Origin of the sequence: Roseibium sediminis (assembly GCF_008711325.1) — a bacterium.
GTDB classification, from domain to species: domain Bacteria; phylum Pseudomonadota; class Alphaproteobacteria; order Rhizobiales; family Stappiaceae; genus Roseibium; species Roseibium sediminis.
In genome coordinates, this window is the sequence record NZ_VXDB01000018.1 from 57,001 (window position 1) to 97,978 (window position 40,978).

40 protein-coding genes are annotated in these 40,978 nt (G+C 57.8%); 19 read left to right on the forward strand and 21 right to left on the reverse strand.

What is annotated here, in order from left to right; translation table 11 throughout:
* Positions 1–128: 128 nt before the first annotated feature.
* The 4 genes from F0155_RS17120 (at position 129) to F0155_RS17135 (ending at position 4,498) form a co-directional block, all read left to right on the forward strand.
* Positions 129–797 (forward strand): tetratricopeptide repeat protein, encoded by a 669-nt coding sequence (locus F0155_RS17120; RefSeq protein ID WP_150525769.1) that lies wholly within the window; start codon positions 129–131, stop codon positions 795–797.
* Complete coding sequence (locus tag F0155_RS17125; protein ID WP_208999335.1) at positions 794–2,146, forward strand: outer membrane protein assembly factor BamB family protein; 1,353 nt, start codon at positions 794–796, stop codon at positions 2,144–2,146. Before F0155_RS17120 ends, F0155_RS17125 begins: the two co-directional genes overlap by 4 nt.
* Before the next feature lie 35 nt (positions 2,147–2,181).
* A complete protein-coding gene (der, locus tag F0155_RS17130; protein WP_150525770.1) occupies positions 2,182–3,618 on the forward strand; it encodes a ribosome biogenesis GTPase Der in 1,437 nt (478 codons plus the stop codon).
* 70 nt (positions 3,619–3,688) lie between these two features.
* Positions 3,689–4,498 carry an inositol monophosphatase family protein gene (locus F0155_RS17135; RefSeq protein ID WP_150525771.1) on the forward strand — a complete coding sequence of 270 codons (810 nt, stop codon included), beginning with the start codon at positions 3,689–3,691 and terminating at the stop codon, positions 4,496–4,498.
* Between the two features lie 97 nt (positions 4,499–4,595).
* Here F0155_RS17135 and F0155_RS24085 read toward each other — a convergent pair whose 3' ends face one another.
* The 13 genes from F0155_RS24085 to F0155_RS17195 all read right to left on the reverse strand — a co-directional run bounded on the left by F0155_RS24085 (position 4,596) and on the right by F0155_RS17195 (position 17,513).
* A complete protein-coding gene (locus tag F0155_RS24085) occupies positions 4,596–4,967 on the reverse strand; it encodes a hypothetical protein (protein ID WP_342212481.1) in 372 nt (123 codons plus the stop codon).
* The gene (locus F0155_RS17140) at positions 4,919–5,932 is read right to left on the reverse strand and encodes a serine hydrolase domain-containing protein (RefSeq protein ID WP_342212482.1); all 1,014 of its coding nucleotides are present in this window, start codon (positions 5,930–5,932) and stop codon (positions 4,919–4,921) included. Before F0155_RS17140 ends, F0155_RS24085 begins: the two co-directional genes overlap by 49 nt.
* 69 nt (positions 5,933–6,001) lie before the next feature.
* Positions 6,002–7,426: an alginate export family protein gene (locus F0155_RS17145; RefSeq protein ID WP_192913832.1), complete on the reverse strand. Its 1,425-nt coding sequence runs from the start codon at positions 7,424–7,426 to the stop codon at positions 6,002–6,004.
* 174 nt (positions 7,427–7,600) lie between these two features.
* The gene (locus tag F0155_RS17150; RefSeq protein ID WP_150525773.1) at positions 7,601–8,326 is read right to left on the reverse strand and encodes an SDR family NAD(P)-dependent oxidoreductase; all 726 of its coding nucleotides are present in this window, start codon (positions 8,324–8,326) and stop codon (positions 7,601–7,603) included.
* A 7-nt stretch (positions 8,327–8,333) separates the two neighbouring features.
* On the reverse strand, positions 8,334–9,806 hold the full coding sequence (purF, locus tag F0155_RS17155; RefSeq protein WP_150525774.1) for an amidophosphoribosyltransferase: 1,473 nt from the start codon (positions 9,804–9,806) through the stop codon (positions 8,334–8,336).
* A 72-nt stretch (positions 9,807–9,878) separates the two neighbouring features.
* Positions 9,879–10,490, reverse strand: coding sequence for a CvpA family protein (locus tag F0155_RS17160; protein ID WP_150525775.1), 612 nt, complete (start codon positions 10,488–10,490; stop codon positions 9,879–9,881).
* Positions 10,491–10,540: 50 nt separating this feature from the next.
* The gene (gene radA, locus F0155_RS17165; RefSeq protein WP_150525776.1) at positions 10,541–11,935 is read right to left on the reverse strand and encodes a DNA repair protein RadA; all 1,395 of its coding nucleotides are present in this window, start codon (positions 11,933–11,935) and stop codon (positions 10,541–10,543) included.
* A gap of 21 nt (positions 11,936–11,956) precedes the next feature.
* Positions 11,957–13,087, reverse strand: coding sequence for an alanine racemase (gene alr, locus F0155_RS17170; RefSeq protein WP_150525777.1), 1,131 nt, complete (start codon positions 13,085–13,087; stop codon positions 11,957–11,959).
* Between the two features lie 95 nt (positions 13,088–13,182).
* Entirely contained in the window at positions 13,183–14,667 is a 1,485-nt protein-coding gene (locus F0155_RS17175) for a replicative DNA helicase (protein WP_150525778.1), read from the reverse strand.
* A 371-nt stretch (positions 14,668–15,038) separates the two neighbouring features.
* Positions 15,039–15,611: a 50S ribosomal protein L9 gene (gene rplI / locus F0155_RS17180; protein WP_150525779.1), complete on the reverse strand. Its 573-nt coding sequence runs from the start codon at positions 15,609–15,611 to the stop codon at positions 15,039–15,041.
* A 108-nt stretch (positions 15,612–15,719) separates the two neighbouring features.
* Complete coding sequence (gene rpsR / locus F0155_RS17185) at positions 15,720–15,968, reverse strand: 30S ribosomal protein S18 (protein WP_150525780.1); 249 nt, start codon at positions 15,966–15,968, stop codon at positions 15,720–15,722.
* Between the two features lie 5 nt (positions 15,969–15,973).
* Positions 15,974–16,417, reverse strand: a complete 444-nt coding sequence (rpsF, locus tag F0155_RS17190) for a 30S ribosomal protein S6 (protein ID WP_150525781.1) — start codon at positions 16,415–16,417, stop codon at positions 15,974–15,976.
* Between the two features lie 259 nt (positions 16,418–16,676).
* The gene (locus tag F0155_RS17195) at positions 16,677–17,513 is read right to left on the reverse strand and encodes an MBL fold metallo-hydrolase (RefSeq protein WP_161599828.1); all 837 of its coding nucleotides are present in this window, start codon (positions 17,511–17,513) and stop codon (positions 16,677–16,679) included.
* A 474-nt stretch (positions 17,514–17,987) separates the two neighbouring features.
* Between F0155_RS17195 and fabD the strand changes: the two genes are divergently transcribed.
* From fabD to gmk, 7 genes are all read left to right on the forward strand, one after another.
* Positions 17,988–18,932, forward strand: coding sequence for an ACP S-malonyltransferase (gene fabD, locus F0155_RS17200; RefSeq protein ID WP_150525783.1), 945 nt, complete (start codon positions 17,988–17,990; stop codon positions 18,930–18,932).
* 78 nt (positions 18,933–19,010) lie between these two features.
* Positions 19,011–19,748 (forward strand): 3-oxoacyl-[acyl-carrier-protein] reductase, encoded by a 738-nt coding sequence (gene fabG / locus F0155_RS17205; RefSeq protein WP_150525784.1) that lies wholly within the window; start codon positions 19,011–19,013, stop codon positions 19,746–19,748.
* A 244-nt stretch (positions 19,749–19,992) separates the two neighbouring features.
* Positions 19,993–20,229, forward strand: a complete 237-nt coding sequence (locus F0155_RS17210) for an acyl carrier protein (RefSeq protein ID WP_150525785.1) — start codon at positions 19,993–19,995, stop codon at positions 20,227–20,229.
* Between the two features lie 75 nt (positions 20,230–20,304).
* Positions 20,305–21,567, forward strand: coding sequence for a beta-ketoacyl-ACP synthase II (fabF, locus tag F0155_RS17215; RefSeq protein ID WP_150525786.1), 1,263 nt, complete (start codon positions 20,305–20,307; stop codon positions 21,565–21,567).
* Positions 21,568–21,677: 110 nt separating this feature from the next.
* Entirely contained in the window at positions 21,678–22,808 is a 1,131-nt protein-coding gene (gene mltG, locus F0155_RS17220; protein WP_150525787.1) for an endolytic transglycosylase MltG, read from the forward strand.
* 51 nt (positions 22,809–22,859) lie between these two features.
* A complete protein-coding gene (locus tag F0155_RS17225; protein ID WP_150525788.1) occupies positions 22,860–23,753 on the forward strand; it encodes a YicC/YloC family endoribonuclease in 894 nt (297 codons plus the stop codon).
* A 3-nt stretch (positions 23,754–23,756) separates the two neighbouring features.
* Positions 23,757–24,461 carry a guanylate kinase gene (gene gmk, locus F0155_RS17230; protein ID WP_150525789.1) on the forward strand — a complete coding sequence of 235 codons (705 nt, stop codon included), beginning with the start codon at positions 23,757–23,759 and terminating at the stop codon, positions 24,459–24,461.
* 58 nt (positions 24,462–24,519) lie between these two features.
* Here gmk and rsmA read toward each other — a convergent pair whose 3' ends face one another.
* From rsmA to lptF, 6 genes are all read right to left on the reverse strand, one after another.
* Positions 24,520–25,362 (reverse strand): 16S rRNA (adenine(1518)-N(6)/adenine(1519)-N(6))-dimethyltransferase RsmA, encoded by an 843-nt coding sequence (gene rsmA / locus F0155_RS17235; protein ID WP_150525790.1) that lies wholly within the window; start codon positions 25,360–25,362, stop codon positions 24,520–24,522.
* Between the two features lie 11 nt (positions 25,363–25,373).
* Entirely contained in the window at positions 25,374–26,393 is a 1,020-nt protein-coding gene (gene pdxA / locus F0155_RS17240) for a 4-hydroxythreonine-4-phosphate dehydrogenase PdxA (RefSeq protein ID WP_150525791.1), read from the reverse strand.
* 9 nt (positions 26,394–26,402) lie between these two features.
* Positions 26,403–27,323 (reverse strand): SurA N-terminal domain-containing protein, encoded by a 921-nt coding sequence (locus tag F0155_RS17245; RefSeq protein WP_150525792.1) that lies wholly within the window; start codon positions 27,321–27,323, stop codon positions 26,403–26,405.
* 174 nt (positions 27,324–27,497) lie between these two features.
* Positions 27,498–29,894, reverse strand: coding sequence for an LPS-assembly protein LptD (locus F0155_RS17250; RefSeq protein ID WP_192913833.1), 2,397 nt, complete (start codon positions 29,892–29,894; stop codon positions 27,498–27,500).
* A gap of 9 nt (positions 29,895–29,903) precedes the next feature.
* Positions 29,904–30,998, reverse strand: coding sequence for an LPS export ABC transporter permease LptG (gene lptG / locus F0155_RS17255; RefSeq protein ID WP_150525793.1), 1,095 nt, complete (start codon positions 30,996–30,998; stop codon positions 29,904–29,906).
* Positions 30,995–32,182 carry an LPS export ABC transporter permease LptF gene (gene lptF, locus F0155_RS17260; protein ID WP_150525794.1) on the reverse strand — a complete coding sequence of 396 codons (1,188 nt, stop codon included), beginning with the start codon at positions 32,180–32,182 and terminating at the stop codon, positions 30,995–30,997. The genes lptG and lptF overlap by 4 nt, the downstream gene beginning before the upstream one ends.
* Positions 32,183–32,410: 228 nt before the next feature.
* Between lptF and F0155_RS17265 the strand changes: the two genes are divergently transcribed.
* The 7 genes from F0155_RS17265 (at position 32,411) to F0155_RS17295 (ending at position 38,188) form a co-directional block, all read left to right on the forward strand.
* Complete coding sequence (locus F0155_RS17265; protein ID WP_150525795.1) at positions 32,411–33,916, forward strand: leucyl aminopeptidase; 1,506 nt, start codon at positions 32,411–32,413, stop codon at positions 33,914–33,916.
* Between the two features lie 407 nt (positions 33,917–34,323).
* On the forward strand, positions 34,324–34,776 hold the full coding sequence (locus tag F0155_RS17270) for a DNA polymerase III subunit chi (protein ID WP_150525796.1): 453 nt from the start codon (positions 34,324–34,326) through the stop codon (positions 34,774–34,776).
* Positions 34,773–35,483 (forward strand): class I SAM-dependent methyltransferase, encoded by a 711-nt coding sequence (locus tag F0155_RS17275; RefSeq protein ID WP_208999336.1) that lies wholly within the window; start codon positions 34,773–34,775, stop codon positions 35,481–35,483. The genes F0155_RS17270 and F0155_RS17275 overlap by 4 nt, the downstream gene beginning before the upstream one ends.
* A 176-nt stretch (positions 35,484–35,659) precedes the next feature.
* Positions 35,660–36,094, forward strand: a complete 435-nt coding sequence (gene lysM / locus F0155_RS17280) for a peptidoglycan-binding protein LysM (RefSeq protein ID WP_150525798.1) — start codon at positions 35,660–35,662, stop codon at positions 36,092–36,094.
* Between the two features lie 34 nt (positions 36,095–36,128).
* Positions 36,129–36,527, forward strand: coding sequence for a rhodanese-like domain-containing protein (locus F0155_RS17285; protein ID WP_150525799.1), 399 nt, complete (start codon positions 36,129–36,131; stop codon positions 36,525–36,527).
* An 85-nt stretch (positions 36,528–36,612) separates the two neighbouring features.
* Positions 36,613–37,035 (forward strand): hypothetical protein, encoded by a 423-nt coding sequence (locus F0155_RS17290; RefSeq protein WP_150525800.1) that lies wholly within the window; start codon positions 36,613–36,615, stop codon positions 37,033–37,035.
* Between the two features lie 127 nt (positions 37,036–37,162).
* The gene (locus F0155_RS17295) at positions 37,163–38,188 is read left to right on the forward strand and encodes a 2-hydroxyacid dehydrogenase (RefSeq protein ID WP_150525801.1); all 1,026 of its coding nucleotides are present in this window, start codon (positions 37,163–37,165) and stop codon (positions 38,186–38,188) included.
* Here the strand turns inward: F0155_RS17295 and F0155_RS17300 are convergent.
* Positions 38,185–38,445 carry a TfoX/Sxy family protein gene (locus tag F0155_RS17300; RefSeq protein WP_150525802.1) on the reverse strand — a complete coding sequence of 87 codons (261 nt, stop codon included), beginning with the start codon at positions 38,443–38,445 and terminating at the stop codon, positions 38,185–38,187. The two genes, F0155_RS17295 and F0155_RS17300, sit on opposite strands and share 4 nt — an antisense overlap.
* A gap of 34 nt (positions 38,446–38,479) precedes the next feature.
* A complete protein-coding gene (locus tag F0155_RS17305; protein ID WP_150525803.1) occupies positions 38,480–40,357 on the reverse strand; it encodes an ABC-F family ATP-binding cassette domain-containing protein in 1,878 nt (625 codons plus the stop codon).
* Positions 40,358–40,674: 317 nt separating this feature from the next.
* Here F0155_RS17305 and F0155_RS17310 point away from each other — a divergent pair, with 317 nt between their 5' ends.
* The gene (locus tag F0155_RS17310) at positions 40,675–40,974 is read left to right on the forward strand and encodes a transposase (protein ID WP_150525804.1); all 300 of its coding nucleotides are present in this window, start codon (positions 40,675–40,677) and stop codon (positions 40,972–40,974) included.
* Positions 40,975–40,978: the final 4 nt, after the last annotated feature.

Sequence of the window (40,978 nt, forward strand, 5' to 3'; positions counted from 1 at the left end):
TTAACAACCTCGGCTCCTTTTACAGGGGAGCAAATGTGTAGAACATTTGGTGCCGATTGAAGAATGCAGCCTGAACGGCGCTGCTTCGGCTGGTGCCTGAAGAACAAGAATGCGGGAACGAGACACGCATGTCCGATATCTTTCGTGAAGTCGATGAAGACATCCGCCAGGAAAAATACCGTCGGCTTTGGGACCGTTTTGGCCCGTGGGTTATCGCCCTTGCCGTGTTGATCGTTCTGGGTACCGGTGGGTATCGCGGCTGGCACTACTGGCAGGAAACGCAGGCGCAGGAAGCTGGTGACAAGTTCCTTGAAGCCGTTCGTCTGTCCGAGGCCGGGGATGTCGATGGAGCTCTTGCAGCCCTTGAAGGGCTGTCCGGTGCGTCCGGCGGTTATCCGCAGCTTGCGCGTCTGCGCGCTGCGTCCGAGCTGGCAAAGGCAGACCGCAAGGCAGATGCTGTTGCAGCGTTTGATGCGATTTCTCGTGATTCCTCGGTTGATGAAGCGCTGAAGTCGATTGCGGCCCTGCGTGCCGGATACCTTGTGGTCGACATGGAAGGCTATGGTGCTGTTGCAGACCGCGTGGAAGTGCTGACAGGCGAAGACGCACCGTTCCGGGCAGCCGCCCGCGAACTTCTTGCTCTCGCCGCCTGGAAGGCTGGTAATGCCGAAGATGCACGCAAGTGGATTGCCGCTCTGCAAGACGATGAAGACACCCCGTCGGAAGTGTCCCGCCGGGTTGAAATCCTGTCCGAAGTGATCCGCTCCCAGTTTGGTGCGGCAGGAGATGCCCAGTGATCAGTACTCTTGGAAAAGGCCCGTTTCGCGCATTTGCAGGTGTTTGCCTGTCAGCCCTTATTCTGGGCGGGTGCAGCAGTGTTTCCGAATTTGCCGACAACATAAACCCGTTCGGCGGCGAGGATATTCTGGAAGGCGAGCGGCAGGCTCTTTTTGACAATGCCGATGCCGGTATCGTCGGGGATCCGAAGCCTGCATCCATCGGGTCTGCGACCGGTGGACAAAGCTGGCCGAATTCCGGCGGTGACCTTTCCAATGATCCTGGCAATGTGGCCATTTCCGTAAGCGGCTCTCGTGCATGGACCAGCCGCGTCGGATCTTCCGGTGGCGGTTTTGGGGCTGCAGCCTTGCGCGTTTCCTCCCGTCCGGTTTCCGACGGCAGCCGCATTTTCGTCTACAAGCCCAATGGTGAGGTTGTTGCCCTGTCGACCGGTGGTGGACGGGCCTGGAGCCAGAACCTTCGCCCTGAAGGCGAAAAGGACACAGCTTCCGGCGGCGGTGTTGCCACGGCGTCCGGTCGCGTCTTCGCTGCTACGGGCTATGGACAGGTTGTCTCGCTTGATGCGGGCTCCGGTCAGGTTGCCTGGACGGCTGATCTTGACAGCCCGGCGCGCGGTGCGCCGACTGCCGGTGCAGGCCATGTCTTTGTCGTGACCCAGAACAACGAGGTTGTCGCACTCAAGCAGGAAGATGGTTCTCTCGCCTGGTCCTATGTCGGGATCGAGGAAACTGCTGGTCTTCTGTCTGCCGCCAATCCGGCGATCTCCGGAAACCGCGTGATCGTTCCGTTCTCTTCCGGCGAGATCATGGCACTCGACATCAAGAAGGGTGAGCCGGTGTGGATCGAGGGCGTTGCCCGTGGTTTCCGCACGCTTGCGCTCTCCGGTCTGGCGGATGTCTCTGCAAGCCCGGTGATCTCCGGTGATACTGTCTATGCCACCGGTGTCGCCGGTCGTACTGTTGCTGTGTCGCTCAAGTCCGGTCAGCGGCAGTGGGGTGTCGATCTTGGCAGCGTCCACACACCGATTGTGTCGGGAAGTGCCGTCTTCATGATCGATCTGGACAACCGCATGGTTGCTTTGAGCCGCAAAACAGGCGATACGCTCTGGACAACGGAACTGCCTCGCCCCGAAAAGAAGAAAAAGCGGCGCAACTGGGCAGGACCGATCTTGGCTAATGGAACTTTGGTGGCCTTTTCCAGCGATGGTTACATCGCAAAGGTCGACGCCGCATCAGGCCGTCTCGTCGGCTCGAACAACGTGAACACGGATGTCTTTGTAACGCCTATCGTGGCGGGCGGACGCATCATTGTGCTCCACGGGGATGATGGCGTGGCTGCCTTCAACTGACCGGACAACCGGTCAGTCACTCAGGAGTATGGAACGTGGGCGCTACTGTCGCCATTATCGGACGGCCGAATGTCGGCAAGTCCACGCTGTTTAATCGCCTTGTCGGCAAACGTCTTGCGCTGGTTGACGACACGCCGGGTGTGACCCGCGACCGTCGTCCCGGCGAGGCGCGACTGGGCGATCTGCGCTTTACCATCATGGATACGGCCGGGCTGGAAGATGCTGATGCCGCTTCGCTGGAAGGTCGCATGCGCCGCCAGACCGAAGAGGCGATCGAGGAAGCGGATGCCATCCTCTTCGTGATCGATGCCCGTGCCGGTGTAACCCCTCTCGATGCGCATTTTGCTGCAGTTGCCCGCAAGACCACCACGCCGGTGATCCTGCTGGCCAACAAGGCCGAGGGCCGTGCCGGCGAAAGCGGTCTGTATGAGTCCTATTCGCTCGGCCTTGGTGAGCCGATCGCGATCTCTGCCGAACACGGCGAGGGTCTTGCTGACCTCTATGACGCGCTGAAGCCTTATGTGGACGCGGTTACCGAGGAAGAAGAGGCGGCTCTTGAGGAAGCCCGAACCGAAGTTGAACTGAAGTTCGACGAGGACGGTGAGCTGATCGAGGAAGAGGACGATCCGGTTGGCACCAAGGAGCGTCCGCTTCGTGTTGCCATTGTCGGGCGTCCGAATGCTGGCAAGTCCACCCTGATCAACCGCATGCTTGGCGAAGACCGCATGCTCACCGGTCCGGAAGCGGGGATCACGCGCGATTCCATCTCTGTCGACTGGGAGTGGCGCGACCGGCACATCAAGCTGTTTGACACTGCAGGTATTCGCCGCAAGTCGCGTGTTCAGGAAAAACTGGAAAAGCTGTCCGTTGCCGATGCTCTTCGCGCGATCAAGTTTGCCGAAGTCGTTGTCGTGACGCTGGATGCCACGAACTCCTTTGAAAAGCAGGACCTGCAGATCATCGACCTTGTGGCCCGCGAAGGCCGCGCACTGGTGATTGCGATCAACAAATGGGATCTGGTGGAAGATCGGGAAGCGGCGTGGAAGAAGATCCGCGATGCCAACGAGCGCTATTTCAACCAGATTCGCGGCGTTCAGATCGCGACCCTGTCCGGTATTCAGGGGCAGGGGATCGACAGATTGCTGGAAAGCGTCTTCACCGCCTATGAGCATTGGAACGCTCGCGTTTCAACGTCACGGTTGAACCGCTGGCTGGAAAAAGTCACGGGCAGCCATCCGCCTCCAGCGGTTGCCGGTCGCCGCGTGCGCCTGCGCTATCTCACCCAGCCGAAGACAAGGCCGCCGCATTTCGTGGCCTTCTGTTCCCGGCCGGAGCAATTGCCGGAAAGCTATACCCGCTATCTGGTCAACAACCTGCGAGAGGCATTCGATATTCCCGGATCGCCGATCCGCTTTTCCTATCGCAAGGGCGAAAACCCCTATGCGAAGCCGAGGAAAAGAAAAATCCAATAAGGGCAGCTTGGGTTGCCATTTGTCCGGGTCGTTTCAGCGGCCCGGACTTTTTGTGAAACAGGAGTTTTTGATGGCAAACGATCGGTATGATTTTGCGGTGGCGCTGGCACACAAGGCCGGCAATCTGGGGATGGAGTATTTCCGGCGTCTGGACACGCTTACCATCACCTCCAAGGGCCATCAGGATCTTGTCTCGGAAGCCGATCGTGACGTTGAAACTCTGGTCCGCAAGGAAATCGCCGCAGTCTTTCCCGATGATGGCATTGTCGGCGAAGAGTATGGCACCGTTGAGGGAACCTCCGGTTATACTTGGGTAATCGACCCCATCGATGGCACCGCGAATTTTGTCAGCGGCATCCCGCAGTGGTGCGTGATCCTGGCTTGTGTACGCGGCGATGAAACCGTCATCGGCGTCATTCGCGAGCCGAATACCGGCGAAACCTTCCGGGCGGCGCTCGGGAGGGGGGCCTATGTCAACGACCGCAAGATCGCGGCTTCGTCCTCCACAAGTGTCGCTGTGGGCTCCACCGGGGTCGGCTTTAATGGCCGTACGGCGGCAACGGATGTGGTCAATGCTGTCGGTGCGCTCATTTCAAAGGGCGGGATTTTCTTCCGCAATGCCTCCGGCGGCCTGATGCTGGCCTATGCGGCTTCCGGGCGCCTGATCGGCTATATCGAGCCGCACATGAACTCCTGGGACTGTCTGGCCGGCATGCTCATCGCTGCAGAAGCTGGCAACCGCATGGAAGCCGTCAACATTCCCCACGCCGTTCATCACGGCTGCCGCGTCGTCGTCGGCGCGCCCGGCGTCTATGACGAACTCAAGATGATCGCTGACACGTCTTTTGCACCTTTGCCGGAAAAATATTCGGCTGCCTGACATTCGCAGTCAAAGGTTATGATGACCCGGCCTTTGTGGCCGGGTATTTTCTTATCTTTGGACCGATGTTTCATCGGAACCGCGGCGGCCATTCAGCTCAATTTTCCCTAGTCAGCAAATACTCCGCAACCGCCTGATAGGCGGGTAGGGAGGTTGGGTCGATGTAGCCGTTCTTGGCCTGCGGATGGGATGAAAACCGGACCAGAACCATCTCGGCTTTGGGATCGATATAGATGGTCTGGCCGTGAACGCCGCGCGCGGCAAAGGCGCCGTGGCTGTTGTGAAACACCCACCACTGGCTGCGATAGCTTGCACCGGGCAGTGTCGGGAACCCGGCGAATTTTTCTCTTGTCCCTCCGGTCCGGATGGTATCGATAACGGAAGCAGGGAATAGCTGCTTGCCGCCAAGCTGACCCTTGTTCAGCACAAGTTGCCCGAGACGCCCGAGATCGCGCAGGCCTGCAGACAACCCGCCACCAGCAAAGGGCAGGCCTTTGCCATCCACGTCATGTAGGCGGTCTGTTCCGCGCCCATGGGCTTCCAGAGCCGATTTGAGGCAAGTTCCGTGACGGATTGGCCGGAGACACGACTGATCAGCCAGCCCAGCATGTCGGAATTGATGGTCTTGTAGTGGAAGGTATCGCCATGATTGCCGTCCGGCCTGACTTGCTGGAGATATTCCCAATAGCCATCCGGCCCGGAATAGTCCTGCGCCTTGGGCAGCGGGCTCGCGGCCCCCGAATAGGTCCAGATATCGGCATTTGGGTCCGAATAGTCTTCCGAGTAGGCAACGCCTGTGGTCATGTCCATGACCTGACGAACCGTGGCCGTTGCAAAGGCGCTGTCGCCGATTTCCGGAATGATGTCTTTCACCAGCGCAGTTTCGTCCAGTGTGCCCTCGGCAACGAGGATTTGTGCCAGCAGTCCGGTCACCGACTTCGTCATCGACATGGCGGCATGTTTGCCGCCTTCATCGAGGCAGCCGAAATAGCGCTCATACACCACCTTGCCCTTGTGCAGGATCAGCATGCCGTCCGTGTAGTTGGCATGGAGCGATTGGTCCCACGTCATCGGATCGGTATTGCCGATTGGGGTGAAGGTCAGCTGGTCAATGGCGACCCGGTGGTCGGCAAATTCCACTGGCGGGGCGTAGGCGAGCGGCAAGGGGGCGCCAAGCCCGCGGCTGATTTCCTCTGTCGGCAGAAACTCACGCAGGTGACAGACGGACCAGCGGAGTTTTGGAAAACTGAAATAGACCGAATCTGGCTGGGTGATCAGCTTGTCTGGCGGCGGCGGAAAGCCCTGCATCCAGCCAAGGACCCGGGGATCGGATTGTTGCGCGCCCAAAGATGCCTTGTCTTGCGCCGCTGCATATTGGCTGGCAAGGCCACCAACGCCGAGGGCGAGCCAGAAAATGCCGATCCGTTTCATCATGCCATCCCTCGAATACAAAACCTCAAAAAGTGAACCGGAGCGCGATGCTCCGGGCAATGCGATGCTGTGTCAGTAGTTGATCACCAGATTGACGAACCCGCCATACCAGACCGGAAGACTGCGGCCCGCCGCCAGTTCCAGCCCGGTGCCGGGCAAGGAGGCGCTGATTCCTGCAGTCAGATAGGCGTTCGGAGTGACGATCCGGCTATATTCCAGAAAGAAATCATCGGCGAGATGGGCGTTTGTGACTCCGGCAACGATATTGTCGCCGCCTGCTATCTCGAACCGGGTCGCCTGCCCGAACTGAATGGGGCTGCGCAACTCGTTGGCACGAATATGCGCATAGCGCAGGGTCAGTGTGTCCCGTTGTGTCGGTTTGATGGCAAAGGCCAGCTCATGCGCCTGAACGTTGGAATTGATGAAGGTCATCGAGGACTTCGATCCCGTGGCCCAGGTGCTCGGGTTGCCGTCGTAATAGAGCGGGTCGAACCTCTCCTGCCGCGCGGTTGAGGGATCATCACCGGAAAAGGTCTTGTAGGTATAGGTGAGGGACGGAAGCCAGCGAACCTTCGTCCACGTATGCCCCGCCTGCAGGCGCCCGCCCCAGGCAAGCATGTCCTTGCCGGTTTCCTCGTTCCACTCAACGGCTCCGTCAAGCGCAAAGAACATGGTGCCATAGGGGTTCTCAAGCGTGTTTGAACGCAGGTAAATGCTGACGGCGTTCAGCCCCTCGCGGGCACCGGGTTGAATGGTCGGCGCGCCTGTGCCACCAGCTGCTGCCCTCGGATAGGCGCTGTTTGAGTGCAAGACATTCAGATAGGTCAGTCCAGCGAACCCGCCGGTTGACCCGTCATAGCGCATGTCGAACCCTGCCAGCCTGTTCTCATTGTCGCTGGAGGGAACTTCGTTCGGATCAAGATAAAAGGCGGTCGCTGAAAAGGGGCCGTGTTTCGCGCGGGCGAGCGCCGACATTTCCCACGCCTTTCGGGGGCCGAATTTCAGCGCACCGCGCTCAAATCCGCTGGAGCCGCCATTGGCAAGCAGCATGCCCGTACCGGCGCGAAACTCGCGTGGGCCGACGGAAAAATCCGCCTCCGACAGCGCGCTGAAGCGCTTGGCGATGCCGACATAGCCTTCTTCCAGAGTGATGCGCCCGCTGTCGCCCTCGTCATAGGCATCCAGACCCTGCGTGTAGGAGGCAACGAGAGAGGCCTTGCCGTATAGCGACAGATCGCCGGGGAGGGTCTGGGAGATACTGACACCGGGTTTGGCGTAGTATTCCACCCAGACCTTGTCGGTCTCATAGTCGGCACTGCGGGCAAACGTGTCCGACAGGGTCCAGAAGAGGTTGCTTTCGCCAACTAGGTTGACACCCGCCTGCGCGAGCAGCCGGATTTCCAACCCATTGTCGTTTCGGTACACAAACCGCTCATCATTTTGCGCAAAAGCCCCTGCAGCCCCAAGCCCGACAAACAAGGCGGCTGCGGAAAACATAGCTGAAAATCGACTGCCCGGCATGTGACTACGCATTTCATTCAAGATACACGTAAAAATACGGAGTCCAGAAGAAAGGCAACCGTCACAAGGAGTCAAGTCGGGAGCGATGTGCAATTCTGACGATCAATCTACAAGCAGATTGCATTCGGTCGCCAGACCGAATGTCATGCCTCAGCCCCAGACGCCCTTTACCCGGTCGAACACCTTTCCGGTCTCGGTCACGTCCTTGCCGACGAGTTTCAGAAGGTCGGTGGCGACGGATTCGGGTTTGGGGAGTTTGTCCGGGTCTTCACCGGGCATCGCCTTGGCTCTGTGGCCTGTGCGGACCGGGCCGGGGTCGGCCAGATTGATCCGCATGGCGGTTTTTTCGGTCTCTGCGGCGTAGGTCTTCACCATGGCTTCAAGCGCTGCCTTGGTGGTTGCCTGCAGGCCCCAGAACGGCGTTGTGGTGCGCACATGGCCGTCAGTCAGGAAGAGCGCACGTCCGGCATCCGACTGGCGCAACAGAACGTCCAGAGAGCGCAGCAGGCGGTAATTGGCGGTGACATTGGTTGCCATCGCCTCATCAAAGGTCTTCACCTTGATATGGCCGACGGGCGACAGCGTTGCTGCCATCGCCGCGTTGCCGATCAGGATATCCAGCTTCTTCCAGCGTTCGAAGATCGCAGCCCCCAGACGGTCGAGCGCATCGAAGTCCTTCAGGTCCACCGGTACCAGCGTTGCGGACGGGCCGCCAGCCTGCTTGATGGCATCATCCAGTTCTTCAAGTCCGCCCACGGTGCGGGCAATGGCAATGACCTGCGCCCCGCGGGCGCCCAGTTGTCTTGCCAGTTCATAGCCGATGCCGCGCGAGGCACCGGTCACGAGAGCAACGCGACCTTCGAAATCCTTTTCCATGACCGTCCTATCGCACTTCCACCAGACGCGGCGAGCGGACAAAGTCCTGATCGCCTGCAAGGTCTGTCAGTGGCGTCGGATAGTCGCCAGTGAAGCAATGGTCGGTGAACTGCGGCTGGTCCTTGTCGCGGCAATCATAGCCCATGGCGCGGTAGATGCCGTCCACGGACAGGAAGGCGAGGGAGTCCGCGCCGATATAGTTCTTCATTTCTTCAAGGCTGTAACGGGCGGCCAGAAGGCGTTCGCGTTCCGGCGTGTCGATCCCGTAATAGTCGGAATAGCGGATCGGCGGGCTGGCCAGGCGGAAGTGAACTTCTGCCGCGCCTGCTTCGCGGATCATCTGCACGATCTTCACCGAAGTAGTGCCGCGCACAAGGCTGTCGTCAATCAGGGTGACGCGCTTGCCCTGAATCTGGGAGCGGTTGGCGGAGTGCTTCATCTTCACGCCGAGAGCGCGGATCGACTGGGTCGGTTCGATGAAGGTTCGGCCAACATAGTGGTTGCGGATGATGCCGAGTTCGAAGGGAACACCGGATTCCTGGCTGTAACCGATTGCCGCAGGAACGCCGCTGTCCGGAACGGGCACGACAACATCGCTTTCCGCGTGGGATTCGCGGGCAAGCTGACGGCCCATTTCGCGGCGCACATCATAGACGCTGCGACCGCCGACGATGGAGTCGGGGCGCGAGAAGTAGATGTATTCGAAAATGCAAGGGCGTGCGGGCTTGCGACCGAAGGGGAAGAAGGATTCAATCCCGGTGGATGTGCAGACGATGACTTCGCCGTTTTCGACTTCGCGGATGAACTTGGCGCCGATGATGTCGAGCGCACAGGTTTCCGAGGCAAGGATCGGCGCGCCATTGAGGTCACCCAGAACAAGCGGGCGAATGCCGAGCGGATCGCGTGCGCCGATCAGCTTCTTGGCTGTCAGGGCAACGAGCGCATAGGCGCCTTCCATGTGGGTGATGGCGTCGATGAAGCGGTCGACGATCTTCTTTTCACGGGAGCGGGCGACCAGCTGCAGGACCACTTCGGAGTCCGAGGTCGACTGGCAGATCGCGCCGTCGCGGATAAGGCCCTGACGAAGGGTCAGTGCGTTGGTGAAGTTGCCATTATGACAGATGGCGATGCCGCCGCCATCCAGCTCTGCAAAAAGCGGCTGGACGTTACGCAGGATGGTTTCGCCGGTGGTGGAGTAGCGAACGTGGCCGACGGCAGCTGCACCTGTCAGGCGGCCAATCGTTTCCGCGTTGGAGAAGTGATCGCCAACCAGACCGAGGTGCCGCTCCGCGCGGAACTGGTCATTGTCGAAGGTCACGATGCCGGCTGCTTCCTGACCGCGGTGCTGCAGGGCGTGCAGGCCTAGCGCTGTCAGCGCGCTTGCGTCTTCATGGCCGAGAATACCGAAAACACCACATTCTTCCCGCAGTCGATCCGCATCCGGATCGAACGGCTCATCCATAAAGGCATCACCCGCCATGGCGAGACTCCTTGTCAGATTTTAAAGGGACCGGAATTGCCGGTCTTCATGTCAAGCGGTCAGGCTGCCCGTTTACTGGGTGGTCAGCCTGTCCAGGGCCTGTTGCTCAGACGCGCTATACTCAGGCTCATCGCCTTCTGCAACAGGCTGTTGTGTCGTGCGTGCAGAAGTTGCGCCACGAATGCGGTCCAGAATTTCCTTTTCCGGGTCTTCCGGCAGGATGCTGACAAGGCGTTCACCAACTGACAACAGGATCGGACGGGACTTGGCCTGCAGGATCCAGTTGGGCTGCTGTTCGGGAACAACGAACCAGTTGAAGAACATCATGGCGACAACGACCAGCAAGAGGCCACGAGCAGCGCCGAACAGGAAACCGAGGGTCCGGTCCAGAGCGCCGATGCGGCTGTCGAGCACGAAATCGGATATCCGCATGGTGATATAGGAGACGATGATCAGCGTGACAAGGAACACGGCTGCCACAGAAGCACCAAGCGCCACCATCGGGTGGTTGATATATTGCTTTGCGATGGGCAGGACCTGATCATACAGCAGATAGGCAGCAATGGCTGCGGCAACCCAGGAAGCGATCGAAAGCACTTCGCGCACGAAGCCACGGATCATGGCCAGTACGGCCGAAACCAGCATGATGGCGAGAAGGATTCCGTCCAGCAGCGTGATCGGCATCTTGGGTATAAGTCCTCTGTTTGCGCTTCGAGGTTTGCGTAGAGAATGCGTCAGTCTTGTGGCGACGCACCAGAGCGAACCGCGAGTTTTGCGACAAAGTCCCCAAGTTCTGGGAGACCTGTCGCCGAAAATCCGTTTGCCATTTTGTCCTTCAGGTTTCCTTCCGGACAATAGGCCTGTTCAAAGCCCAGTTTCTGGGCCTCTTTCAGTCTGGCAGGCGCCTGGGCAACGGGCCTGATTGCGCCGGACAAACTGATTTCGCCGAAATAGACGCAATTGGCCGGAAGGGCAAGACCACTGAGCGAGGAGATAAGGGCTGCAGCAACAGCAAGATCGGCTCCCGGCTCGTTGATCTTCAGGCCTCCTGCGACGTTCAAATATACGTCATGTTGGGAAAAGCGTACACCGCATCGCGCTTCCAGCACCGCAAGGATCATGGAAAGCCGTGCAGAATCCCACCCGATGACCGCACGCCGTGGCGTGCCGAGAGAGGATTGGGCCACAAGTGCCTGAACTTCAATGAGAAGTGGGCGCGAGCCTTCCAGTCCGGCAAAGACGGCAGCGCCGGGTGCCGTGGTACTACGATCACCGAGAAAGAGCGCGGAGGGGTTGGCGACTTCCACCAGACCCTTACCCGTCATCTCGAATACGCCGATCTCGTCGGTTGCTCCGAAGCGGTTCTTGACCGAGCGCAGGATGCGGTACTGATGGGCGCCATCGCCTTCGAAATAAAGCACGGCATCGACCATGTGTTCCACAACTCTTGGTCCCGCGATCTGCCCGTCCTTGGTGACATGGCCAACAAGGACGAGGGTCGTGCCGGTTCGTTTGGCGTAGCGTACCATGGCTTGGGCCGAGGCGCGGACCTGAGTCACGGTGCCGGGAGTCGAATCGACCTGATCGGTCCAAAGGGTCTGGATCGAATCAAGAATGAGCAGAGCAGGGGGAGGGCTTGCCTCCAGCGTGGCGAGAATGTCCTCCACGCTGGTTTCCGCCGCAAGAGCGACAGGGGCCTGCGCGAGGCCGAGACGCTCTGCCCGCAGCCGCACCTGACCAATGGCTTCTTCGCCCGAGATATAGACCGTGCGATGCCCCAGATTGGCGAGGGCTGCTGCGGCCTGAATGAGAAGGGTCGACTTGCCGATGCCCGGATCGCCGCCGACGAGCAGCGCAGAGCCCTTGACGAAACCGCCACCGGTTACCCGGTCAAGTTCGGCGACCTTGGCCTGAATGCGGGGAGCTTCCTTGGCATCTCCCTGCAGGCCGACAAGCTCCACCACGCGGCCCTTGGACCTTGGTGGCTTGCCCGGGCCACCTCCAATGCCGGCGCCTGTCTGTTCCTCGATAATCGAGTTCCACTCGCCACACGGTTCGCAGCGGCCGGTCCATTTGCTGGAAACCGCGCCGCAGGATTGGCAAATGAACTGAGAGGATCTGCGAGCCATGCAGGGGCGTGCTCCCGGGGGTTAAGCGATCGAGGCGTAGCGTCGCTGGAATCGGCGCCCGAGACTCGTCAGGTATTCGTAATCGATGGTCTCGGCATACGCTGCCAGATCGGAGGCCGCAACCTGCGGCCCCAGCATTTCCACGAATGCTCCACGCCGGACGAGGTGCGCCGGGATATCCGTCACATCCAGAGTGATCATGTCCATGGATATCCGCCCCAGAATTGGAGCCTTGTGCCCCCCAATCACGCCAAAGGCTCCGGGAGCCGCGTCAGTTGATCCGGCGCGGCGGATCATCCCGTCTGCATATCCGGCAGCCACAACAGCCACCTTGAGGGAACGTTTTGCGGTTTGGGTCGCGCTGTATCCAATCGTGTCGCCGACAGGTACATCGCGCACCATCATGATGCGGGCTTCCACCTGTGCAACGGGCTGCATCGGATTGGGAGCTGTATCGATGGCCTTGCCGCCATAAAGCGAAATGCCTGGCCGCACGAGATCGAAATGGAAATCGCTTCCCAGAAAGACCCCTGCGGAATTGGCCAGTGACTTCGGGATGTCCGGATAGGGGGCTGTCATCGCCCGGAACTTCGCCAGCTGATCGCGGTTCTTCGGGTGTGCCGGGTCCGATCCGCAGGCAAGGTGCGACATGATCAGGGTCGGCGTGAAGCTGCCGATCAGATCCGCATCCTTCATGACGGCGTCGAATTCATCTGCCGATAGACCAAGCCGGTGGATGCCGGTGTCGACATGGAGCGCGGCGGGATGACGTATTTGGGTGGTACGGCAGAAATCGGCCCATTCGCGGATTTCCTCCACCGATCCGAGAACCGGCCGAAGTCCCTTTTCTACCAGTGTCTCGGCGGTTCCGGGAAACAGCCCGTCAAGCACATAGATTTTCGCCTCGGGCATGCCTCGGCAAAGTTTCAGGGCCTCGACAGGAAGGGCAACAAAGAAGGTCCGGCACCCGGCGTCATAAAGCGCCTTTGCCGTCTGCGTGAGACCGGTTCCATAGGCATCTGCCTTTACGGTCGCTGCGCACTCGGAACCTGTAGCAAGCTTGTCCTTGAGAAACCGCCAATTGGAGACGATGGCGTCAAGGTCAATGGTCAGCCTGCCGCCGAAAAGGGAATCTGATGCTGCATCGGTCATTTTTCGGACTATGGCCAAGTCGGCCGAACCGCGCAAGGTGGGCTTTCAGATAACAAAATGGCCGCCCTTGGGCGGCCATCTCGTGAAAAGCTCGGCTACTCCATCCGCTCCGGCAGGTGATCTTCTTCCGCAAGGTCGGAGAAGCGGGTGTACTGGCCTTCGAAGTGCAGGTTTGCTGTGCCGGTCGGCCCGTGACGCTGCTTCGCGATGATTACTTCCGCCTTGCCCTTGGCCGCATTGTGTTTGGCTTCCCAAGCCGCATATTCGGCGGTGTCGGGATCCGGCTCGGTCTTGGAGAGGTAATACTCCTCGCGGTAAACGAACATCACCACGTCCGCGTCCTGCTCGATGGAGCCCGATTCGCGAAGGTCGGAGAGCTGCGGGCGTTTGTCGTCACGCGATTCCACCTGACGAGAGAGCTGGGAGAGGGCAATGACCGGAACATTCAGTTCCTTTGCCAGGGCTTTCAGGCCGGTGGTGATTTCGGTGATTTCCTGAACACGGTTGCCGCTGTTCTTCTGCGAGCCGGACAGGAGCTGAATATAGTCGACGATGATGAGGTCGAGGCCGCGCTGGCGCTTGAGACGACGGGCGCGGGCAACGAGCGATGCAATGGAGATACCACCGGTCTGGTCGACGTGAAGGGGCACCGATTGCATGGTCTGAGTGCAGGCGACAAGCTTCTCGAACTCGGCTTCTGAAATGTCACCGCGGCGAATCTTGGAGGACGAGATCTCTGCCTGCTCGGAAATGATACGTGTTGCCAGCTGTTCGGCCGACATTTCGAGAGAGAAGAAACCGACGACACCGCCATTGACGGTTTTGATCGACCCGTCCTGCTGTTCTTCCGCCTGATAAGATTGCGCAACGTTATAGGCGATATTGGTTACAAGCGACGTCTTGCCCATCGCAGGACGACCCGCAAGGACGATCAAGTCGGAATGCTGCAGGCCGCCCATGAGACGATCCAGCTCACGCAGGCCGGTGGAAATGCCGGACAGGGCACCTTCTCGATTATAGGCCGCGTGGGCCATCTCGATCGTTTCGGTGAGCGCGTCACCAAAGCTGACGAAACCGCCCTCGCTCCGTCCCGTTTCAGCCAGTTCGAACAGTCGGCGCTCGGCATCATCGATCTGCTGGGCGGGCGGCACGTCAATCGGGGCGTCATAGGCGATGTTGACCATGTCTTCGCCAATGCGGATCAGATTCCGGCGCAGGGCAAGGTCATAAATCGTGCGGCCATAATCTTCCGCGTTGATGATCGAGGCTGCGTCGGCGGCAAGGCGCAAGAGGAACTGGGTGGCAGTTAGGTCCGCGATCTTGGCGTCAGCCGGATAAAAGGTCTTCAGCGTGATCGGCGACGCGGTCTTTCCGGCCCGGATCAGATGCCCGATCTTTTCATAAATGTCCTGATGCGGCGGCACGAAGAAATGGTGCGGCTCGAGGAAGTCGGAGACACGGTAATAGGTCTCGTTGTTCACGAGGATTGCACCCAGCAGCTGGCGCTCGGCCTCGGCATTGTGAGGCGCAACCTTCTGGAGCGACGTATCTGCCTCAACTGTCTGCAAAGTGCCTTTCATCTTGTCCCCCGAGAGCCCTGTCATGCTTGCACTATCGCCAAGAATAATATGCCTTCAAGGCTTGACGAGTATGCACGGGCGATTCCCACCGAGTGGTTAAAATCAGCGGGGAAAGATGGGATTTTACCTTGACGTAGGGGCCTAAAACGGACTCAGCGGAGCTGTGGAAAATTAGTGAGAAAATACAGTGTTTTTCGCAAAAATCTGCGGATTACCTCTCGCACTTTTATCGGTAAAGGCTGAAAGAACCCGTCAGAAGAACCGTGGGCGAAAGTGTTAATATCCTTAAGTCGAACACTGCGCCCCGAACAAAAAAACCGGCAGCGCAGGCTGCCGGTTTTCGAATGTGAAGGTCCGTCAGGAACGGAGGATCAAGCCTGCTCTTCTGCAGCTTCTTCCTCGTTGCCTTCGCCCTCTTCAGCTTCTTCTTCTTCGAATTCGAAGACGTCATGATCGGGCGTGCTGAGGTCTTCACCAGCAGCCTGACGAACGGCTTCGTCTTCAGAGCGTGCAACGTTGACAGTCACGCCAACTTCCACTTCCGGGTGGAGGCGGATTGCAACAGTGTGCAGGCCGATCGTCTTGATCGGAGAGCGCAGTTCAACCTGGCTACGACCAACGGTGAAGCCGGCTGCGGTCAGGCCGTCCGCGATGTCGCGAGTGGAAACTGAACCATAGAGCTGGCCGGTTTCACCAGCAGAGCGGATCATGATCAGAGCTTCGCCGTCCAGCTTGGAAGCAACTGCAGTTGCTTCTTCGCGGCGCTCGAGGTTACGAGCTTCCAGCTGAGCGCGTTCACGCTCGAAACGCTCCATGTTGGACTTGTTGGCGCGAAGGGCCTTGCCCTGCGGCAGAAGGAAGTTGCGTGCATAGCCGTCGCGAACACGAACGGTGTCGCCCATCTGGCCAAGGCGAGCGATACGCTCAAGAAGGATAACTTGCATTGGATTTCTCCATACTGTCCCGCCATTCAGGCGGTTAGAGGCCGGTTTGCCCGCAGCCCCAGTTCGGGACGCTCCGGCTGGGCCGGAGCGTTATCTGAAGAACAGCGCCTAGCTGATCACGAACGGCAGAAGGCCGAGCAGGCGAGCACGCTTGATGGCGCGGGCCAGTTCACGCTGCTTCTTTGCAGAAACGGCGGTGATGCGGCTCGGAACAATCTTGCCACGCTCGGAAATGTAGCGCTGCAGGAGACGGATGTCCTTGTAGTCGATCTTCGGAGCGTTTGCACCGGAGAACGGGCAGGTCTTCCGGCGACGGAAGAAAGGACGACGGGTCGGAAGTTGTGCGATATCTACCATTCTTCTTACTCCCCATCATTCCGGCGCGGAGCGCGGTCACGAGCCGGACGGTCGCCGCGATCACCACGGTCACCACGATCGCCGCGGTCACCACGCTCGCCACGGCCGCCACGACGATCGTCGCGGTCGCGCTTCTGCATCATGGCAGACTGGTCTTCTTCATGCTCTTCAACTTTGAAGGTCATGAAACGAAGGATGTCTTCGGAAAGGCCCATCTGACGTTCCATTTCTGCGACCGCTGCATGCGGAGCAGTGATGTTCATCAGAGTGTAGTGAGCCTTGCGGTTCTTCTTGATGCGGTAAGCGAGGGAGCGGAGACCCCAGTTCTCGATCTTGCCGACGGAACCGCCGCCAGATTCGAGAACGCCTTTGTAATGCTCAACAAGTTGTTCGACCTGCTGGGCCGAAACGTCCTGGCGTGCCAGGAACACGTGCTCATAAAGAGGCATGAAACTTGTGCCCTTTCTAGTGTTTGCCATCGGAAACCGGCGCAAAGCCTCCTCGTATCCTTCGGAAAGGGACGAGAATTCTAACGAGAGCGGAGACACGGGAAGACGGACGTGTTTTAAGTGTCCTGACCTTTCGGTCCTTCCGTTCAGCCCCCAGCCGGGTTTCCAAACGAGAAGCGCTTCATACTCGGTTCTGGGAAAAATGCAAGGCCGATCGAGCCCGTTTTTCCCGAAACTTGGCCGATTGGAGAGTGCTGCTTCAAGTCAGGGGGAAGAGTGACTTCAAACTGGCTTCCAGCGTTTCGGGATATTTGTAGTCGGGAAATCGCGACAGGACGATCTCACGAGCGGATTGTCTGGTGAACCCTTCCAGCTGCAGGGTTTCCACCAGGTCCAGATAGGCCCGATTTTCTGCAACAAGGTCTGGTGCGCCTATTTGCCCATGACCCGGCAGGACAAACATATAGTCCCACCGATCCGTGATGGCCTGGAGATTGTGCCGCCGCGTGCTGATTTTTCGATTGTCGAGGGAAGGGTGCTGGCCCTCGACAATCTGGCTACCGCCAACAAGAGCTTTCATGACGGGTTCGAACAGGACCAGAGGGGCGCCAAATTCATCCGCCTCAAGGTTCAGGCATTCAAATTCGAGAGAGCCGCAATCGATTGGACCGTTGGAAGCTTCCCGGAACCGGTTGTGAAATGCGGGCCAGCTGCTTGCTGCAAACTCCAGCATATCGAGGGTGCTTGCGGTGCTGATGATATCTGCCTTCGGGAAGGCCGGGCCGATATGTTTCAGGGCTGCGATGTTCTCGGGGTGTGCGTGCGTGATGAAGATTGACTGCAGGGTTTTTCCGGTGGCCTTTATGTCTTCTATGACGCTTGCGGCTTGCTCATGCGCCAGCTGGACGTCGATCAGGACGCAGTGGCTGTTATCTTCAAAAAGATAACTGTTGCTGCAAAGGTCCTTTTCAGATTGGATTTGTCGGTAGGCGGAGAAGGCCGCGTGGCCTTTCGCCGGGATGAGGGACGTCGCAACCGTGACCGAGCCTGCCAACGCTGCCAAAAAGCCGCGTCGGGAAAGTGTATTGGGCCGCACTTGGTCAACACGTGCCTGCGCTGACGACTTCGCGAGGCCGTAAAATGCGCTTGTAACATCTGAAGAGCTTTTTGCACTTCGAACTGCCCAAGGTGCCGGTTTTGGATATTTAACGATCATGTGATTTTCGGAAAATTGTACTTGTGATATATTACGGTAGCAGGGGTTTTCCGTAGAATTTATTCTGTTTATGTATTCAATAAGCTGTTGTTATTTACGCGGATAATTTGCAGGTAAAAATCTTTGCACGTATTGACTGTGCTCGATTTGTTGTCTTCGACAGGACACGTGAGCTGACAAAAAGGTTGGAGATCTCCGCTCGGCCTTGACATTGCCGTACCTTCCGTACCATAGCCTCGCGCCAAGGTTGGCAAGGCAGATCAGACGGTTTCGAGACCTGGCCGACAGCCTTTGAACCAGATTTCAGGCGACCTGACCGGTCGCAGCTTACCAAGACGCCGGAGGCACCCGCTCATGACCATTGCTTTCATCTTCCCCGGACAGGGCAGTCAGGCAGTCTCGATGGGCAAGGAACTGGCGGATACATTTGCCGAAGCCAAGGCTGTCTTTGACGAGGTGGATGAGGCACTTGGCCAGAAGCTCTCCACCTTGATGTGGGAAGGCCCTGAAAACGAGCTGACCCTTACGGCCAATGCGCAGCCGGCCCTGATGGCGGTTAGCCTTGCGACCATGCGGGTACTCGAAGCTCGTGGTCTCGATCTGGCCGCTTCCGTTTCCTATGTGGCCGGTCACTCCCTTGGTGAATACTCTGCTCTTGCAGCAGCCGGTAGCCTTGATGTGTCCACGGCAGCCCGCCTTCTGCGCATTCGCGGCGATGCGATGCAGAATGCCGTTCCGGTCGGGCAGGGTGGCATGGCCGCCCTTCTCGGCCTCGATTTTGAAGACGCCCGGAAGGTGGCCGAGGAGGCCGCGCAGGGCGAAGTCTGTCAGGCAGCCAATGACAATGCGCCGGGTCAGGTTGTTGTCTCCGGGCACATGGCCGCCGTTGAACGCGCCGTCGAGATTGCCAAGGCACGCGGAGCCAAGCGCGCCATGATGCTGTCGGTCAGTGCACCGTTCCATTGCGCCCTGATGGCACCTGCCGCCGATGCGATGGCAGAAGCGCTTGCCGGTGCGGATATTATCGCCCCGAAGGTTCCGCTTGTCGCAAACGTTCTGGCCGCTCCGATCACCGATCCAGCGGAAATCCGCAATCGTCTCGTCGAGCAGGTTACAGGCACCGTTCGCTGGCGGGAATCCATGGGCTGGCTTACGGCCAATGGTGTGACAACCTTTGTCGAAGTAGGCTCCGGCAAGGTTCTTTCCGGCATGATGAAGCGTATCGAACGCTCAGCCACCGCGCAGCCGGTCAATGCTCCTGCTGACATCGACGCGCTGTTTGAGCTCTTGAACGCCTGATCCTCAGACCGCATCTGATTACCAAGCCGTACGTGGGTCGTTCCCTGTGTACGGTTCGAACTGAAAAAGGAAATGACCATGTTCAGCCTTGAAGGCAAGACCGCTCTGGTAACCGGCGCGACTGGTGGCATCGGCGCAGACATCGCCAGAGCGCTGCATGCGCAAGGCGCAACTGTTGCGATCTCCGGAACGCGCGCTGAGAAGCTGGAGGCACTGGCATCCGAGCTTGGCGAGCGTGTGCATGTGACGCCTGCAAACCTGTCTGATCGCGAAGCGGTTGCAGCTCTCGTTCCGACGGCGGAAGGCGCCATGGGATCGCTGGATATTCTGGTGAACAATGCCGGCATCACCCGCGACAACATCTTCATGCGCATGAAGGACGAGGAGTGGGATCAGGTTCTGGAAGTCAACCTGACCTCCGGTTTCCACATCTGCCGCGCGGCGATCAAGGGCATGATGAAGCGCCGCAGCGGCCGCATCATCGGAATTACTTCGGTTGTCGGCGTCACCGGTAACCCGGGACAGGCCAACTATGCTGCAGCCAAAGCTGGCATGATCGGCATGTACAAGTCGCTCGCACGCGAAGTTGCAAGCCGGAACATCACGGTCAACACCATTGCCCCGGGTTTCATTGAAACAGCCATGACCGACGCGCTGAACGAGAAGCAAAAGGAATCGATCCTGGGCTCCGTTCCGGCCGGTCGTTTGGGCACTTCGCACGAAATTGCGTCGGCTGCGCTTTACCTCGCAAGCGACGAGGCTGCATACGTTACCGGTCAAACGCTCCATGTGAATGGCGGCATGGCTATGATTTAAAAGAGCTTTTTGCTCTTGTTGCAAAAAGGTTTCCGGTGCAAAAACTGCTACCGGGACTGGCTGGTCAAGGTGTTCAAAGTGTGATACCTACCCGCCGATTGTTCCAAAAAGGGTGGGGAACGTTCTGTTCTGAATATCCCTCAGCCTGGACGAGATTTCGGCCGCGAGTTTGCATCTGATCCGAGAAAACTGTTTCGGGTGCTTCGCGTGGACGGGCTAGAGTTGATAATCAAGGAAGTGAAAAATGAGCGACATCGCTGATCGTGTAAAGAAAATCGTCGTTGAGCACCTCGGTGTGGACGCAGAGAAGGTTGTTGAAGGCGCAAGCTTCATCGACGATCTGGGCGCTGACTCCCTCGACACCGTCGAGCTGGTCATGGCTTTCGAAGAAGAGTTCGGCGTTGAAATCCCGGACGATGCAGCCGAGACCATCCTGACCGTTGGCGATGCAGTGAAGTTCCTGGTAGCCAACCCGGCTTAATCCTCCTGGAATAATCCGAATTTTTTCAGCAAGCGGGGCTCTATGTCCCGCTTGTGCATAATTAAGTGCAGGTACATGAGACGAGTCGTCGTTACTGGTTTGGGTATGGTGTCTCCGCTTGGCGGAAACGTTGATACCACCTGGAAAAACATTCTCGCGAGCAAAAGCGGTGCTGCCAAGGTCACGAATTTCCAAGTTGATGACCTGGCCTGTCAGATCGCCTGTCAGATCCCGCTTGGCGAAACCTCCGAAGGCGCCTTCAATCCGGACGACTGGATGGAAGTGAAGGAGCAGCGCAAGGTCGACGACTTCATCATATATGCAGTTGCAGCAGCGGATCAGGCCATGGCCGATTCCGGCTGGAAGCCAGAATCCTACGAAGATCAGGCTCGCTCCGGCGCGCTGATCGGGTCAGGCATCGGTGGCCTTCAGGGCATCGAGGAAGCGGCGCACGTGCTTGCGGACAAGGGTCCGCGCCGTATCAGCCCGTTCTTCATTCCCGGTCGCCTGATCAACCTCGCAAGTGGTCATGTCTCCATTCGTCACGGCCTCAAGGGCCCGAACCATTCGGTGGTGACGGCTTGTTCGACAGGTGCCCACGCAATCGGTGACGCTGCCCGTCTGATCGCGTTTGGCGATGCGGATGTGATGGTTGCCGGTGGAACGGAATCCCCGGTCTGCCGCCTGTCGCTGGCCGGTTTTGCCGCCTGCAAGGCTCTGTCCACAAAATATAACGATGCTCCCCAGACCGCTTCGCGTCCCTATGACCGCGACCGTGACGGCTTCGTCATGGGTGAGGGCGCTGGTATCGTCGTTCTTGAAGAATACGAGCACGCCAAGGCTCGTGGCGCCAAGATCTATGCAGAAGTTGTTGGCTATGGCCTTTCCGGCGATGCCTTCCACATCACGGCTCCGTCCGAAGACGGTGATGGTGCCTATCGCTGCATGAGCGCCGCTCTCAAGCGCGCAGGCCTGACGGCAGCTGACATCGACTACATCAACGCCCATGGCACGTCCACGATGGCAGACACCATCGAGCTCGGGGCTGTCGAGCGTCTCGTCGGCGATGCGGCAAGCAAGGTCACCATGTCTTCCACCAAATCCTCCGTTGGTCACCTTCTGGGTGCTGCGGGTGCGGTTGAGGCGATCTTCTCCGTTCTTGCCATCCGCGACAGCATCGCTCCGCCGACACTGAATCTGGAAAATCCGTCGGTCGAAACCGCGATTGACCTTGTGGCGCACAAGCCGAAGGAAATGAACATCGATGTGGCTCTGTCCAACTCCTTCGGGTTTGGCGGCACGAATGCATCCTTGATTTTCCGCAAAGTTGCCGCATAAGTCGGTTTAACTGCTTGCTGGAACGGTGAATCACTTCACTGCAACCGGTATTGAAAAGGGCGTCTCAGGACGCCCTTTTGCCTCGTAGATTCGGCTTCAGGAGGCCATTTATGCGCATCAAACCGAAAAGCCCGCGGGAAGCCCTGCAGCCGGAAGTGGCTCCAGGTCCACCTCCACGTTCTCGGCATGTGCGCAATCCTGTCGTGATCCTCATCAACATGCTCATCACGCTGACCGTGTTCGCCTTGGTCGCCGTTGGTGCGGGGCTTTACCTCGGCAAGCAGAAATTCGAGCAGGCAGGCCCGCTGAAGCAGGACGCAACCGTGATCGTTTCGTCCGGCGCCGGTCTTTCCGGCATCACCGACCGACTGACCGACAAGGGCGTGATTGCCGACGACTGGGCGGACGACCTGATCTTCAATCTGGGTGTTCGCTTCTACAAGAACGAGAAAAAGCTGAAGGCCGGGGAATATGCCTTCGCGCCCGGTGTTTCCATGCGCCAGGTGATGACCGACCTTGTCGAAGGGAATGCGGTGAACCATGCCGTCACCATTCCGGAAGGCTGGACGACAGCGCAGATCGTGGAACGTGTCCGCGCGCATCCGGTTCTTGTTGGGGAAGTGGAAGAGGTTCCGGGGGAAGGCGAACTGTTGCCTGAGACCTATTCCTTCACCCGCGGCACAACGCGCCAGCAGATCATCGACCAGATGAAAGCTGCGCAAGCCAAGGCTCTCAAGGAGATCTGGGAGCGCCGTGTCGCCGATCTTCCGATCAAGACACCTGAGGAACTGGTGACGCTGGCCTCCGTGGTAGAGAAGGAAACTGCCAAGGCGGACGAACGCTCTCGAGTTGCCGGCGTGTTTGTCAATCGCCTGAACAAGAGCATGCGTCTTCAGTCCGACCCGACGATCCTCTATGGCCTCTTTGGTGGTGAAGCCTGGACGACAGATCGCTCAGCCATCACACAATCGCAATTGAAGGCTGAAAACAAATACAATACCTATCAGATCGACGGATTGCCGCCGGGACCGATCGGCAATCCGGGTCGTGCGGCCATGGAAGCGGTTGCCAATCCTTCGCGGACCAAGGACCTCTTCTTTGTTGCTGACGGCACGGGTGGTCACGTTTTCGCCGAGACCTACGAGCAGCATCAGGCCAATGTTCGCAAGTGGCGTCAGATCGAGCGGGAGCGCCGCGAGGCTGAAAAGAACGGTACTTCGGACCAGAAAGCCAATAACTGATCCAGTCCCGCTTGCGGTGAGCGGCGGGGTTGGCGGAAACGGAGAAACCCCATGGCGTTAGCCAGCATGACAGGATTTGCCCGATCGGCGGGCGAGGCCGGAGCCGTTCGGTGGGCGTGGGAACTCCGATCTGTCAACGGCAAGGGACTGGACGTCCGCGTCCGCATTCCGACCGGACTTGAAGGGCTTGAGGTCAAGATCAAGGAACGGGCCGGAAAGCTTCTCAAGCGCGGCAATGTGAATATCGGCCTGTCCATGCAACGGGACCAATCCGAAGCAACGCTGGCGATTAACGAGAGTGCTTTGGAAGCGGTTCTCTCTGCCGTAGACCTCCTGCGATCACGGATGCCGGATTTGCCGCCACCGAGCCTCGATGGCATTCTGGCGCAAAAGGGCGTGTTCGAATATCAGGAACCCGAGGACGACGAGGCTGCGCGTGACGAGCTTCATGCTGCGCTCCTGACCTCGCTGGACGGAGCCCTGCTTGATCTTGTTGACATGCGCCACACGGAAGGCGCGGCCATCGGTGACTTGCTTGCCAACCAGCTGTCGCGGATTGCGGATCTGACCGAAGCTGCAGAAGTGTTGCCGGCCCGTCAACCGGAGGCCATCAAGGCCCGGCTGGCTGCGCAGATCGCGACACTCATGGAGAGCAGTCAGGGGCAATTCGATGTCCAGCGCCTGCATCAGGAAGCGGTGCTGCTTGCAACACGCGCTGATATTCGTGAGGAACTCGACCGGTTGGTCGCCCATGTGAAGGCAGCACGTGATCTTTTGGCAGCTGGCGGTGCGGTTGGGCGACGCCTCGACTTTTTGGCTCAGGAGTTCAACCGCGAAGCCAACACCTTGTGTTCCAAGTCAAATGACGTGGAACTGACTGCAATTGGTCTCGACCTTAAATCGGTCATCGACCAGATGCGCGAACAGATTCAAAATCTGGAGTGAATGATGAGCGATGAAATCGCCGAACTGGCCGGGACACGTGTCAGCGCCGAACAGGCTGACAAGCAGCGCCGTGGCTTGATGCTTGTGCTGTCTTCGCCTTCCGGGGCAGGCAAGTCCACCATTGCGCGTCTGTTGCTGGAAAAGGAAACCAATCTTTCCTTGTCCATTTCGGTGACGACGCGCCCGCGCCGGTCCTCCGAAGTGGATGGCGTTCATTATCATTTCATCGATGACAAGCGGTTCGAGCAACTTAAGGCGCATGACGAGCTGCTTGAATGGGCAGAAGTCCACGGAAACTACTATGCGACCCCGCGTGGGCCGGTTGAAAACGCGCTGGAATCTGGCCGGGATGTGCTGTTCGACATCGATATTCAAGGCACCTTCCAGCTCTATGACAAGATGCGAAGCGATGTGGTGTCCATTTTCATTCTGCCGCCGTCGATTGCCGAAATGAAATCACGCCTGCGCCGCCGCGCGGAAGATGCCGAGGATGTCATCAATCGCCGTTTGAAGACCGCTGTCGGCGAAATGCGTCATTGGTCGAAATATGACTATGTGATCGTCAATGATGATCTGGAGCGCGCCTATGAAAGTGTTCGCGCCATCCTGAGGGCCGAGCGCCACAAGCAGCATCGCTCGCCCGCCATTGCACCTTTGATCGACGGCATGGTCGGGGACCTTGAACGGTCACTGGGAGATGCCGGGTAATCCGGTCCCAGCCCGATGCAGTTGCCAGAAAACCCGCCGATTGGCGGGTTTTTGCTTTTCAATTTCCGGAAAACGCGTTCGCGATCCGCACGAAACCTTCGACATCGATTTCCTCGGCCCGCGAGGTAGGCAGAATGTCCGCGGCCTCCAGAATTGGCTCAGGAGCCTTTCCGAGGCTTTTCAGGCTCGCCCGCAACATCTTTCGCCTTTGTCCAAAAGCCGCCTGTGTGACCTTCTCAAGATCTTTTAGGCTGCATGGCAAGGGGGAGGGGTTCGGCGTCAGGTGAACAACGCTGGAAGTCACCTTCGGGGGCGGGGTGAACGCCTTGGGTCCAATGTCAAACAGCATACCCGAATGGCAGCGCCATCCTGTCAGAACTCCAAGTCGCCCATAGGCCTTGCTGCCCGGCTTTGCAACGATGCGTTCTCCCACTTCCTTTTGGAAGAGAAGGGTCAGGGAGGTCCAGAACGGAGGCCAGTCATCGCCGGTGATCCAGTTCAGGAGGAGCTGCGTTCCGACGTTGTAAGGTAAATTGGCAACGATACGGATCGGTCCGTCGATGCCAAGGGAAGTCGGGTTGACCTTGAGAGCGTCGTCGCTGATGACCCGAAGGCGGCCGTCGTAATGGTCTGATATTTCGGCCAACGCCGGAAGGCACCTGGTGTCTTTTTCGATTGCTATTACCTGATCAGCGCCGGCGGCGAGAAGCGCACGCGTCAGCCCGCCGGGGCCTGGGCCAACCTCAAGGACAGTGTAGCCCTCCAGGGCTCCTGCAGAGCGGGCGATGCGAGACGTCAGGTTGAGATCGAGCAGAAAGTTCTGGCCGAGCGATTTCTTTGCATCGAGACCATGGGTCGCAATGACCTCACGAAGGGGCGGAAGATCATCAATTTGTGCCATGGGAGGCCTGTCTACATTGCTGTGGGATCAGCAAGCACTGCAGCAAAACGAAGAGCTGCGGCAAAGCTGTCTATTTTGGCCATGCCGGTGCCTGCGAGCGAGTAGGCCGTGCCGTGATCAGGTGAAGTCCGCACAAATGGCAGACCGAGCGTGACATTCACCGCTTCATCAAAACCGAGCGTCTTGGCGGGAATGAGAACCTGATCGTGATACATGCCGAGCGCGCAGTCATAGGTGTTGCGTGCATCGCGGTGAAACATTGTGTCTGCGGGCAGGGGCCCGAGCACATCGAGGCCTTCGGCGCGAAGCTGGGCGACGGCTGGCTCAATGATGTCACGGTCCTCGGTTCCCATCGTGGCATTTTCGCCTGCATGGGGGTTGAGACCGCAAAGGGCGAGTGTCGGATTGGGGAGCCCGAACCTTTCACGCAGATCCTTGTGGGTGATCCGCGCGGTTTCAACAATCAGCTCCGTGGTCAGGGCGCTTGGGACACTTGCAAGAGGGATATGAATGGTCACCGGGGCCACCATCAGATCAGGACCTGCGATCAGCATAACCGGACGGGGTGTCGGGATCTGCCAGATCTCGGCAGCAAGGGCCGCAAGATATTCAGTGTGTCCGGGGTACTCGAAGCCCTGGCCGTAGAGAGCTGCCTTGTTGATCGGGTTTGTGACAACTGCTGCAGCAACTCCCTTCTTCACGTCTTCCACTGACTTGCGGATAGAGGAGATGACGCTCGCGGCTGTTTCTGCCTGTTCTTCACCGGGCTTGTCCAAAATCTCTGGACCGGTCTGAACGACGGGGAGCGCGCGGGAAAAGAGGGACGAGGCCTGATCTGGCTCGCAAACGGCAAGGGGAACCTTCAGACCCAGCCGTTGGGCTCTGTCTGCGAGAAGCTTAACATCGGAGCGAATGTAGAAATCAGGCAGTTCAAGCTTCTTGCGGTTTACCCACGATGACAGCGCAATATCCGGACCGATACCGGCAGGTTCGCCGCATGTGACGGCTAGAGGTTTCTTGATCTGAACCATCGTCGGTGATCAGGGGTAGACGATTGTTGCGCGGCGCTTGACGTCCATGAGATAGCGGCGGGACATCTGTTCCCCTTCCTTTTCTCTCAATTCGTTTTCCACTTCCGTCCGCGCCGCAATATCCGAAGCAATCTCACGCTTGCCACATACGGCGATCATTTCAAACCCGACTTCCGTTTGTTGGGCCGATGTCAGCTTGCCGAGAGACGTCTTGTTTATTTCCGTCCGCATTTGCGGGGGCAACTCTGTCTCAAGCCGTCGGCCGATCGGACGGACCACCACTTCCTCGTATTTGCCGAGGATGGCGCCGGGGTTGTCGCAGCCATCGAAGGCCTTGCGAATGCTGTTGCTTTCACCCAGACGCTTGTTGCGGAAGCCCTTTGAAGACTTTTTTGGCACGACGACGATTACGCGTTGCAGATCATATTCGACACTTACGTTCTTGTTCTCGTCATCAGACTTGCGAAGGGCGGTCACAATATCCGATTCCGAAATCTTGATCTGGCTGCGGAAGCGGCGCTGCACGGCCTGTTGCCAGGCGAGCTGGGCTTTCAGACGGTCTTTCAGGGTTTGCGGGTTCACGCCGCTCTGACGAAGAGCTTGCGACAGTTTTGCCGGGGTCAGTTTCACATTGCTTGCAATGTTCGCAAAGGCATTGTTGACCTGCGTCTCCGAGACGGAAATGCCAAGCCGGGACGCTTCTCCAACGCGGAGCTGGTCTTCAACCAATTCCTGTTCTGCTTCACGCGTGGAAGCAGCAACGGACGAGCGCTGTATCAAGCGGATCAGCTTTGCGCGTTGGCTGATATCGTAGTTGGTGATCGGTGTCTCATTGACGATCACCTTGATCCCGGCCTGAGCCACAGTGGGTCCGAAGCCTGCCGCAACAACGAGCAGTGCCAGAATGATCTGATGGAGGCTTCTACGCATGAGGTTTCTTCGTCCGTTGATAGTTGCAGAGCGAATTCTGCACACTGCTTCCAGTTTGTCCACGTTGCCGAAAGTGGTTCTATCCCTGTGAACCATCAAAATGTAGCGGTAAAGTGGCGCGTCGGACCAGTCAACCGGCAACACTCAACCAGAACAGGTTGGTTGAGCCGGGGCTTATTGCTGCCCCAGCCCCTGAGATAGCTGGAAATCGCCGATCGTGCGCAGGCCAATGCGGAAGTAGATCGTCTTGTTCGTCGCTTCACCATCGTTGCGGCTTCTGTCTTCAAGGTAAGACAGCGACAAGGAGAAACCTTCGTCGTCATAACCGACGCCGAGACCGTCCTGAACAAAGTTTTCGTTCTCAAGGTCATACCGGAAGGAACCATAAAGCCGCCAGTTTTCCAGAAGTTTCAAGCTGGCTGACCCGACGATTTCCTCACGTGGATCGGTGATGCCGAGGCTCGGCTTCTTGTTAAGGAAGGCATAGGTCAGAGACGATACGACCGGACCATAGGTTGCCAGCGCCTGAGCCTGCAAACGATTGACGGAGAAATCTTCATCATCAAAGCGCGCTTGAGTTCCTACCTTCACGCCGTAACGGGTGTCTAGATAGAGGCTGCCGACATAATCGGACTCACGATTTTCAAGACCAGAGTCAGAGGCTGCGCCAAGAATGTCTGCCTTGGCAAAGGAGTTGTCTCCGGACAACTGTATAGAGCGACCGAAGAGAGCACTCAGATAGTGGCCTCCGTCCAGCTGTAGCTTGTAGGACAGACCAAGATTCAGGCGCGACCCACCTTCGGCGCGGTCAAAGCCGGAGAACTTGTCGTATTCGAATAGGGTCGTTGCATCGAATACAAGACTTTGTGCGTCTTCGTTCGGCAGCTGGCCGATACGCTGTTCGTCCGGACGCACAATGACTTGTGCGATTGGTTCGATGATCTGGTTTCCGCCATTGAAGGTCGCGACGATCGGATAGCGGTACTCAATACCGGCTGCAGGCATGGCTCGACCAGCGAAATCCTCTTCCGCCAGTTGATCAACATCATTGTCGGATGACGCCTGCCAGAAGAGATCACCGCGAACATAGGCAAACGGAGTGAATGTCTGCCCGAGCGGATCGATGAACGTGCGACGCCATTCGGCTTCGCCCGACAGTCTGGAGAATGTGCCGTCTACGCCGCGGAAACGCGTGGTGTTTCCTCCGTCAGGGGAGAAGGCATCGGTCTCCGCACGCGTGAGCGAAGTGAAATTGGCCTTCAGTGACAACTCGCCGTCCACGATCGGATCGCTGAACACGTAGTCATAGTCGATGACAGGGAGAACGAAAGCCTGCTTGTCCTGGAGCTGCTGACCAACAGGCGAGAAACCTTTGCCTGCATCCAAAGCGGTGTTTCGATAATCTTCCTGCGAGATCGAAAACGCGTAACCTTGAAACGTCAGGCTATTCCGGTCGGTATAGCCATCAAGATATATGTTTGATCTTTCGGTGTTGCCAAGGCTTGTGAAGCTGTAGTCGGCAAGAAATGCACGATCTGACTTGTGGATCAGATCCCAACCGTAGGTCCATTTGTCTGTCAGGTTAAACGCACCAGTCGTTCGAACGGCTCCGCGGATCTGTTTGTCGCCGCTTGTTCCGCTAAATTCCGACTGGTTCGCCTGGCTGATCCCAGCTGCCGAAATCGTATATTCGCCGGAGCGGAGCCTATGGCGAAAGGTTGCGTCCCCCAGAACACCCTGACGGGTAAGGGGGGTGATGGTCGTTGTCAGGTCATAGTGCGGGTTCAAGGCCCAATAATAGGGAACGGATACACCCAAGCCCAGCTTGTCCGACAAAACGTAGTTCGGGATCAGAAATCCAGATTTTCGCTTTACAGACGGGTCCGGCATGGACATATACGGGAAGTAGGCGATCGGTACCCCGAAGAATTCAAATCGGGCATCTTCGTAGGTGATCGTCTTCGACTGTTTATCATGGATGATCGTTGACGATTTGATCCGCCAGAGCGGCGGTTTTTCCGGCGGGTTCTTCGGCCCGGTGTAGACACTGTACGTGCCGTTTTGAAAGGTCGTGGTGTTGCCGTTGGCGCGTTCAGCGCTATCGGCTGTGATGCGCGTGCGATCAGCGGTTTCCACGCGCAGCGCACGGGCAAATCCGTTGGCCAAATCTTCGGAAAGCGTGATTTCCTCGGTCCGGATCACGTTTCCGTCCGGCTCGGTCAGGATCACATTGCCATAGGCGCTGAGCTGCCCATTCTTGCGATCAAAAACGATCTTATGAGCTTCGACCGTTGCACCGTCATAGAAAACCTGGACGTCACCGGTCGCGATAATCAGGTCGCGATCGAAGTCATAGGTCAGATTATCGGATTCAAGAGCCAGTTCCGCATTCGGATCAAGGTCGCCAACCAGGCCGGACTCAACTCCATCCTGCGCGTGTGCCAGTGTTGCAAAATTTCCGGCCTGAACAAGCGCGATCGCGGCCACGGTTCCGAGCAGCTTTGCAAGGAAACGCAACTTCGTGGGGCGTCTGTCTGCGACGTCAACAGGCAAGGATGTGAGGATACGCATCACGATTTCTTACCCGTCTTCCTGTTGTAGCAGGATCGTCAAACCCATAAGTACTCCAAAAACTCCAGGCGCCCAGGCTGCGACGAGCGGAGGAACAATACCCGCACCGCCAAAGTCCTTGGCAAGCTCGGAGAGAACGTAAAGCACGAACCCGGCGACGATTCCACCCAAAATCATGCTTCCCAACCCACCAAATCGGGATACCCGAAGGGAAACCGCCGCTGCGATGATTATCATTGCTGTTAAAAGCAGGGGGCGGGCAAGAAGAGTCTGATACTGAAGTGTATACCGATAGGCGGGCAACCCGGCGTTTCGGGCCAATTCGATGAATCTGGGTAGTTTCCAGAACGATATCGATTCGGGAGAGCCGATGCTTTCACGCACCTCTGTGGCCGTCAGGAATGTGCTGATTTCATATCGGCCATAGGCTTGCGGGTCACGTTCTGTGGTGTAGACGGTAACGTCCACCAGGTTCCAGATTTCCTCTCCCAAACGCGCTTCTGCAGCTTCGATGCGTTCCTTGAAGGAGCCTTCCTTGTCGAACGCAAAGATCGTCACATCGAGAAGCAGCGTGCCACCATCAAGGAGTTGCTTGGCAAGAAGGACCGATTCTCCGTCCAGTCCGTCCTGGCGCACCCAAACATCCTGCGTTGTCTGCAACAGAAAGCTCTGTTCCGACCCAAACAATCCCGATGCAACTTCATCAGACTTGTGCTGCAGCCAGACTGCCATCGGGTTGTAAGCGACAACCGAGAGGATGCCGATCAGAAGTCCGACGACGACGGCAGGTGTGGCGAATTGCCAGACGGAAATCCCGCTGGCACGGGCAACAACCAGTTCGAGTGCGCGGGAAAGAGTAACAAACGCGAGGATCGAACCGAACAGGACTGCAAAGGGAATGACCTGTTCCAGCAACAGGGGAACCCGAAGCAACGAGATGACTGCAACACGAAGGACGGTGAAACCTTCCTGATCCCCGCCGCGGCGAACAAGTTCAAGAACGTCAAACAAGAAAATCAGCACTGCAGCCAGCAAGAAAAGGCCAAGGATCGACCTGAGGAAGCGGGCCGAAAAATAGACAGTCAGGGTACGCCCGAGAATCATGACGCACCGCCTTGCTGGTGGCCACTGAGGCGGGCGGAAATCTTGTCGATCAAGTTTGTCACGCGCTCATTCAGCTCCGTGACCCAACGAGGGGCAGGACCTCGATTTTCGGAGAGGATCGACCATGTCGCTATGCCCATTGCGGCAAGCGGAACCAGGTAAAGAAGCACGAGCAGGCCCGTCAGTCCGCTGGCGATAGCCGTCACGCCAAATCCCGCTGTGCGAACCAATATGCAGGATGTGATTGCACCCAGTATGGCAAACCCACGGCTTTGGCGGGTTGTTCTGGCCTTGCCGAGAAACGCGAACACGATCAGCGCAAAGGCCACGCAATAGAGCGGCTGGCTGAGGCGTTCGTGAAGTTCCGAAACAAGTTTATCCGGGTGCTGAAGCGCATAGGCATCATTAGCGCCCGGATAGAGCAGATTGTAGGTCGAGCGCTCGCTGGCCTTGTAAACCGGTTCGGAGGCTTCCGGGATCAGGTTGGAGAGATCGAACGCATAGGATTGGAAACGAACGATCGATATGTCGCCTGCGCCTTTTGGCTTGCGCTGGATCGTACCGTTTTGCATGACCAGCAGCGTCCGGTCTGAAATCTCGACAATGTGGCCTGTGTCCGACTGATAGGTAAAGGCCGTGTCCTTGTCGCGCACATCGTGCAGAAGTAGGCCGTCCAGCGTCCCGTTGCCTGACCGGTTTCGGATGTGGAATGTCAGGCCGGCATCCATATTGATGAAATGGCCCGGCTTGATGATGTTGGCGACGAGGTCCGCACGTACGCGTGTGATTTCCTCGCGCAGTTGCCCGAGACCGGCTGGAGCCACATAAAGCGAGAGGCTTGCGGTCAGGGTCATCACGGCAAGGGCGAAAAGGAGAACCGGTTTCAAGACCAGAAACCTTGAGCCGCCGGTTGCATCGATGACGATCAGCTCGCTGTCGCCAGACAGAGCGTTCAGCACCAGAACGAGGGCGATCATGAGAGCGAAAGGCGCCACGATCACCAGCAGGAACGGCATCGCCAGCATCGTGATGCCGATGAACTGGACGATCGTCTGTCCCTTGGACGTCACGAGATCAAGCTGCCGGAGTGCCTGGGTCGCCCACACAACACCGGCCATCGCAGCCATGGCCATGAAGAAGACAAGGACCGCACGTCTGAAAATATAACGTTCCAGAGTTTTCATAACGTGCAAAAAGACCTAACGGCTTGAATTACAATGCGGCTCGAAGGGGCATATTAGCCACGGTTTTGGTGAACGCGCCATCAATAAAGATGGTTAAAATTTTATGCAATCAGGTTTTTCGACGCGGGTAAAACAGTCAGGGATTGCTTTGAAAAAACGAGTTTATTTCGCCCGCAACGTGTGCCAGCCTAGATGTCAATTCTCCATAACCGGAACCGGGATCCCAAAATGACTTCTCTCAAGAAACTGTCCTTCGGAAAATTGTCCGCACCGAAGGATGGGGTGGTTGTCGCCTTTGTCGATAGCGACATGGCAGGCGGAGCTGTGCTGAACGATCTTTTTGGTGGGGATACGAAGGCGCTGGCGAAAGCTGCGGGAATTGCCGGATTTTCGGGCAAGAAGTCCTCGACGCTGGATTTGATCGCGCCTGCCGGCGCTTCTGCCGATCGCCTCCTTGTCGTCGGTCTCGGGAAAGTTGCCGAGCTGAAGGAAAACGACTGGTGGAACCTTGGCGGGGCCATGTTGGGTGCTCTCGAGAAGGCGAAGGTTTCGGCCGTCTATGTCGCGCTCGAAGGTGCCGATGCAGGGGCTGTTTCTCCGACCGATGCTGCTGCGTTTGCGGCAGGAATGAAGCTTCGCGCCTACAAGTTCGACGCCTACAAGACCCGCAAGGAAGAAGACGGTCCAAAATCCGCAATTGTTGTTCAGATCGGCGTTTCGGACCTTAAGGCCGTCAAGAAAGCGTGGACAGCACAGGAAGCTATTGCGGACGGTGTCCTGCTGGCGCGCGATCTCGTGGACTTGCCGGCGAATGATCTTGGCCCGGTCGAGTTTGCAGAGCGGGCGGCTGAACTTGAAAAGCTGGGAGCTGAAATCGAGATCCTCGGCGAGAAGGAAATGAAGAAGCTCAAGATGTTTGCGCTTCTGGGCGTTTCCCAAGGTTCCGTTCGACCGCCGCGCCTCGCCATCATGCGCTGGAACGGTGGAAAGAAGGGTGCAAAACCTGTGGCCTTTGTGGGGAAAGGCGTCGTGTTCGACACGGGCGGCATTTCCATCAAACCGGCTGGCGGCATGGAGGAAATGAAGGGCGACATGGGCGGCGCTGCGGCCGTTGTGGGCGTCATGCATGCGCTGGCTGCCCGTAAGGCCAAGGTCAATGCCGTTGGCGTGATTGGTCTTGTGGAAAACATGCCGGACGGAAATGCACAGCGTCCGGGAGATATTGTGACCGCAATGTCGGGCACGACGATTGAAATCCTGAATACGGATGCGGAAGGCCGTCTCGTTCTGGCCGATGCACTTTGGTACACGCAGGAAAAATACAAACCTGCCTTCGTCATCGATCTGGCAACCCTGACCGGCGCAATCATTGTGGCGCTTGGCCAGCAGAACGCGGGTCTTTATGCCAATGACGATACGATTGCCGATCAGCTCAAGGCAGCAGGCGATGCGACCGGTGAAGGCGTCTGGCGTATGCCGCTTTCCAAGGAATATGACAAGATCATCGACACGCCGAATGCCGATGTGAAGAACACTGGCGGGCGTTGGGCCGGTTCCATCACCGCTGCCCAGTTCCTTCAGCGATTCGTGCAGGAGGGAACCACCTGGGTTCATCTGGATATTGCCGGCCCTGCCTTTGGCGGACCCAAGACGGATATCTGCCAGTCCTGGGCGTCCGGTTACGGCGTGCGCCTGCTGGACCGACTTGTTTCGGACAATTACGAAGGCAAGTAAGCGCCTAGATACGAAAAACCCGCCGGTAACGGCGGGTTTTTTGATGTCTGATTTTTTAAAAAAATCAGCAGGTCTTGTAAGACTGACAGGCCGTTGCCGGCTCCGTCACAATTAGGCCCATGCCTGCCGTTGCACCGGCCATCACCATTACCAGTGCAAAGAACACCATGATACGCGTGAACATTCATCCCCCAACAGTTCTGCATCGGGTCCGCTGGCCGATTTGTTCCGGCTGCAAGACCGTCCCCGACAAAAATCTTTAGTCGTTCGACATTTGCGAAGCGTTAATGATACGACTGAAGCTGGAAGTCCATGGAGTGAATAGCCTGTGAATTATTCTAAGCACGGGTGTTGCTGCGCTGCATCACAAAACGCCAGGTAGCTGATAGGGGCAAATTGCAACGCTCATGAGTGTCGACGTCGTTTTCTATCACCTTCTTCACAAGCCCCTCGAAGAGGCGCTGCCGCAGCTTCTCGCAAAGTGTCTGGAGCGGGACTGGGGTGTTGTGGTTCAGACCGGATCGCAGGAGCGGTGTGCCGCGTTGGACGCGCATTTGTGGACGTATTCCGACGACAGCTTTCTCCCGCATGGAACCAAGGCGGACGGAGACGCAGAGCATCAGCCGATCTATCTGACCTGCGAGGGGGACAATCCCAATCAGGCGGATGTGCGCTTCATGGTCGACCGCGCGGTGGCACCTCCGCTGCATGGCTATACACGGGCGATCTTCATGTTTGACGGGCGGGACGAGGAAGCCGTTGCCGAAGCCCGGCAGAACTGGAAGCTGGCCAAGGCGGAAGGCTTCAGCGTAACCTACTGGCAACAGACACCCAATGGAGGATGGGAGCAGAAGGCATGAGTGGGGGGACGGTTCACGAGGATGTCGATTTCATGGAGCGCCGCAATCAGGCGCGCCAGAAACTGGACGACCTGACCGGGGCAAAGGGCGGGGATGCCGAGGATCGCCAGACCTGGTTCAATGAGGTTTATGTGCGGGCCGGAGGGGACCCCGCGGCGATTCCCTGGGCGGACCTGGCGCCGAAGGCGGCTCTGGTTGGCTGGTTGAAGAAACATCCTGGCACCGGCAAGAAGGCCATCGATATAGCCTGCGGGCTTGGCGACAATGCGGAAGCTCTTGCAGAGGCTGGCTATTCAACAACCGCCTTCGACCTGTCAGCGGAAGCTGTGGAATGGGCGCGGCGGCGCTTTCCCAAGACGCTTGTTTCCTACAAGGCTGCGGACCTGTTCGACCTGCCTCAGGAGTGGACGGGCGCATTTGATCTCGTTCACGAAAGCTATACGGTTCAGGCTCTGGACGGAGAGTTGCGGGATGCAGCTTTCGGCGCCATTGCCAGCCTCATCGCGCCGGGTGGGCGACTGCTCTTCCTCAATCGGGTTCGCGAGGATGGGACCAGCGCTAACGGCCCACCCTGGCCGGTGATGCCATCAGAATGGGCGGCGTTTGAGGAATTGGGACTAACGCTTGAAACCGAAAGCTATTTTGCGATCGAGCGGCCCGGGCGACGAATTCCGCATGTTCTTGCTGTCTTTCGCCGCGGTGCGTGAAGGCTGTTGTTGAACCTCACAAATCGATTCACGTTTATGGCTGCAGCAGTTTGAAAACCATGCGGCAGATTCCGGATTCGACCTTGCAATCTCGCTAAAACTGCGAATACGTGTGCTAAGGCCCGAACGGGTCTCGCGGCGGGGATAAACGCGAGTTTGCAAAAGGATCAAGAGTTATGGGTTTCTTCGATTTCGTGAAGGATGCGGGAAAGAGCCTCTGGGGCAGCGACGATGCGCCGGAAGACAATGCCAAGGCCATTGAAAAGGAAGTGGCTGACCTCGGCCTCGATGGCGAGGTGAAGGTTGAAGTCAACGGCGACACGGTCAAGATCGCGGGTGCCGCTCCGTCTCAGGAAGCGCGCGAAAAGCTGATTCTCGCTGCCGGCAACCTGAAGGGTGTTGCCAAGGTGGAAGAGGAAATCGCTGTCGCAGCCGAAGAGCCGGAAGCAAAGTTCCATACGGTTGAAAAGGGTGACACGCTGTGGGCGGTTGCCGAAAAGGCGTATGGCAACGGCTCCAAGTATCAGGCAATCTTTGAAGCCAACAAGCCGATGCTGTCCCATCCGGACAAGATCTATCCGGGTCAGGTGCTGCGTATTCCGGCTCTCTGATCACCACGACAAAAGGCCGAGGAGACATTCAAGAATGGCAACCAGACTGAAAGTCTCCTCTGCCGATCTGGTGGCGCAGGCCCGCGCCGCCATTGAAGAAATCCCGACACAAGACGCCATCGCGCTTGTTGAAGATCCGAACGTCCAGTTCGTTGATCTGCGCGATATCCGTGAGCGCCAACGCTCCGGCTTCATTCCCGGCAGTTTTCATTGCCCACGCGGCATGGCCGAATTCTGGGTCGATCCAGAAAGCCCGTATTTCAAGGACATTTTCGGCGAAGACAAACGCTTCATCTTCCACTGCGCCTCCGGCTGGCGCTCCGCCATCACCGTGAAGACCCTCAACGACATGGGCTTCGCCGCCGCCCACCTGAAAGACGGTTTTGTCGATTGGGCAAAGCAGGGCGGGCCGGTGGAAAAGGTGGATGACTAGTCAGATCACATGTCGTGATCGTCAAGTGTATTGTTTCTTGGCTTTTCAATTTCCGATCATACGAATTAGTGAAAGAGTTTAACGAATGAACGGAAACGCGGTTTGGTTGTTCTTCGCTGTTCCTGAGTGGTATTTTGAAGCGGCTTTTTCTCCGTTTAGCGCTGGAGCATTAAGTCAAATACCGCTTTTTGGTGTTATATCACTTATGATTGGTTTAGTTTCAGGTGCTGTTTTGAAGAGGAAAGCTCTATTTTTTCTTGCAATTTTGCCGCTGTTGAGCCAATTACTTCTAATAGTGGCTGGTGTTTACCGGGGGCAGCTGAAGGATGGGAGCGATCAGCCGATCTTATTGGCCTTTATAGTTATTCAAATATTGGTGGCGGTGCTCCTGATTTATAGGCTTAGGGGAGCCAGGCTTCCGGCTTTCGCGCTGTCCGTTTTTAGTATTACCTATGCATTCTTTGCTGCTTTTGTGGCTACAATGTCCTTTCAGGATGTTTGGCTGTAAATTGACGCATGACAAATCGGCACAGGGCGGGCCGGTGGAAAAGGTGAATGAAGCAGGGTAGATACAACCGGCAGTTCGCGTTTGCGCACGGACGCTGTTGATTTGTCTCTTTCCGGATATCTGCCCGATGCCCAAAACGCCTTTTCGTGTCGATGTTTTCAGCACCAAGCCTTACGACACCCGCTACCTGCAACAGACCGTTTTGCAGAAGAACGTCGGAGACCAGTTTGATCTGCGCTTTCACGAAAGCCGTTTGAATGCACAAACGGTGGCTCTGGCAAGCGGGGCAGATGCAGTGTGCGTGTTCGTCAATGATGACGTTTGTGCGGAGACGATTGAGGTGTTGGCGGCAGGAAGCTGCAAGCTGATCGCGCTGCGCTGCGCCGGATTCAACAATGTGGACCTGAAAGCAGCTGATGCCAATGGTATCACTGTCTGCCGGGTGCCGGCCTATTCGCCTCATGCGGTGGCCGAGCACACGGTCGCCTTGATGCTGACGTTGAACCGAAAGACCCACAAGGCCTATAACCGGGTGCGGGAAGGCAACTTTGCCCTCGACGGCCTGATGGGCTTTGACATGCACGGCAAGACGGCAGGCATTGTCGGGACTGGTCTGATTGGCGAGGGTCTCGCCCGTATCCTGCTCGGGTTCGGCTGCAAGGTTCTGGCATTTGACCCGACACCCAATGACGCCTGTGTCGCCATGGGGGTTGACTATGTCGGCTTGAATGATCTTTTCGCAGCTTCAGACATCCTTTCTCTGCAATGCCCGCTGACACCGCAAACCCATCATCTGATTGATGACAAGGTCGTTTCGCAGATGAAGCGGGGAGTGATGCTGATCAACACGTCACGTGGGGCGGTCGTTGATACGCAGGCCGTTTTGCGCGGGCTGAAAAGTGGTCACATCGGATCGCTTGGTCTGGATGTCTATGAAGAAGAAAGCAGTCTGTTCTTCGAGGACCTCTCCAGTTCCTACATTCCCGACGATCTCTTTGCCCGGTTGCTGACCTTTCCGAATGTCATCATCACCAGCCATCAGGGCTTCTTCACCGAAGAAGCGCTCTCGACCATCGCCGAAACCACGATAGGTAACATTCAATCCTACAGGGAGAGTGGGGTCCCGACGTTTCCGGTAACCTCGAGCGGTTAAGCCCGAGTTCCATAGGCCGCCTTCAGCTGGGTTTTTTCTTCAGGCGTTATGTCGCGCCAGTCCCGGTCGATCAACGCTCCGTGCAGTGCATAGAGCGCGACCAACGTCACGTTTGAGCCAAAGCGGAACTTCAGGCGGGCAAAGGCCTCGACGGCTCCGATGTTTCGAAGATCCTCTTCGGTGAGGATATCCACCTCGGCAAGCATCTGCGCGGTTGCCTTGCCGAGGTTCCTCATTTCCTGGATGCTTCCAGTCATGGTTCAGGTAGCTGCCGCAGCGTTGTGAATCGGTTCAGCTGGCTTCTTCAAATTCTGCCGAAAGTTCAAGCCATTCTTCTTCCGTCTTGATCAGCTTCTTCTCGCAGAAGGCACGTTCCTTGGCGAATTTGGTAGCGCGGTCCGGGTCGGTCTGGAAAAAGGCGGGATCGGCGAGGGCTTCGTCCAGCTTTTCGATCTTTTCCTGCAGACGAGCCATTTCCTTTTCGGCTGCCCTGATCTTCTCTTGAAGTGGTTTCAGCTGAATGCGTTTTTGAGCGGCTTCCTTGCGCTTTTCCTGCGCATTTTCCCTTTGGGCGTCCTCTGCTGGGTCTGATTTCCGTTGCGCATCAGGCCCTTGCAGGATCAGGCGCTTGTAGTCCTCCATGTCGCCGTCATAGGGTGCAACACCGCCATTTGAGACCAGCCAGAGCCGGTCAGCGCAGGCCTCGACCAGATGCCGGTCGTGGCTGATCAGGACAACAGCGCCTTCAAACTCGTTCAGCGCAAGAACCAGCGCTTCGCGGGCGTCAATGTCGAGGTGGTTGGTCGGCTCATCAAGAATGAGCAGATGCGGGGCGTGGAACGTTGCCAGCCCCAGCAGGAGCCTCGCCTTTTCTCCACCGGACAGGTCTTTTGCGGGGGTATCCATCCGGTCTGTCGGCAGGCCAAAGCGGGCCACACGGGCGCGCACCTTGGCTTCTGGGGCATCGGGCATCAAAAGGCGGACATGATCGACGGCGTTTTCCGTCGGACGCAGCTCGTCCAGCTGGTGTTGTGCGAAGAAGGCGATCTTCAGCTTCGACGATTTCGCCATTTCGCCGCCCATGGCGGGCAGGCGATCGGAAATCAGCTTGGCGAAGGTTGACTTGCCGTTGCCGTTCGCGCCGAGCAGGGCGATGCGATCATCGGTGTCGATGTTCAGCGTGATGTTCTTCAGGATCGGCTTGCCGTCATACCCGGTGGAGACCTTGTCCATCTTGATGATCGGCGGGGACAGGCGACCTTCCGGGTTGGGGAAGTGGATGGGGCGGCTCGATTCTTCCGTCAGCGCGGCAATCGGCTCCATCTTCTCCAGCATTTTCAGGCGCGACTGGGCTTGGCGGGCCTTGGTGGCCTTGGCACGGAAGCGGTCGACAAAGGCCTGCATGTGCTTTCGTTGCGCGTCCTGCTTTTCCTTCGCCTTGGCCTGCAGGATCATCGCCTCGCGCCGCTGGCGGTCAAAGCTGTCATAGCCGCCGGAATAATAGGTCAGCTTGCCGCCTTCCAGATGCACGATACTGTCCACGGCCTTGTTCAGAAGGTCGCGGTCGTGGGAGATCAGCAGCACCTGATGCGGATAGCGGGCGAGGTAATTCTCCAGCCAGAGCGTGCCTTCCAGATCGAGATAGTTGGTCGGCTCGTCGAGGAGCAGAAGGTCCGGCTCTGCAAAGAGAACGGCCGCGAGCGCGACACGCATGCGCCATCCACCGGAAAAGGCGGAGCAGGGGCGCTTCTGGGCTTCGGCATCAAAGCCAAGGCCGGACAGGATCGCGCCTGCGCGGGCTTCTGCCGAATGGGCATCAATATCGGCAAGGCGCATGTGAATGTCGGCAATGCGGTGCGGATCGGTTTCTGTCTCGGCCTCGGCCAAAAGCTGCGCGCGTTCTGTATCTGCGGCCAGCACCGTATCGATCAGGCTGATCTCGTTGCCCGGTGCTTCCTGCGCCACCTGTCCAAGCCGCGCGCGCTTGGGGATCTGGACGGAACCCGATTCCGATGAAAGCTCCCCGGTGATCAGTTTGAACAGGGTCGACTTGCCCGCGCCGTTTCGGCCCACAAGGCCGGTCTTGGCCTTGCCGGGCAGGGTGACGCTGGCATTGTCGATGAGAAGACGGCCGCCAATGCGATAGGTGAGATCAGATACTTGCAACATGGCCGGATGTTTGGCGGAAGCTTGAGCCGGATGCAAGCAGAAGAGATGTCAAAACCCGTGTCGGATCACCGTTTTTGATCCGGTGCGGCGTGGAGGTGACATTTTCCGATTGTCCTCGGACGACTTGCCCGGCCGTAATCGCAGTGAGCCATGGAAAGTGGCCTCATCCTCGGAGTGTCATCCCCGACTTGATCGGGGATCCATTGAAACCGAGATGACAAACTTTGGCACGAAGACTGCCCGCTCTCGGAATGACCTGACCTTGCCCCGAGATCCCGGACCAGGGGTTAAATTAACCTTTGGAACGGGAGATGCTTATGACGAAGCAAACGAGACGACGGTTCACCCCAGAGTACAAGGAGCAAGCGGTGGCCCGTTTATCCGAGGACGGGGTCACATATGCCAGCCTTGCGTGTGAGCTTGGGGTGACGAGCGGTCAGCTGAAGAGCTGGCACCTTGACCTGTTGGCAGCCGGCTCGGCTGCGGCTCTGGCTCAAAGCAAGGCTGAGGCAGCTGAGCTGGCGCAACTGCGTCGTGACAACAAGCGGCTGAAGGAAGAAAATGAGGTGATGCGCAAAGCATCTGCTTTTTTCGCACAATGGGCGGCGAAGACATGATTGC

Coding starts and splice junctions, on each gene's coding strand:
- rsmA (WP_150525790.1), bottom strand. CDS start 25,362: ATGGCACAAATTGATGATCTTCCGCCCCTTCGTGAGGTCATTGCGACC.
- F0155_RS17275 (WP_208999336.1), top strand. CDS start 34,773: ATGAGTGGGGGGACGGTTCACGAGGATGTCGATTTCATGGAGCGCCGC.
- F0155_RS17300 (WP_150525802.1), bottom strand. CDS start 38,445: ATGACTGGAAGCATCCAGGAAATGAGGAACCTCGGCAAGGCAACCGCG.
- F0155_RS17150 (WP_150525773.1), bottom strand. CDS start 8,326: ATGGAAAAGGATTTCGAAGGTCGCGTTGCTCTCGTGACCGGTGCCTCG.
- F0155_RS17270 (WP_150525796.1), top strand. CDS start 34,324: ATGAGTGTCGACGTCGTTTTCTATCACCTTCTTCACAAGCCCCTCGAA.
- F0155_RS17120 (WP_150525769.1), top strand. CDS start 129: ATGTCCGATATCTTTCGTGAAGTCGATGAAGACATCCGCCAGGAAAAA.
- lysM (WP_150525798.1), top strand. CDS start 35,660: ATGGGTTTCTTCGATTTCGTGAAGGATGCGGGAAAGAGCCTCTGGGGC.
- fabD (WP_150525783.1), top strand. CDS start 17,988: ATGACCATTGCTTTCATCTTCCCCGGACAGGGCAGTCAGGCAGTCTCG.
- rpsF (WP_150525781.1), bottom strand. CDS start 16,417: ATGCCTCTTTATGAGCACGTGTTCCTGGCACGCCAGGACGTTTCGGCC.
- pdxA (WP_150525791.1), bottom strand. CDS start 26,393: ATGGTTCAGATCAAGAAACCTCTAGCCGTCACATGCGGCGAACCTGCC.
- F0155_RS17290 (WP_150525800.1), top strand. CDS start 36,613: ATGAACGGAAACGCGGTTTGGTTGTTCTTCGCTGTTCCTGAGTGGTAT.
- F0155_RS17305 (WP_150525803.1), bottom strand. CDS start 40,357: ATGTTGCAAGTATCTGATCTCACCTATCGCATTGGCGGCCGTCTTCTC.
- F0155_RS17245 (WP_150525792.1), bottom strand. CDS start 27,323: ATGCGTAGAAGCCTCCATCAGATCATTCTGGCACTGCTCGTTGTTGCG.
- lptF (WP_150525794.1), bottom strand. CDS start 32,182: ATGAAAACTCTGGAACGTTATATTTTCAGACGTGCGGTCCTTGTCTTC.
- rpsR (WP_150525780.1), bottom strand. CDS start 15,968: ATGGTAGATATCGCACAACTTCCGACCCGTCGTCCTTTCTTCCGTCGC.
- F0155_RS17140 (WP_342212482.1), bottom strand. CDS start 5,932: ATGATGAAACGGATCGGCATTTTCTGGCTCGCCCTCGGCGTTGGTGGC.
- radA (WP_150525776.1), bottom strand. CDS start 11,935: ATGGCTCGCAGATCCTCTCAGTTCATTTGCCAATCCTGCGGCGCGGTT.
- lptG (WP_150525793.1), bottom strand. CDS start 30,998: ATGATTCTCGGGCGTACCCTGACTGTCTATTTTTCGGCCCGCTTCCTC.
- F0155_RS17210 (WP_150525785.1), top strand. CDS start 19,993: ATGAGCGACATCGCTGATCGTGTAAAGAAAATCGTCGTTGAGCACCTC.
- F0155_RS17285 (WP_150525799.1), top strand. CDS start 36,129: ATGGCAACCAGACTGAAAGTCTCCTCTGCCGATCTGGTGGCGCAGGCC.
- F0155_RS17145 (WP_192913832.1), bottom strand. CDS start 7,426: ATGTTTTCCGCAGCCGCCTTGTTTGTCGGGCTTGGGGCTGCAGGGGCT.
- F0155_RS17225 (WP_150525788.1), top strand. CDS start 22,860: ATGGCGTTAGCCAGCATGACAGGATTTGCCCGATCGGCGGGCGAGGCC.
- F0155_RS17250 (WP_192913833.1), bottom strand. CDS start 29,894: ATGCGTATCCTCACATCCTTGCCTGTTGACGTCGCAGACAGACGCCCC.
- mltG (WP_150525787.1), top strand. CDS start 21,678: ATGCGCATCAAACCGAAAAGCCCGCGGGAAGCCCTGCAGCCGGAAGTG.
- F0155_RS17295 (WP_150525801.1), top strand. CDS start 37,163: ATGCCCAAAACGCCTTTTCGTGTCGATGTTTTCAGCACCAAGCCTTAC.
- F0155_RS17265 (WP_150525795.1), top strand. CDS start 32,411: ATGACTTCTCTCAAGAAACTGTCCTTCGGAAAATTGTCCGCACCGAAG.
- F0155_RS17175 (WP_150525778.1), bottom strand. CDS start 14,667: ATGAAAGGCACTTTGCAGACAGTTGAGGCAGATACGTCGCTCCAGAAG.
- F0155_RS17310 (WP_150525804.1), top strand. CDS start 40,675: ATGACGAAGCAAACGAGACGACGGTTCACCCCAGAGTACAAGGAGCAA.
- F0155_RS17135 (WP_150525771.1), top strand. CDS start 3,689: ATGGCAAACGATCGGTATGATTTTGCGGTGGCGCTGGCACACAAGGCC.
- F0155_RS17160 (WP_150525775.1), bottom strand. CDS start 10,490: ATGCCGATCACGCTGCTGGACGGAATCCTTCTCGCCATCATGCTGGTT.
- fabG (WP_150525784.1), top strand. CDS start 19,011: ATGTTCAGCCTTGAAGGCAAGACCGCTCTGGTAACCGGCGCGACTGGT.
- alr (WP_150525777.1), bottom strand. CDS start 13,087: ATGACCGATGCAGCATCAGATTCCCTTTTCGGCGGCAGGCTGACCATT.
- purF (WP_150525774.1), bottom strand. CDS start 9,806: ATGGCGGGTGATGCCTTTATGGATGAGCCGTTCGATCCGGATGCGGAT.
- fabF (WP_150525786.1), top strand. CDS start 20,305: ATGAGACGAGTCGTCGTTACTGGTTTGGGTATGGTGTCTCCGCTTGGC.
- gmk (WP_150525789.1), top strand. CDS start 23,757: ATGAGCGATGAAATCGCCGAACTGGCCGGGACACGTGTCAGCGCCGAA.
- rplI (WP_150525779.1), bottom strand. CDS start 15,611: ATGCAAGTTATCCTTCTTGAGCGTATCGCTCGCCTTGGCCAGATGGGC.